Annotated in this window: 40 protein-coding genes, 5 pseudogenes and 2 CRISPR repeat arrays; of the genes and pseudogenes, 21 read left to right on the plus strand and 24 right to left on the minus strand. The window is 68.6% G+C overall.

The annotated features are described in order from the left end of the window. Positions 1 to 127: 127 nt before the first annotated feature. Positions 128 to 352 (plus strand): annotated as a pseudogene (locus tag IE207_RS31515) (ISAzo13 family transposase); the annotation flags it as partial. A 1,251-nt stretch (positions 353 to 1,603) separates the two neighbouring features. Beyond that, positions 1,604 to 2,482: a hypothetical protein gene (locus IE207_RS31520; protein ID WP_308433699.1), complete on the plus strand. Its 879-nt coding sequence runs from the start codon at positions 1,604 to 1,606 to the stop codon at positions 2,480 to 2,482. A 189-nt stretch (positions 2,483 to 2,671) separates the two neighbouring features. On the opposite strand, the gene IE207_RS31525 is transcribed toward IE207_RS31520, so the two are convergent. Then, entirely contained in the window at positions 2,672 to 3,445 is a 774-nt protein-coding gene (locus tag IE207_RS31525; protein ID WP_190187762.1) for a hypothetical protein, read from the minus strand. 145 nt (positions 3,446 to 3,590) lie between these two features. Here IE207_RS31525 and IE207_RS31530 point away from each other — a divergent pair, with 145 nt between their 5' ends. Further along, positions 3,591 to 4,307 carry an HNH endonuclease family protein gene (locus IE207_RS31530; protein ID WP_190187763.1) on the plus strand — a complete coding sequence of 239 codons (717 nt, stop codon included), beginning with the start codon at positions 3,591 to 3,593 and terminating at the stop codon, positions 4,305 to 4,307. A gap of 76 nt (positions 4,308 to 4,383) precedes the next feature. Here the strand turns inward: IE207_RS31530 and ligA are convergent, their stop codons facing one another. From ligA to IE207_RS31545, 3 genes are all read right to left on the minus strand, one after another. Next, complete coding sequence (gene ligA / locus IE207_RS31535; RefSeq protein WP_373304806.1) at positions 4,384 to 6,444, minus strand: NAD-dependent DNA ligase LigA; 2,061 nt, start codon at positions 6,442 to 6,444, stop codon at positions 4,384 to 4,386. A 240-nt stretch (positions 6,445 to 6,684) separates the two neighbouring features. Then, positions 6,685 to 7,164 (minus strand): NUDIX domain-containing protein, encoded by a 480-nt coding sequence (locus IE207_RS31540; RefSeq protein WP_190187764.1) that lies wholly within the window; start codon positions 7,162 to 7,164, stop codon positions 6,685 to 6,687. After that, a complete protein-coding gene (locus tag IE207_RS31545) occupies positions 7,161 to 7,649 on the minus strand; it encodes an NUDIX hydrolase (RefSeq protein WP_229874209.1) in 489 nt (162 codons plus the stop codon). Before IE207_RS31545 ends, IE207_RS31540 begins: the two co-directional genes overlap by 4 nt. Positions 7,650 to 8,282: 633 nt before the next feature. On the opposite strand from IE207_RS31545, the gene IE207_RS31550 reads away from it, so the two are divergent. After that, positions 8,283 to 8,639 (plus strand): hypothetical protein, encoded by a 357-nt coding sequence (locus tag IE207_RS31550; RefSeq protein ID WP_190187765.1) that lies wholly within the window; start codon positions 8,283 to 8,285, stop codon positions 8,637 to 8,639. A 37-nt stretch (positions 8,640 to 8,676) separates the two neighbouring features. Here IE207_RS31550 and IE207_RS31555 read toward each other — a convergent pair. After that, a pseudogene (locus IE207_RS31555) lies at positions 8,677 to 9,482 on the minus strand (IS5 family transposase); the annotation flags it as partial. Positions 9,483 to 10,017: 535 nt separating this feature from the next. On the opposite strand from IE207_RS31555, the gene IE207_RS31560 reads away from it, so the two are divergent. Continuing rightward, positions 10,018 to 10,653 carry a hypothetical protein gene (locus tag IE207_RS31560; protein WP_190187766.1) on the plus strand — a complete coding sequence of 212 codons (636 nt, stop codon included), beginning with the start codon at positions 10,018 to 10,020 and terminating at the stop codon, positions 10,651 to 10,653. A gap of 117 nt (positions 10,654 to 10,770) precedes the next feature. Here IE207_RS31560 and IE207_RS34275 read toward each other — a convergent pair. Continuing rightward, positions 10,771 to 11,130, minus strand: a pseudogene (locus tag IE207_RS34275) (transposase); the annotation flags it as partial. Positions 11,131 to 11,242: 112 nt separating this feature from the next. Continuing rightward, positions 11,243 to 13,132, minus strand: a complete 1,890-nt coding sequence (locus tag IE207_RS31570) for an ATP-binding cassette domain-containing protein (protein WP_190187767.1) — start codon at positions 13,130 to 13,132, stop codon at positions 11,243 to 11,245. 386 nt (positions 13,133 to 13,518) lie between these two features. Between IE207_RS31570 and IE207_RS31575 the strand changes: the two genes are divergently transcribed. From IE207_RS31575 to IE207_RS31585, 3 genes are all read left to right on the plus strand, one after another. After that, entirely contained in the window at positions 13,519 to 13,983 is a 465-nt protein-coding gene (locus tag IE207_RS31575; protein ID WP_229874211.1) for a hypothetical protein, read from the plus strand. 190 nt (positions 13,984 to 14,173) lie between these two features. After that, positions 14,174 to 15,091: a hypothetical protein gene (locus tag IE207_RS31580; protein WP_190187768.1), complete on the plus strand. Its 918-nt coding sequence runs from the start codon at positions 14,174 to 14,176 to the stop codon at positions 15,089 to 15,091. A gap of 574 nt (positions 15,092 to 15,665) precedes the next feature. Continuing rightward, on the plus strand, positions 15,666 to 17,705 hold the full coding sequence (locus tag IE207_RS31585; RefSeq protein ID WP_190187769.1) for an ATP-binding protein: 2,040 nt from the start codon (positions 15,666 to 15,668) through the stop codon (positions 17,703 to 17,705). 164 nt (positions 17,706 to 17,869) lie between these two features. Here the strand turns inward: IE207_RS31585 and IE207_RS31590 are convergent. Then, positions 17,870 to 18,106, minus strand: a pseudogene (locus tag IE207_RS31590) (tyrosine-type recombinase/integrase); the annotation flags it as partial. A 105-nt stretch (positions 18,107 to 18,211) separates the two neighbouring features. Here IE207_RS31590 and IE207_RS31595 point away from each other — a divergent pair. Next, positions 18,212 to 18,694 (plus strand): hypothetical protein, encoded by a 483-nt coding sequence (locus IE207_RS31595; protein ID WP_190187770.1) that lies wholly within the window; start codon positions 18,212 to 18,214, stop codon positions 18,692 to 18,694. 604 nt (positions 18,695 to 19,298) lie between these two features. On the opposite strand, the gene IE207_RS31600 is transcribed toward IE207_RS31595, so the two are convergent. The 3 genes from IE207_RS31600 to IE207_RS31610 form a co-directional block, all read right to left on the minus strand. Then, the gene (locus IE207_RS31600) at positions 19,299 to 20,681 is read right to left on the minus strand and encodes a hypothetical protein (protein ID WP_190187771.1); all 1,383 of its coding nucleotides are present in this window, start codon (positions 20,679 to 20,681) and stop codon (positions 19,299 to 19,301) included. 62 nt (positions 20,682 to 20,743) lie between these two features. Beyond that, entirely contained in the window at positions 20,744 to 20,890 is a 147-nt protein-coding gene (locus IE207_RS31605) for a hypothetical protein (RefSeq protein ID WP_190187772.1), read from the minus strand. A 491-nt stretch (positions 20,891 to 21,381) separates the two neighbouring features. Continuing rightward, the gene (locus IE207_RS31610; protein WP_190187773.1) at positions 21,382 to 22,083 is read right to left on the minus strand and encodes an LbetaH domain-containing protein; all 702 of its coding nucleotides are present in this window, start codon (positions 22,081 to 22,083) and stop codon (positions 21,382 to 21,384) included. 88 nt (positions 22,084 to 22,171) lie between these two features. Here IE207_RS31610 and IE207_RS31615 point away from each other — a divergent pair, with 88 nt between their 5' ends. Beyond that, a complete protein-coding gene (locus IE207_RS31615) occupies positions 22,172 to 23,047 on the plus strand; it encodes a glycosyltransferase family 2 protein (RefSeq protein ID WP_190187774.1) in 876 nt (291 codons plus the stop codon). Here IE207_RS31615 and IE207_RS31620 read toward each other — a convergent pair. Further along, complete coding sequence (locus IE207_RS31620) at positions 23,044 to 24,138, minus strand: NAD-dependent epimerase/dehydratase family protein (RefSeq protein WP_190187775.1); 1,095 nt, start codon at positions 24,136 to 24,138, stop codon at positions 23,044 to 23,046. The two genes, IE207_RS31615 and IE207_RS31620, sit on opposite strands and share 4 nt — an antisense overlap. A 142-nt stretch (positions 24,139 to 24,280) precedes the next feature. Here IE207_RS31620 and IE207_RS31625 point away from each other — a divergent pair, with 142 nt between their 5' ends. Next, the gene (locus IE207_RS31625) at positions 24,281 to 25,642 is read left to right on the plus strand and encodes an NsdA family TPR-like regulatory protein (protein ID WP_190187776.1); all 1,362 of its coding nucleotides are present in this window, start codon (positions 24,281 to 24,283) and stop codon (positions 25,640 to 25,642) included. Then, on the plus strand, positions 25,639 to 26,529 hold the full coding sequence (locus tag IE207_RS31630; protein WP_190187777.1) for a glycosyltransferase family 2 protein: 891 nt from the start codon (positions 25,639 to 25,641) through the stop codon (positions 26,527 to 26,529). Before IE207_RS31625 ends, IE207_RS31630 begins: the two co-directional genes overlap by 4 nt. A gap of 2,822 nt (positions 26,530 to 29,351) precedes the next feature. Here the strand turns inward: IE207_RS31630 and cas6e are convergent. From cas6e to IE207_RS31665, 7 genes are all read right to left on the minus strand, one after another. Beyond that, positions 29,352 to 30,140: a type I-E CRISPR-associated protein Cas6/Cse3/CasE gene (gene cas6e, locus IE207_RS31635; RefSeq protein ID WP_190187778.1), complete on the minus strand. Its 789-nt coding sequence runs from the start codon at positions 30,138 to 30,140 to the stop codon at positions 29,352 to 29,354. A gap of 4 nt (positions 30,141 to 30,144) precedes the next feature. Continuing rightward, on the minus strand, positions 30,145 to 30,939 hold the full coding sequence (gene cas5e, locus IE207_RS31640; RefSeq protein WP_190187779.1) for a type I-E CRISPR-associated protein Cas5/CasD: 795 nt from the start codon (positions 30,937 to 30,939) through the stop codon (positions 30,145 to 30,147). Further along, a complete protein-coding gene (cas7e, locus tag IE207_RS31645; RefSeq protein ID WP_190187780.1) occupies positions 30,936 to 32,153 on the minus strand; it encodes a type I-E CRISPR-associated protein Cas7/Cse4/CasC in 1,218 nt (405 codons plus the stop codon). Before cas7e ends, cas5e begins: the two co-directional genes overlap by 4 nt. A 203-nt stretch (positions 32,154 to 32,356) precedes the next feature. After that, complete coding sequence (casB, locus tag IE207_RS31650; RefSeq protein ID WP_190187781.1) at positions 32,357 to 33,469, minus strand: type I-E CRISPR-associated protein Cse2/CasB; 1,113 nt, start codon at positions 33,467 to 33,469, stop codon at positions 32,357 to 32,359. After that, positions 33,466 to 35,118 carry a type I-E CRISPR-associated protein Cse1/CasA gene (casA, locus tag IE207_RS31655; protein WP_190187782.1) on the minus strand — a complete coding sequence of 551 codons (1,653 nt, stop codon included), beginning with the start codon at positions 35,116 to 35,118 and terminating at the stop codon, positions 33,466 to 33,468. Before casA ends, casB begins: the two co-directional genes overlap by 4 nt. Before the next feature lie 235 nt (positions 35,119 to 35,353). Further along, positions 35,354 to 38,323, minus strand: coding sequence for a CRISPR-associated helicase Cas3' (gene cas3, locus IE207_RS31660; RefSeq protein ID WP_308433700.1), 2,970 nt, complete (start codon positions 38,321 to 38,323; stop codon positions 35,354 to 35,356). A gap of 126 nt (positions 38,324 to 38,449) precedes the next feature. Further along, positions 38,450 to 39,027: direct repeats of the CRISPR family, unit length 28 nt; unit sequence GTCGGCCCCGCCCACGCGGGGGTAGCTC. A 777-nt stretch (positions 39,028 to 39,804) separates the two neighbouring features. Next, a protein-coding gene (locus IE207_RS31665) for an IS5 family transposase (RefSeq protein ID WP_373304807.1) occupies positions 39,805 to 40,733 on the minus strand; the annotation gives its coding sequence in 2 pieces (ribosomal slippage) (positions 39,805 to 40,382 and positions 40,382 to 40,733; 930 coding nt in all). A 112-nt stretch (positions 40,734 to 40,845) separates the two neighbouring features. Between IE207_RS31665 and IE207_RS31670 the strand changes: the two genes are divergently transcribed. Further along, positions 40,846 to 41,511 (plus strand): nitroreductase, encoded by a 666-nt coding sequence (locus IE207_RS31670; RefSeq protein ID WP_190187783.1) that lies wholly within the window; start codon positions 40,846 to 40,848, stop codon positions 41,509 to 41,511. A gap of 34 nt (positions 41,512 to 41,545) precedes the next feature. Continuing rightward, a CRISPR array of direct repeats spans positions 41,546 to 44,070; the repeat unit is 29 nt; unit sequence GTGCTCCCCGCCGACGCGGGGGTGGTTCG. Between the two features lie 492 nt (positions 44,071 to 44,562). Here IE207_RS31670 and IE207_RS33610 read toward each other — a convergent pair. Then, complete coding sequence (locus tag IE207_RS33610) at positions 44,563 to 46,569, minus strand: hypothetical protein (protein ID WP_229874213.1); 2,007 nt, start codon at positions 46,567 to 46,569, stop codon at positions 44,563 to 44,565. Between the two features lie 773 nt (positions 46,570 to 47,342). Further along, a complete protein-coding gene (locus IE207_RS31685; RefSeq protein ID WP_190187784.1) occupies positions 47,343 to 47,639 on the minus strand; it encodes a helix-turn-helix transcriptional regulator in 297 nt (98 codons plus the stop codon). 93 nt (positions 47,640 to 47,732) lie between these two features. Between IE207_RS31685 and IE207_RS31690 the strand changes: the two genes are divergently transcribed. After that, complete coding sequence (locus IE207_RS31690) at positions 47,733 to 48,377, plus strand: HAD family hydrolase (RefSeq protein ID WP_190187785.1); 645 nt, start codon at positions 47,733 to 47,735, stop codon at positions 48,375 to 48,377. A 4-nt stretch (positions 48,378 to 48,381) separates the two neighbouring features. Further along, positions 48,382 to 49,221 carry a DUF1932 domain-containing protein gene (locus IE207_RS31695; protein ID WP_190187786.1) on the plus strand — a complete coding sequence of 280 codons (840 nt, stop codon included), beginning with the start codon at positions 48,382 to 48,384 and terminating at the stop codon, positions 49,219 to 49,221. A 7-nt stretch (positions 49,222 to 49,228) separates the two neighbouring features. On the opposite strand, the gene IE207_RS31700 is transcribed toward IE207_RS31695, so the two are convergent. The 3 genes from IE207_RS31700 to IE207_RS31710 form a co-directional block, all read right to left on the minus strand. Then, positions 49,229 to 49,792 (minus strand): phosphotransferase-like protein, encoded by a 564-nt coding sequence (locus IE207_RS31700; RefSeq protein WP_190187787.1) that lies wholly within the window; start codon positions 49,790 to 49,792, stop codon positions 49,229 to 49,231. Continuing rightward, positions 49,789 to 50,826 (minus strand): AAA family ATPase, encoded by a 1,038-nt coding sequence (locus tag IE207_RS31705; protein WP_190187788.1) that lies wholly within the window; start codon positions 50,824 to 50,826, stop codon positions 49,789 to 49,791. The genes IE207_RS31700 and IE207_RS31705 overlap by 4 nt, the downstream gene beginning before the upstream one ends. A 205-nt stretch (positions 50,827 to 51,031) precedes the next feature. Beyond that, a complete protein-coding gene (locus IE207_RS31710; RefSeq protein ID WP_190187789.1) occupies positions 51,032 to 51,466 on the minus strand; it encodes a GntR family transcriptional regulator in 435 nt (144 codons plus the stop codon). A 300-nt stretch (positions 51,467 to 51,766) separates the two neighbouring features. Here IE207_RS31710 and IE207_RS31715 point away from each other — a divergent pair, with 300 nt between their 5' ends. The 6 genes and pseudogenes from IE207_RS31715 to IE207_RS31740 form a co-directional block, all read left to right on the plus strand. Further along, the gene (locus IE207_RS31715) at positions 51,767 to 52,336 is read left to right on the plus strand and encodes a hypothetical protein (RefSeq protein ID WP_190187790.1); all 570 of its coding nucleotides are present in this window, start codon (positions 51,767 to 51,769) and stop codon (positions 52,334 to 52,336) included. 201 nt (positions 52,337 to 52,537) lie between these two features. Next, entirely contained in the window at positions 52,538 to 53,035 is a 498-nt protein-coding gene (locus IE207_RS31720) for a WhiB family transcriptional regulator (protein WP_229874214.1), read from the plus strand. Beyond that, entirely contained in the window at positions 53,032 to 53,328 is a 297-nt protein-coding gene (locus tag IE207_RS31725; protein ID WP_190187792.1) for a hypothetical protein, read from the plus strand. Before IE207_RS31720 ends, IE207_RS31725 begins: the two co-directional genes overlap by 4 nt. 144 nt (positions 53,329 to 53,472) lie before the next feature. Then, positions 53,473 to 53,655 carry a hypothetical protein gene (locus IE207_RS31730; protein WP_229874215.1) on the plus strand — a complete coding sequence of 61 codons (183 nt, stop codon included), beginning with the start codon at positions 53,473 to 53,475 and terminating at the stop codon, positions 53,653 to 53,655. Positions 53,656 to 53,672: 17 nt separating this feature from the next. Next, a complete protein-coding gene (locus tag IE207_RS31735) occupies positions 53,673 to 53,984 on the plus strand; it encodes a hypothetical protein (protein WP_190187793.1) in 312 nt (103 codons plus the stop codon). Positions 53,985 to 54,200: 216 nt separating this feature from the next. Then, positions 54,201 to 54,886, plus strand: a pseudogene (locus IE207_RS31740) (hypothetical protein); the annotation flags it as partial.

Here is a 54,886-nt window from a genome sequence, read left to right on the forward strand (position 1 = left end):
CCGAATCATCACACTGGTTACGCCCGACCAGGGCATCTCAACAAGATCCTGTTACGAGCTCTTAGGGCGTGCAGATCTTTAACTCGTTGCTTTCCGTTCGGTGGTTCGTTGGTCTGGCACGAGCGGGCTGGATGGGCAACAGGCCGTGCTGGCAGCCAAGTTCGAGGCGATTCTGCCGCACTTCGACGAGCGGCGGCGTCGCCTGCTGATAGGGGCGGAGGCCCAGCCCCTCGGCCAGGGCGGGATCGGGGCAGTCGCCCGTGCCGCCGGTGTCCGTGAGGCCACAGTGTCTGTCGGAGTGCGGGAACTCGACTCCGGAGGCGCCGTTGGGAACGCATTCCGCCGGCCAGGCGCTTACGTGCCGACCTACGCATCGGCGTACGTGTCGAGCGGGACCATCAGGACGCTGAGCTGCGACGACAGCTGATTCTTCCCCGGATAACCTCCGGTCCTCCTGCTAACTACTCGCCGATCGTCAGCCAGTCGTCGCCTATGCCGTCAAGGTCGTTCGTCCTCCCCTTCCGCTGCTTAGCTCTCGGGGGTGGGCGCTCCACCGTGACGGCGTCTCCTACTGTCCAGTATCGGTCTCGTAGTTAGCAGGAGGACCGACCCATCATGAAGCGTTACGTCGACATGGAAACCGGCGAGATCATCGATGCTGTGCGCTTCCACGCAATGCAGGTTCCGATAGCCATGGCGACCCGGGCAAGCCCCCCGAGGCGCCCGTTGACTGCTCAACCGAGTGGGGAACGGAGAGCAGGATTGGCGAATTTCGCGAATCCCCATCACCCCGGCCGGCGAACCCTCGGCCCCGGCACCACCGCCGCTCCGTGACTGACCCACCAGGCGCGCCCGCCCATCCCGCCTCCTCCAGGCCAGAGCCGGGCGCGCAGCTCACCCACCGCCGCGCACCACTCGTCAGTCACCAATCGTCGGTCACCACTCGTCAGTCACCACTTGTCGGTCACCACTCACCAAAAAAGTCACCGGACAACTCACCGGTGACCGCCCTTCCAGGTCAAGGAACGCCGGGACGGGCCGTAATCGAGCGCGGCCGCGGCGGCCGGGGCTGTGTCTCGTGTGCGCGACGGGCTGGTGCGTATGCCCGCGACCACGAGAGCACCTGACCTTCGCAATTGACGCGGCGCACGGCGAGTCCAACAGACTTCGCCTTGGTGCCCAATACGGTGTCCACGCCGCCCGGTGCGCGGCGTGGGCGGCGGGTATCGGAGATGCAGGACGGGAGGAAGACCGGGTTGACGCAGGCCGTGGTGAGCGAGCTGGACGAGCGGGTGCCGGGGCGGCGTTGGACGGTGCGTCTGGACGCCGCCGGCCGGGGCAGTACGGCGGTGCGTCTCTCGTGCAGCCGGCCCGGCTGCGCCGAGCAGCGTCTGCCGTCCGCGGCTGCCAGCCGTGCGGCTGCGGTCGCCCACATCAAGGCCCACCTGCGATCCGCCCCCGCCCCGAGACCCGCGGCGTACTGCGCGTGCCGGCTCGCGGACTGCCACACCCATCTTCCCCACACTGGTCGGTCGCGTATGGACCCCTGGCGGTGCGGCGGCCCGGTCGTCCTGGCCGTGGTCACCGACCGGGAAGCTCGCTGGTGGCAGGTCATGGAGTGCTGCTCCCGATGCGCGGCCGCCACCCCGGAGCGAAGACCGCCGCCACCTCCCAGCCGCCCACCGTCGCGGACCACCCGACCACCCCGGCCATCCCGACCGCGGGTGCGGGGGCGCCGCAGGTTTCCGACCACCCCGTCGCCGCCGGCCCGCTCCCGGCTCCCCGCACCACCCCGGCGCAGCGCCGCCCACACCAGGCGAAGATCGCCCAGCGGGTCATCCCCCATGATCTGCGGCCCGCAGCTTTGCGGGACGAACTCATCGAACTCGGTGACCTCTTCTGCGCCTACCAGCAGCGCGAGGAGCCCGACCTGGAGCTGCTCACCGGCCTCCAGGAACGCAAGGCCCGCGCCTTCATCACCTGGGCCGACGTCACCAGCGAGGGGGCCCTGCGGTGGGAGGCTCGGCGCGCCGAGCAGGCCGCCGCCACCGCCCGCCTCCAGCACCAGCAGCGCACCGGCGACATCACCGGCGACGACGGGCCGCCCGTGGACCGGCTGCTGAGCGTCTCGGGGCAGTGGGAGCACGCCCGGTCCGTCCTCGCGCACGTGGCCGGCCACACCCCGCTGCCCGGACCGGATGCGCGTCTGCTGGTGCTGATGCTGACCTTGCGCACCGCGCACACCGGCACCGGGAACCTCGTCGGCCAGGACCTCACCGCGCTCGGCCTGACCGATCCGCAGGACCTGGTCGAACAGCTGACCGGATGCGGCTGGCTGTCCCTGCCCGGCACGGCCGACGACCTGCTCGCCTCCCGGCCGGAGAACGCCACCCCGATCACCGTCCCCTCCCTCGCGCCTCGCGAGGATGGGACGGGCCCGTTCACGTTCGGCAAGAAGATGCGGCCCAAGCTCTCCGGCTAGGCCCAGAAGGTATCAACACTGGGCACACACCACCTGCCGTCGCTGCCTAGCGCCCGGAAGAGATCTTCTCGCCGACGGTGTTCCAGACCTCGGATACAACTGACCGAAGCGATACGTGACGAGCCAGCGAATGCACCTCCGCACAGAGGTGTACCACAGCCGTTTCAAGCGCGTCTGTCAGCCCGACGCTCATGGAGCTTGAACATGCCCACCGGGCAAAGCCTTCACATTGAACGCCCGCACGAGCGCGGTCCCGGGGAACAGCGCGGCGATCTGGCCAGTCATGACGATCAGCGCGCGTACGGCGGGAAGGCTCCGCCCGGCCACCGTGTACCCGACCAGACCAAGCGCCACCGGCACCAGCAAGATCAGCCACCACAACGGCCACCAGTAGAACGTCGCCAGGATCAGCACCCCGGCGACGGCTGCGGCCATGGCCCAGATGACGCGGAGCAGCCTGTCGAAAAGGTTGCCCAGGTCGATGCTCCACGCGGGCGGATCCGGCTCGTGGTGCATGCGGGCCCGCACAGCGGGCCACCAGTCGGTGTAGGCGTCCCACGGATCCACAAGGAGCAGCACTCCAGGCGCCCACAGGAAGGCGCCGACTCCCCCCGCGGTCCGGGAGTACCAGGTGCTGAGCGCGTAATTCAACATCGCGCCGGCCACGACCAGCAGCACTCCCAGGCTCCGGCAGGCCACCAGGACCACCAATCGCATCACGATCCGATCCTCGTCGTCCACCGCCTCCCCCGGCTGGGACGGCCCGGACGCCGGCAGTTCACTACCGAGCCGCTCCCGTAAATGCGCGCCCTCCTGCAAGAACCCCTCGGCTGTCGCCAACGCCCGCTCGACGTCGGCGAGGAAAAAGTCCTCATGCAACTCGGCCGGCAGCTGGGCCGCGACCGGCACGGCCTCCTCCGCACTCGGCGCGGCTGCTCGCAACCGGGCCAGCTCCTCCTGCAACGCGACGCTCTCCAGCTGCGCTCGCGAGGCCAGCAGCTCCGCCTCATATCGGGCCTGGCGCCCAGTCCAGCTGCGCCACCCGCTCGGGTGACTCGCACCCCGGCCCCCTGTCGGAAAGATCGGACAGCCCGGTACACCGGCGTATGTGATCAAGAACCTGCTGCGGCGCGGCCTGCCCGCCCTCGCCCTCTGCACCCTTCCCCTCCTCTCCTCCACCCCCACCGCACACTCCGAACCCGCAGAACGCGCCCTCGGGCAAACCGCGGCCGGCCCGGCCGGCGCACGTGCACCGCTGCCGCTCTACGAGGCGATCGACCGGCTGCCGGTCGCCCCGGAACACCGTGACGGCTACCGACGCGACCTGTACAAGCACTGGAACCGCGGACTGAAGCTGACCGACGGCTGCGACACCAGGAAGGAGGTCATCCTCTCCGAAGCCGTCGTCGCGCCGCAGGTCGCGGCCGGCTGCAAGCTGACCGGCGGATCCTGGCGCAGCGCCTACGACAACCTCGTCGTGACAGACGCCGCGCGCCTCGATGTCGATCACTTCGTGCCGCTCGCGGAGGTCTACGACTCCGAGCGGACGCCGTGGAACGCGGCACGGCGGGAGGCGTACGCCAACGACCAGAACAGCCCCGACACACTGATCGCGGTCTCCGCCGCCTCCAACCGGTCCAAGGCCGACAAGGACCCAGCCGAATGGCTGCCTTCCGACGCCTCCTACCACTGCACCTACGCGGCGACCTGGGTCGCCACGAAGCTCCGCTGGGACCTGGCCGTCGACGACAACGAGCGCCAGGCCCTCCTCGGACTCGCCGAGGACTGCCCCATTACCACCGTGGTCTACGAGAGGGCTGCCTGAATCGATGAGGCACACCGCACGCGGCCCGACGACGCGGCTTCGTCAAGGAGCACCCAGAAGCGGCCGTTGTGCGGTGTCAACTGGCGGGGACGAGGTCGGCGACGAGTGCGGCGAACTCCTCAGGGTCAAGGATGCGGATGCCGAGTTCTTCGGCCTTGGCGCGCTTGGACCCGGCCTTCTCGCCCGCCACCAGCAGGGTGGTGCGCTTGGACACCGATGACGATGCCTTTCCGCCGGCGCGCTCGATCAGCTCGTTCATCTCGTTGCGGGACAACGCCGCAAGAGGCCCGGACATCGAGCCGGTCATCACAACGGCTTGCCCCGCCAGCGGGGCCGACGGCCCGGCCGCCGCGGCCTCGCCGCCGCTTGCGTCGCCCGCGTCGGCCGGGGGCTTGTGCTGCGGTTCGGTGACCTGGGTGCCGACCTGCTGGGCCTGGAGCTTGTCCAGGAGCGGGGCGAGTTCGGCGAGTTCAGCCGCGATGACGCGGGCCTTCTCCGCCCCGATCCCGTCGACCCCGGCCAGCATGTCGGCATCCGCGGCGCGGATGGCGGCCATCGAGCCGAAGTGCGCGGCGATCCGGCGGGACATCGTGCGCCCGGTGCCGCGGACGCCGAGGGCGCAGAAGACACGGTTCAGTGCGGCGCCGCGGGCCGTCTCGATCGCGGTCAGGAGGTTGGTGGCGCTGGTCTCGCCCATCCGCTCCAGGCCGAGGAGCTGCTCACGGGTGAGGGTGAACAGGTCGGCGATGTCGCCGACCAGGCCGGCCTCAACCAGCTGGACGGCGCGCGTGGTGCCGAGACCTTCGATGTCGAGCTGGTCGCGGCCGGCTGCGTAGACGACCGAGGCCACGGCCTGACAGCTGCGGCCCCGTATGCACCGCCACCGCTGCTCGGAGGTGTCGATCGCATCCCCGCAGCGCGGGCAGACCTCGGGGAAGACGATCGGGGTCTCGGCGCCGGTGCGCTGGTCGGCAAGGGGTGCCTCGACGCGGGGGATGACGTCGCCGGCCCGGTAGACGAACACCTGGTCGCCGATCATGAGCCCGCGGCGGGTGATGTCGGACGGGTTGTGGAGCGTGGCGTAGGTGACTGTCACCCCGTCGATGACCACGGGCTCCAGGACGGCGCGGGGGGCGATGATGCCGGTCCGGCCGACGTTCCACTCCACCGCCAGTAGACGCGTCACCTTGTGCTCGGCCGCCAATTTCCGGGCCACCGCCCACCTCGGCGCCCGCGAGCCGTTCCCGGCCTGCCGCTGGTCCTCCGCGGCGTCCGCCTTCACGACCACACCGTCGATCCCGAACGGCAGGCCGGCGCGCAGGCCGGCGATCACGTCGATACGTTCCTGCACCTGCTCCACGGTCTCGCAGCGCAGCGGCGCAGCAGCCGTGCTGGCAGCCGTATTCGCCCCGAGGACAGCCAGTTTCTCCAACAGAGCCGTGTGGCCGAGATCGTCCAGGCCGATCGCGCCATAGGCGAAGAACGTCAGCTCGATCCGGTAGAGGCGGTCCTTCGCGCGCAGGGTGCCGGCCGCTCCGCTGCGCGGGTGCGCGAAGGGCGTGGCCTCGTGGGCGAGGCGGATCCGGTTGGCCTCCTCGAACTGGGCAGTCGTCAGCAGCACCTCGCCCCGCAGTTCAACGTCGACCGGCTCGGTGAGCACCTTCGGCAGGCCCAGGACGGCGTCGGCGGCGTGCGTGATGTCCTCGCCGGCCAGCCCGTCACCGCGGGTCAGAAGCTGAACCAGCCGACCGGCCCGGTAGCGCGCGGCCACCGCCAGGCCGTCGAGCTTGGGCTCCACACACCAGCCGGCCACCGGGCGGCCCAGGCGCCGTTCCAGCCCGGCCGCCCATTCCGCGAGTTCGGCGGCGTCGAAGACGTTGTCGAGGGAGAGCATCGGCACCGAGTGCGGCACATCGCCCTGCACCGCCCCGCCCGCCACCTTCCCCGTCGGCGACTCGGCGAGCACCTCCTCCGGGTGGGCCTCCTCATAGGCGGCGATAGCGCGCAGCAACCCGTCGTACTCGTCGTCACCGAGCGGGGTGGCCCCGTCGCCGTAGTACGCGGCCGACGCCGCCAGGGCAGTGGTCACAGCCTCCACGTAGGCGGCAGGGGAGAGCAGGGCACTGTTTTCGGTCATGCAGATCATCATGCTGCCCCGGACTGACAACGCCCGGGGCGCCGACCCGCCTTGCGGCACACGGTCTGGAGTACCGCTCGGCGAGAGGCATCGAAGGTGAAGATTGTGACCTGCGCGTGGCGGGCTTGGCTTGGCCTACACCGTCGAAGACCGCGGCCCCGGCTCCTCCCGGGCGGCGGCGGTCGCGGCGGTCCCGTTCGCACCAGCTCGGTGAGAGGCGGCACTTCTATGTGCCTCTGCTCAGGCCATGTCACCCAGGTACATCGTCTGCCATGTACCCGCAGCGGCCTGGGCAACGACGTCAGTGAGCTGATCGCGCAGGTACAGAGGGATCATGCGCAGCTCACGGACCTTGTCGAGCGGCACCCACTCGACGCCGGTGTGGGTCGGATCCGGAATGCTACCGCCCAGTTTGGACGGCTCCGATACCACCTCACACCAGAACAGGGCATCCACCCGGTGGTTACGGTCATACGCGATCGAACCATCCTCATGATTGGCGGGGATGTGTTCGCGTAGGAACAGCAGCTGTCCGGCGCGAACAGTCACCCCGGTCTCCTCCAGCACCTCCCGCTCGACAGTGCGGTGCAAGGGCTCGCCCAGATTCTGTCCGCCCCCGGGCGGCAGCCAGGTGTCCGGCTGAGGCCAGTTCCCCTTCACGAGCAGCACCTGACCGGCACGGACGACCAGGCCTGTCGCGGCTGTACGGATACGACTCATGTGGGCATCCCCTCTTGAAGGTAAGTGGCGCGGCCGACCAGGGCTGCGGCATGAAGTGCGGCCAGCGTCTGAGGGTGTGCGGCGAGGGGATCCGGAAGGTCAGTTGGGTGGTGGAAGGCGTGCTGGTCGTGTTCGGGGCTGAGCTGGATATGTTGCCCGACGGGAAGCCTTTCGGCGAAGAAGTAGTCCACGACGGGCCCGGTTCCAAGGACGTTGGTCCTGTGGTCTATGCCGATGAGGCAGGGTTTCGAGTCCAGCGTGATGCCAGTCTCCTCGAGCATTTCTCGGCGGGCCGCAGGCCAGGGGTTCTCGCCCTCATCGACCATGCCGCCGGGCAGCCACCAGGTGCCGCTCGCGTCTTCTTGGCCGGGGCCATACCGGAGTAACAGCATTCGGTCGTGGTCGTCCAGCAGCATGACGCACGACGCCACGAGAGCCTGCGGCTGCGTTTTCACCCACTTCTCGCGGGGAATCCAGTCACCCACCTACGTCTCCCTCCCAGCGGTCAGCGGGTCGCAGGCCCGGCTGTCCCAGGTGAAGAGACTGCCCCTCATGACACTGGCACATCCTTCTGGTCCAGGAGATCGGGCCGTCACCCGCAAATCAGGGAGATCACCGAAGCGGCTCGGCGAAGCACAGACAACGGAGCAGAACTAAGGCAGAGCAGACCAGACCCCCCGGCCGCGGACCAGCGGGGCCCGCATGCAAGGGGTCACCAGGCTCGGATTCGTACCCTCGGCCGGTATCGCTGCTCCTTTGGCCGGCGCCGGACAGGGCCGCGCTGAGGGCTGGCGGGCCACGATGGGTAGGTGGTGGGGAGGAGACCGGCGACGAAGACGGCGAAGGGGGTGAGGACGCGGATGCCCAGCTCTTCGCCCTTGGTGCGCTTGGAGCCGGCCTTCTCGCCCGCCCACTAGCCGCCGTGGTCGCCGCCGTGGTCCTGGCCGCTGCCGGAAACACCGAAGCCGCCACAGCTGTAGCGGCGATCGGGGCCGCGGCACTCGGCTTCGGTGGCGTTCAGATCACCGTTCATATCCGGCACTAAGACGTCGTTTCTTTTGGGATGGCGATCTGCAAGGACTGGCGGGTTCGATGCTGATGACACAAGATCGGGTTCTATGTCCCAGGCTGCATATGTTCAGAACACGCACCTCCTGCGCACGAGCGCGTTCGATCTCTGGAGGCGGCTCAGGAGCCTTCTCGAAGGCCAGGGACTCGACCCGGCGACGACAGTGCTGGTCAACCTCTTCCCGGACGGGGGTGACCACGAGTTCGGCCAGTGCATAGATGAGGACGGCCGTGTCTACTCGTTCGACCTTGTCTACGACCGAGAGACGCCCAAGGCGGAGAACAGGGCCGTCCTTCGCAACTGGACCGACGTCACTGACACATGGCAGCACCGTTCGTTCGCGGACGAGATCGCCAACGCCTTCATCTGGCGTCCACCATCGCGCAAGACCGCCCTGCCTGCCTGATCACAGGCAAGGCGTCAACCGGGCCGCTCGGACTCACTTTCTGGAGGCGGCGGTGGCAGATAAGAACCGCTGCTATGCCGACGAAGGCGAGGAAGTGTTCGGCCTTGCGTTCGTAGCGGCGGTGCAGCCGTCGGCAGCTGGCCAGCCAGGACACGGTTCTCTCGACCACCCAGCGGTGCCGACCCAGCCGCTGTGAGGACTCGATTCCCTTGCGGGCGATGCGGTGGCAGATGCCGCGTTTGCGGAGCCATCGGCGCAGGTGGTTGTAGTCGTAGCCCTTGTCGGCGTGCAGTTTCGCCGGGCGCCGGCGTCTGGGGCCGCGGCGGGAGCGGATGGGCGGGATACCCCGGACGAGCGGCTCCAGACTCTGGCTGTCGTGCATGTTCGCGCCGGAGATACCCAGGGACAGCGGCAGTCCGTTGCGGTCGGTGATCAGGTGGATCTTCGATCCGAGTTTGCCGCGGTCGGTCGGATTCGGTCCCGTCAAAGGCCCCCTTTTGCCGCCCGCAAGCTGACGGAGTCGATCGCACACCGCGACCAGTCCAGCTCACCCCGGGCACCGAGTTCGTCGAGGATCACACGGTAGAGCCGTGCCCAGACCCGGTCCCGGCTCCACTGGGCGAAACGTCGGTAGACCGTCTGCCAGGCCGGCCCAAACACCGGCGGCAACTGCCGCCAGGTGCAGCCCGACGTCGCCACGAAGATGATCGCGGCCAGTGCCTCACGGTCACCCGCCCGACTTCGGCCGCCGCCCTGCGGGCGTATCACCTCAGTGGGTGGCACCACCCGCCGAAACAGCACCCACAACTCCTCCGGCACCAACCGCTGCACCAGATCCGTCATGCACGGCTCAACGAACGATCACGCCATAAGAAACGACCTCTAAGGGGGGTTCAGGGGCCAGCTCACAAGCTGGCCCCTCACGCACATCGTCAGCACCGCCATGACGTACGGGGTGGCCGGCGGGCTAGCAGTGAGGCCTGGCGAGTCCGGCCACCCGTTTCATAGGTGATCGCGGCCCGGCTCGTTATCCGGACGGGGAAGAAGAAGGGGCAGCACCCCTCCGCTCCGACCGTCATGCGCATGCTGCGCGAGCACGACGAGCGGACGGCCGCAGCACAGGCAATATCACCGCACCACGGCCCCGAAAGCCCGACGAACGACACACAATGTTGCCTTCCGCTGCACAGGGTCTATCCATTCGCTATCGCATGGGGCCGGAAGGATCTTTGTAGGAGAGGGCTAGCGTGAGAGGTATTGGACGTCGGTTGCGCCGTATCCCTGTGGGATGACATCGGAGTCGTCGTTCTTTCAATAAAACTCGAAGGGGCAAGGTGAATCGCGTCCGGCGCGAGCACCACGTACCCAGGGAGTAATCATGACTGTCACGGTCCGGAGGCGAATCCCCCGGCTTATTTGCGCTTCCTGTATCAGCAGTGCGCTCCTCGTATCCGCAGGAGCTGCCACAGCAGTAGCAGCTTCACAGTCGCCCACGAACGCCTCGGTCCAGACGGCGCCCCGCGACGACACCGGCGACACCGGCGGCGGAGACGCCGACAACCACAACACCGACACCGGCGACACCGGCGGCGGAGACGCCGACAACCACAACACCGACACCGGCGACACCGGCGGCGGAGACGCCGACAACCACAACACCGGCTCAATCAGCAGCGAGCGTGATCGTCGACTCGCTTGCGAGAACGCTGACCGCACCTGGGTAGAGACCAACAACGGTTCCTACTGCGACCTTCACACTTACAAAAAGACGGAACAACCTAATCTCAACGAGCGTCTCAGGCTCTGTCTTACGGTCAAAAGTCACTCCGGCTGCCGGGCGACTGCCGACAAGTATGTGATCGGCGGGAACGAACCCGTAGCGGGGGCCAAGTGCACCTTGAGTTTGGCTGGAGTTGCTCAGCCCAAAATAGGCAAGTGGGCTTTGACAATGAAAGGCGGCAAGGCTTTTTGGAGTTGCACAGTGGCTGCAGCTAGGGCCGTGAACGGGCACTAAGACCGTGTCCGCCAGGCCCTCTGACCCTGCAACCGACCACCCTTGCTGACGAGCCGCCTGCGGTTGGCGATCTGGCCGGACGGGTGTGGGTCAGGCCCGTGATCCTGCGCCTGCGCACCAGCCGGCCACCGGGCGGCCGAGGCGCCGTTCCAGCCCGGCGGCCCATTCGGCGAGTTCGGTGGCGTCGAAGACGTTGTCGAGGGAGAGCATCGGCACCGAGTGAGGCACATCGCCCTGCACCGCCCCGCCCGCCACCTTCCCCGTCGGCGACTCGGCGAGCGCCTCCTCCGGGTGGGCGTCCTCGCAGGCGGCGATAGCGCGCAGCAACCCGTCGTACTCGTAGTGCGATCCCGTCTGGAACTTCCAGGCGATCGCATCGATCACCTCACGGTGGTCCCGCCATCGGCCACCCCGCCGCGGCGTCCTATCTGGGAGCAGGGGCTCGATCCGCGACCACTGCGCGTCAGGCAACGTCACGCCCGGGCCAAGAGTCGACGACCGGAATGAAACGACCGTACCGCCTCGCTCGATGCGGGCTACTGCCCTGTCGCCCGAGGCTGGTCGCGGTTTCGGAAAACTTTGTGTTGGGTCAGCGGTCCTGGGAGAGCGCGAGTAGTTCGGCGAAGGTTCCGCCGCAGTGGACCAGGTCCTCGTAGTGGCCTTGCTCGGAGATCCGGCCGTCTTCCAGGACGATGATGTGATCTGCGATCTTTGTGTTCTCTAGGCGGTGGGTGACCATGATCGTGATGCGGTCCGTCGCGATGGCCTTGATCCGCTCGAAGACCTGGTGTTCACCGCGTGGGTCCATTTGCGAAGTCGGCTCGTCCAGGATCAGCAGCTCGGGCTTGCGGTACAGGGCCCTGGCGCACGCCTCGCGCTGCCACTGTCCGCCCGAGAACTCGACGCCACCCCAGATGTCGCGGGCTTGGAGGCTGTCCAGGCCGTTGGGGAGGTCCTCAACGGCTTCCCGCAGGCCGACCGCGTCGATGGCCTCCCACACGGGTGCGTCGTCGTGGGTGCGGGGCTGGCCGAGCGTGATGTTCTCGCGCACCCGCAATGGCCACCTGGCGAAGTCCTGAGGGACCAGGCCGGTGAGACGCCAGACAGTGGCCGGATCGGTGTCGGCGAGATCGCATCCGTTCCAGGTGACCTTGCCCTTGTCGGGGAGGTAGATCCCGGTGAGCAGCCGGGTCAGGGTGGACTTCCCCGAGCCGTTCGCTCCGACGATCGCAAGGATCTGGCCGCGTTCCAGGGTGAGGGAGATGCCGTCCACCGCGGGCTTGTCCTTGCCGGGGTACTGGTAGACGACCTCGTCGAGCCGGATCTGCTCGACCGGGCCGCTGACCTCGCGCGGGCCGCGGCGGGGGGCACGGGCGGCGGCTTCGTCGAGGAAGGACTGCATGTCGTTCAGGTAGAGGCTGGTGTGGAAGACGGCGGCGCAGTTGATGACGACCTGGGAGAGCGCGGCGAGCGCGGTCTGGACGGCGATGACGGCGGTGGCGGCGATGGCGGGTTCGATCCGGCCGGTCACTGCAAGCCAGGCAAGCGCCCCCCAGGTCGCGAGGAGGAAGCCGCCGCCGGCCAGCGCGGAGAGCAGGGAAATCCGCAGGGTCCGCGGTGCGGCTGCCAGGTTCCGCCGGTCACATCGGTCGGACAGGGCCCGGTACCAGTAGACGAGGTAGTCGGTCATGGAGTTGGCGCGGACTTCGTCGCCGTACTGGGAAGCGGTGGCCCACCAGCGCATCATGCCGCGCACGTTGCGGTCGGAGATGTTGGCGTAGTGGATCTGGTAGTCGACCCTGGCGGTGAGGACGGCGCCGAATCCGGCCGGTAGTACGGCCAGGAGCAGCAGGGGCAGCATCATCAGGCTGAGCAGGGACAGGACACTGCCGGCGGTGATCAGGCGGATCAGCGAGGACATGAACCGCTGCGCGTCGGTGACCATCACGTGGGTGCGCACCACCCCCATCTCGGCCGCCTCCTGCCGGTCGGAGAAGCCGTCCTGCGCGTAGGCGGCGGCCTCGACCCGGCAGACCGCCTCGACCAGGGTGCTGTCGGTCTCGGAGGTCAGAAGGGGAGTGATCCGTCGCTCGGCGTAGGTGGCTACGGCCCCCGCGAGGCGGTTCATCGCGGCGGCGAGCGCGATCACGAGCAGCGCGGGCAGCGCTCCTTGCAGACGGGCGGCCGCACTGCCGGCGGCGAGTACGGGCCCCATCGCGCGGGCGGTGGCGGCCAGCAGCACTGCTGCGGATACGCCCGTGACGATCTGGCACGCGATGAGGAGCCGAACCGCCTGCCGGTCGGTCTGCCACGACAGGCGGCCGATCCGGGCCAGGACCGACGGAAGCATGGCGCACATCTTCAGGAAGGAGACATCGGCGAGCGGATTGACGGAGTACTGCCCGCTGTAGGTGATCTCCGCGGGCGGCGGTGGAGGCGGAGCTCCGGTGGGTTTGCTGTGGACGTCGGATGTGGTCATCGGATCCCCTGGATCGCCATTCGGACGTTGTCGGTGAGGTCAACGACAGCCGCCGATTTTTCGAACACACGTCTTTCGGTCGACCCTGATTTCCCGGGATAGAGCGTGCGGCGGACCGTGGAAGCTACACCGACCCGCTGGCTACAACGCGGCTGCCACAAAAGGGGGTTGGCCGAAACGCCGAGGTTCTCAAGCGGCGCACAGGCACGAGCGCGTTGGTGCGTGTCGAGGCGGGTCGGCTTGTAGAGTGCGAGGCTTCTCGTACGCCACGCACCCCTGTGGAGCCGGCTGTGTACGAGCGTCGGTCATGAACTCCCCCACTGCTGCTCGGCGCCGCCCGGACCTGTGGCAGCCTCGCGATCCACGGCCATCTGCACCAGCGGCTGGTGACGGTGGGCGGACAGCTCGGCAGCGCCAACCCGGACACCGGCGCCCAGCATGATCACCACGCCAAGCTGTCCGCGGACGCCGCCGAAGTCTTCTGCGATCTGAAGAACCCCAAGGCATCGCTCGCCTGGAATCGGCGGGCCGCCGCCATGCCAGCCGGGGTGTTCACACACTCGGTCGGGATGCGGCTCGTGATCGTGGGGACCGCCCACCTCCAGGCCCGCGACCTCGACCAGGGCCTCGAACTGGGCAACCGGTCCATCGACATCCTGGCCCGCGTCCAGTCCTCCCGGGCCAAGGACTACGTCAGTTCAACGCCGCCCTCACCCCTTGGCGCCGCGAGCCGACCGTCCGCGACTTTATCCACCGCACTCGTGCCGAACTTGGAATCCCTGCCTGCCCCCCCTGGCAGGGGGCCGTTCATCCAGACCAGCTGCTCAGGCACTGGACCGGCAAGGGGCTGACCTGCTGCTAAACGTTGCCGGGGTGTCGAGACGTTGCCGACACCGATTTTTGGATCGATAGAGAGGAAGCTGATCAAGCACAGGCCGACCCGGACGCAAGTTCGATTATTGAATCAGGCAGGCTCGTGAGCTGCCAGTTTCTGTGCTCAATCCGTGGATGTAGCAGCCTTTGCGCCGTTAGAGTGCTCGCGTGATCAGAGAGCAGTGGAGCGGGGGCGAATGGGAGGCGTACTGTCGACGCCTCCTGTCAATGCGCTACGACTCGAACATTCAATTTATTCCTGCTCGAGACAGGGGTGACGGCGGCCTAGAGGCATTTCGGTTCGATGGGGTCGGATACCAGTGTTATGCCCCAGAAGACGCTTACACCATGGAATCGCAAACGACTGCGCAGAAGCGCAAGATGACGAAAGACCTCAAACGACTCTGTGATGACGTGGAGGGCACCTGTCGACTGCTGGGCGACGTTCGACTGCACACCTGGATCCTCATGACTCCGGAGTTCGACAGTCGCTCCCTCGTTGAGCATGCACAGAAGAAGAAAAAAGACGTTTCAGAAATCCTGCCTCGCCCCAAATGGCTCGCCGATGAATTCAAGGTAGTCGTCATCACGGATGAGGAGTTCGCTTCGGAGCGGACACGGCTCCTCGGTCAAGTCGAGACAGAGCTGCACCTCAGCGTCCCCGATCCCGACGAATCTCTGTGGAATGCCAGCGAGGGAAACGAGATAGCCGACCGAGTTGCGGCAAAACTCTCGGTAGTACCTTCTCTGGCCTCCGACCCAGAGTGGCTTATCGACTATCGTGACGAAATGCTTCGCGTTTACTTCCGCGGCCAAGCTCAAATGGACCGCCTCAAGGTTGACTATCCTCCTCTCTATGCCGCGGTGGAACGCAGACTCAAGTCCGTGCTCTCTACCCTGACGATGACTGTTTCCGGCATGGATAAACCGGGGACCGAGGTGATCGAAACCCTTGTGCGCAGATTGTCTGAGGGCCTGAAGAATGACGCGCCAGGCCTCTCCCGCGTTCTGTGCGACGAGATTGCCTGGCATGCAGTGTCTAGCTGGCTAATTCGATGCCCCCTGCGTTTCAGGAGGGCGGCCTGATGTGGTCAACTCTCCCCGATAGCATTCTTCTCGAATCTATCGATCAAGACAAGGAGCCAGCCGAGTTAGTTGAGCTCGGCGCGTTCCCCCACCGCAATCCACTAGCTCCTGTCGAGCTGCACCGAGTCCCCCTGCCAGTTCCGACAACAAGGCGGGCGGGATGGCGAGTGACTGCCCTTGTACTGATTCTGGGGAGTTGTAGGGCAACCTCAGCTACGACCGAGCAACTACACTGCCTGCTCTGGGCCATAAGCGACACTGTGAGCGCATCTCTATTCACGTCCACCTGGCAGAACAGAGACCCGCGGAAGGCGCCTCTCCGAAAATTCTTTCCACCGCTTGAGGATGCACTCAAACTCGCACTCGCGGAAGGACTGATCGAACCAAAAGCGAAGGGCCGCTACTCCCTAAGTATTCATGGAAAGAACTATCTGAGATTGCTCAGCTCGGATAGCGAACTCATGACTGAAGAGAAGACCTTCCTCGCCCCCCTGAGACCTATCTCCACATCAGGAATGTGGCAGAAGTTGGGAATAACCAAGGCGAACGGTAGAGCGGAAACGGGGGCTTCAACATGAGCATTCGTATCGTAAGCGTGGAGGTTGCATCTAGGACCGACCGCGGCCTACTTCGCTACAAAACCGACCTGTCGCCCGGGCTGAACGTAATCGCCGCCCCGAACAGCTTCGGCAAATCAACCCTCCTGCAAGGAGTAATTTACGCCCTTGGCCTTGAAGGGATGTTCTCTTCCAGCAGAAAGCCGCCATTTGGTCCCGCATTGCTCACGCTTGCCGACTACCCTGACGGCGGACGATCTCCGGTCCGCGAATCATGGGTCTCGCTGATTATCGCGAATGAACACGGCACTCACATGAGATGCAAGCGCTTCGTTCGCGGCGACGGCATTGACACCGCCTTGATCATGACTTGGAAGGCGAATGATAGAGCCAGCCTCGGCAGGGCCAACCGGATCGACATGTTTGTTCGCCACGGCGGCTCTGCTTTTCGGGAGTTGGGATTCCATCGAGAGCTGGCAGATTTCCTTGGCTGGGATTTGCCGCAGGTTCCCGGTTTCAACACGACAGAGGTCACACTCTACCTCGAAGTCCTATTCCCTTTGTTCTACGTTGAACAGAAGTCTGGATGGTCAGGAGTCGCCCCTCGAATGCCGACATATTTTGGCATCCGAGATGTCTTGCGGCGTTCCGTTGAGTACGTCCTGGGATTGTCAACTCTCGAAAGACTCACAGCTCTGGCAGCAGTCAAGACTGAAGAAGATGATCTCAAGAGGCGGTGGCAATCAGCAAGTGACCGACTGGGCGACGCCGCTAAGGCTCTAAATTGCCGCGTTTTCCTCAATCAGGACACCCCCGTCACGCCGGCTCGCAGGCAGCATTGCGTGATCGAAGTGATGGAAGAGTCTTCATGGGTTCCGTTGCAGCAACAGGTCGGCGTTTGGCAGCAGCATCTCAACGATCTTGAGCAGGTCGGCGTCGAACCAGCTGGCGAGCACACCCAGCAGGCGCACGCAGAACTGTCCGCGGCCGAGTCTTCTGTGCGTGAAGTTGGTTCCCGTATCCGGATGCTCGATGAACAGTTGAATCTCTCCCGTACAGATTCCGATTCCTTGGTCGCCCGTTCCGTCAGCCTCGACAGCGAGAGAAGCCGCCTAGCGGACCTGCGGAAGCTGCGCACTCTGGGCAGCACTCTGGGAATCGCAACGGTTTCGAGCGATGTGTGCCCAACCTGCGGTCAGGCCTTGGACGGAAGGGAGACGGCAACAGGAGTAGCAGCCGATCTGGATCAAACCATCGCGGAGGTCGAGGCCGAGCGGGATGCTGTTCGCGCAGCGGCCCAGAGCGCAGATCGGCGCCGGGCGACACTCGAGCAGAACCGGGCGTCCCTTCAGGCAGCACTACGGGGCGCCATGCGGCAGGTTCGGGCTCTTCGTGATGAACTCGTAGGTCCTTCTGCAGCCCCAAGCCGGGCACAGGTTCAACAGCAGATCCTCCTCTCGTCCTCTATCGAGAGAGCGCAACGGCTGATCGATCTCGCCGAGGAAGCAAACGAATACTTCGATGAGCTCTCGGTTCGCTGGCAGGACGTACGCGACAGATTGAATGCCCTTCGCGACGGGGTACTCAGTCGCACTGATCAGCAGATTATCTCTGTAATGAAGTCGAGCTTCCAGTCGCAAGTTCGGGATTATGGCCTGCGTAGCGTTCCGCCCACAGACCTCTCGATCGATGAATCGACGCTCGTGCCCATTAATGACGGGGTAGAGCTCACGTTCGACTTGTCCATGGGTATCAGCGCATCAGACATGATCAGAACAAAATGGGCGTACTACCTGGCCTTGTATGAGGCGGCAAATTCATCGCCCCCTAACAAGCACGCCGGGCTTCTGATGCTCGACGAACCTCGTCAGCAAGAAACCGACAGAGGAAGCCTTGCCATGTTCGTGAAGCGACTGGAGCGGGCTGCGGCAACTGGGTGCCAGGTGATCTATGCCACCAGCGAGGATCGGCGTGACTTGGAGGAGGTTCTCCAGAACATCCGGGCTGTCATGCTGCCGGCCGCCGACTCCCATCTACTTGCCCCAGTGGTCGGTTAGGACCACAGGAAGAAGCCCGCCGGTCTTCTTCGTTTTCTAGCGCAGAAGCCTCGAAAGGAGAGGTTGGCTGAGCAGAGCAGGTCTGCTCAGCCAACCATCCATCGCTACCTGGCCCGTCCGGACTGCGGTGGACGACGACCGTGAAGCGACACCAGCGCCGCCATACCCATCGCCAGCGCGGCCTCCTTGTCTGCCTTCAGGTCGCGGATCTGATCCTCGATCGACGCCAGGTAGGACGGGTCGGGACGGTAGAAGCCGCGGCCGGCGCACTGTAATCGGATCGGGCAGGCGTGGCCACCCGCCTTCACGTTCGACGGCTCGACGCCGAACGGCACGGCCACCGACCGAAGCTCGTAGGCCGAGTTCGAGGACATCGGTGCCGGATTGCCGTGCCGGTCAACGGTTCCCCAGCCGCCCGGGCCCGCGCCGCATCAATGTCAGTAGCGTCGGGATGCTTGAAGCGCGAAACCGGCGTAGACCTGAACTGGGGGCCGAGAGGTGATCCAATGAACGACCAACCGTCCTCCAACAACCCGACGCCAGACGCACCACCCGAGCGTGGGGGTGCCTCTTTCGCGAGCGCGAAACAGACCGTAGAGAACGTGTTTTGGGTGATCGGTATCGGTTCGGCCCTGAACGGGTTCGTGAAATCCTCGGGCGGCCTGGTTGAGTTCTTGATGGGCGTGGGCAACTTCGGCTTCGCATGCTACGTCGCTGCCTTCGCGGCGATACCGATCATGATGGGGTGGGCCAAGTTCCTCGACTGTCGGCGCCGCGATATGTCGGACTCGGCATTCTTCGCGATGATGGCGGCCATGATCTTGATTATCGGTTGGCTCATTAATCGTGCGCTTTTCGGGCCGGGGGCCAACGACGATCTAGATACGTTCGGCCGAACCTTCACGGCGCTGATAGGCGTGCTGGTCCTCATCTTGCCCATCGGAATGTTGGTCTACGTCAAGCACACAACCCCACGACCCAGGCCTTAAATGAATGGGCCGGGGCGCTGGGACCGCGGTGAGCAGCAGGACCAGGTCCTGGCGCGGATCTCCATGAGGTGGGGCGCCCGGGCGACCTTAAGGACCGCGCAACGCTCGGGAGCGTGGCCGCGATCCCCGCGATCGACGGGGTCAGCTCGGCCTGTGACGCGCTCTTCGCCGGTCTGGACAGCGACGGACTTTGGGTGCTGGCCCGCCTGCACACGCGCCGAGGCGGACTACGACGTGCACGACCTGCTGCCTGCAGCACTCGATGAGCTCGGCCTCACTGTCTGTCCGGTCCCCAGCGGGGCTGGCCAGGAAGCCGCTGTGCGGGCGCTCGCACGGTGCATGCTGGCCGGCCGGCTTGAACCGTGGGAGCTCACCTTTCGGATTCACCAGCGCTACGGGAACGAGCTGCCCTGGCAAGGCGGATCGCGGAACTCGGTGACGCGTACGCCATCCTAGAAGACGGCGACGAAGCAGTGGCTCAGGTTGATGCTGAGGTCACGGCCGAAGCCCGCCGCCTCGCCGAAGCCCACCCGCCTTCCCACTCATCCGCGGACGTTCCCAACTGATAGGCAAAGGCCCCCGCAGTGGTGCCTCCACCACGAGGTCAGTGGTGACTCGGTTCGCGGTGCAGGAACTGAAGGCGCTGTTGGGTCAGCTGCAGATGCCGGGCGTCAAGGGACGGCAAGGAGCGCAGCAGGCGGACCAGGTCCGGACCGGTGCCGAGTGCTGCGTTGCGGTCCTTGAGCTGTGTCCAGCAGTACAGGGCGCCGGCGGCCGCTGCGTGTACGGCTGGCGCGTCTGCGGCCTGGCGGGTCATACGGGTCGTGGCGGCACGGGTCCACAGCTGGGTCGCGAGCTCGAAGTCGCCTGCCATGCGGGCCAGGTCAGCCCGAATTTCCACCCACCCGATCGCTTCCAGCGAGGTGGTCCCGCAGGTCTGCAGGACGTGCTGCTCCCAGGCCTGTGCGAGTGCGGCTGCCTCAAGGTGCCGCCCGCTGGTGGCGAGGCCGTGGATATGCGGGCGCGGATCCTGTGCGGGAGAGGCCTTGTGCTGAAGTGCCCGGTCTGACAGCTGAGGCTGCGCGTCCACAGGCAGGCCGTCGGCGGGAAGGCGTACGGCCGCCTCGACCGGCAGGAGCTCGGAAGGATGAGGGCCACGAACCAACGCATGCTGGCCTTGGGGCATCGCCTGCCACGCGCCAGCCCAGCCCTGGCCAGGCGTCGATGCAGGCGTCACGACCGTATGAAGCGGTCTGCCCTCGTCCGGCCCCGACCTGCCAAAGGGAGCCCCTGGGAACGGCGCCGGCCCAGTAGTGCCAAGTTCCAGGGCGCTCGGTAGCACGATGCAACCAGGCGGCAGGGCGGCCGCGCCTGCCGCGAGAGCATGCAGCTGGAGGTTCGAGGGCCGCGTGGGGCTGGCGCGAAGCTGATCAATCCAGGCGCGGGTGTAACAGCTCACCACGTTGCCACTGCCGCTCCAGCCAGGCGGGGCAACCACTCCGTACACCTCCACAGCCGGAGTCGCGGGCAGACTGCCGTACTCCTGCAGCAACGGCCACGCAGCCTTGTCCGCCGCGAGATCGAGCAGCACCGTCGTCAGTCCGGCAGGCCGCCCCCGAAGCTCCGTCCCCAGCCACCCCCACGGCAACGCGGTGTAGCGAACCGAGCCAGCCGTCGTCCCAGCCAGCGCCAGATGCAGACGGCCACCCCGCCGGTCAACCGTCAGCCTGCCCGAGAGATACACCATCAACGGGCCAGGCGTAGCGGCGGCCGTACGAAGCCGCGTCAGCACCGTGTTCGGATCCCGCGCCCCATCCAAGTACGTCGTGTCACACGGCACATCGCTGTTCAACAACACCGGCGCCTCGACCATCCCCAGCGCCGCCAGGTTTGCGCTCGGCGCCACCTGCACGCTGCGACGCCTCGTCGCAGCATCCCCGGCTATGAGTAATACGTGACCCCGCTGCCCCAGCCCGAAGTTGTGCATGAGCAGACCGTACTCAGTGCCAGGCGCCAAGCGAACGGCCACTCACCCTTGATCCAAAAACGTCACGTCTCGGCCCATGCCAGGCACCGGACGGCGTCGATGCCGTGCCGCTCGGCCCAACGTTCGGTGAGAAGGGCGCGCTCGGCGGCCCCGACGATATCGGCGCCGGCCGCCTGGCCGCGACCGTGCCCGCTGGTCGCCGCGGCCATCGCCTCGCTTCGTGGTCACTTGGCCGCCGCACCCGCCGAGCAGTGTCCCGCACCAAAAGGTGTCGCTCTCGTGAGAACGACGGAATGAGTCCAGCTCGATCGCCTTTATCGGCAGCGTCAACGGTTCGTCCGAGTCCGCTCCGCCGAGCACCGCCGTCTGGATCCGTCGCCTGTCACCGCGCACGGCATCCCCTTTCATCTCAGCGATCGTTCCAGTTCAGATCCCACTCCACCGCCGATCGGTGAGATCACGCCGTCCTTCACAGGGAATGGCTGCATGACGGCTGTGTGCCGGCCAGCCCGGCCGCCCGCGCGGCATGCGTGCGCAGTAGTGCGGCGAATCTGGTTCGACGCTGTCGTCGACCTCCAGGAGCTTGAGGGCGACGATCACGGCGCAGACTTCGCCGGGAAGCTCACGTCGAGCGCCACGCCTCCGCTGCTGGCAAGACCGTGTTCTCCCGACAGTCCTGCAGAGGGTGACCAGCTGTGGATCAGCATGTGAACGTGTTCCGGCGTCGGCGGACGCTGGATTCCATGGTGTGCGGGGCGGTAACGGTGCAGTCTTTCGGGACGGTCCGGATGGCAAGTGTTACGCCGCTGGTGATCTGGCATCGACGGCCGATGGCGACACCGGGTCCGATGCTGATGTTGTTGCCGGTTTGGGTGTCGTCGCCGATGACGGCTCCGAATTGGGTGGTGCCGGACCGGTACAGGCCGCTGCCGGTCCGCATGATCACTTCTCGGTCGGGCTTCCGCATGTCTGAGGTCATGTTGATCGCGGCCACGGTGACCCCGGCGGACAGGTGGGCTCGGGCACCGAGGATCGTTCGGTTGACGCCGATCCGGTGCCCGAGAACGGCGCCTTCCCCGACGAACGCGGCGGTGACTTCGCAGTTGAAGCCGACCCGGGCTCCGGCGCACAGCACGCTGCCCTTCCGCACAGTCGTGAACTCGTGTACCTGGACGTCCGGTCCGATGATCACGTCGCCGCCGATGATCGCTGTGGGGTGGATGAAAGCGGAGGGATGGATGCGCTGGTCCTCCCCCAGTGTGACGAGGGCTTCGCGCTGGAGGCCCTTCCACTGGGCCAGGAAGTCGGCGAGCTCGAACTTTTCCAGGCTGCCGTATGGGGTCGTGGCGATGGCTCCCCGGGTGGGGGCGGTGATGTAGTCGCCGAGGATGATCCGTTCCATTGCAGTGGCCTTTCGTACCGTTCGGGCCTCGGTTCCGGCGGGGGTACGCTCGCCGTTCCTCTGGTTTCGGAAGGAAGTGGTGGTGATCGTGACCCGGCCGCGTGTGGGTGTCGCCGTGCTGACGATGGGCGACCGGATGCCCGAGCTGCTGGCCCTGCTGGAGTCGGTGGCCAAGCAGGACGAACCGGCGGCACGAGTCGTGGTGGTCGGCAACGGCACGGCCCTGCCGGACCTGCCCGAGAATGTGACCGGGGTGGAGTTGAAGGAAAACCTGGGGGTGTCCGGCGGCCGGAATGTCGCCTGGCACCGCCTGCGGGATTTCGGCGACGTCGATGTCCTGGTGGACCTGGACGACGACGGCCTGCTGATCGACGCCGACGTCTTCCGGCGGATCACCGACCTGTACGCATCGGCCCACCGGCTGGGCATTGTGTCGTTCCGGATCGCGGACGAGACCGGTACCACGCAGCAGAGACACGTACCCCGCCTACGGGCGGGGGACCCGATGCGGGGCGGCTTGGTGACGACGTTCTTGGGCGGCGGGCACGCCCTGTCGATGCCCATGCTGGAGGAGACCGGGGGCTGGCCGGCCGCCTTCTTCTTCACGCACGAGGAGACCGATCTGGCCTGGCGGGCCATCGACCGCGGCTGGGACATCCTCTACGAACCGCAATTGGTACTCCAGCACCCGAAGACGTCCCCAGCCCGACACGCGGTCTACTACCGGATGACGGCACGGAACCGGGTCTGGCTGGCCAAGCGGCACCTACCCGCCCCGCTGGTACCTGTCTACCTCGGCGTGTGGGTGGCGCTGACCTTGGCCCGCACGAAATCCGTGGCGGGGCTGAGGGCCTGGTTCGCGGGGTTCACCGAAGGCATCCGGACTTCCGGCGGCCCCCGCCGCCCGATGCACTGGCGGACGGTCAGACGACTGACCAGCCTGGGCAGGCCCCCCGTCATCTAAGCCGCGGTGTGCTCCCTCCTAAGCCATTCCGGGGCGGCGGCCGGGGTGTCCTGGAGCCACTTCACGTAGCGGGTCACTCCCTCGGCGATGGTGACCTTCGGCTTCCAGCCGAGGATGTTCTCCATCCGGCGGGTGGCCGCGTACCCGCCGAGGGGGTCGCCAGCGGGAAGCGGTGTCTCCAGGAACGGCGTGTTCGGGTAGTGGGCCTGGACCAGCTGGGCGATCTGCCTGACGCTGGTGGGGACGCCGGTGCCGATGTTCAAGGTCTCGGTGTGGGCGCGAGGGCTGACCAGGGCCCGCAAGGTGCCCTCGGCAATGTCGTCCACGTGGACCATGTCCCGCACCTGCCCGCCGCCGCCGTTGAGGTGGAGCGGGAGACCGAGGTGGGCCCGTGCGGTGAACCAGGCCACGACCCAGGAGTGGGAGCCGGGCTTGATGGTCTGCGGTTCGCCGTAGACGGAGAAGTACCGGACGATCGCGTAGGAGGTGCCGACCTGGCCGAGGAGGAGCGCGGTCTGCTCTTCACCCCAGGCTTTCGTGTTGCCGTACACGGACTTGGGGCGTGTTCGGGTGAACTCGTGGAACTGGGGCGGGATGCGTCCGTGGACGGATTCCAGTAGCTGGCGCATGGTCAGGAGGTCGGGGCTGTCGGTCTCCTCGGGGTTCCCGTTGCCGTAGACGCTGGCGGAGGAGACGAACACCATCCGGCGGACACGTTCCGTCGCGGCGACGGCGTCAAGCACGCTCTGGGTCCCCGCGACGTTGGTGTCGATGGCGGCCAGTGGGTCGCGGGTGCAGGCGGCGACGTCCGCCAGGGCGGCGGCGTGGATCACATAGTCCGATTCCGCGACGAGTTTCCGTACCAGCACGCTATCCCGGACATCTCCCAGAATCACGTCCGGGTCCCCGACCCGGACACCGAAGAGATCGGCGTACACCTGCTCGGGGTAGGCGTTCATGGTGCACAGGACCACCGGGCGGGCGCCGAGGTCGCGCAGCTGAGCGGTAATACGAGAGCCGATGAGACCGGCGCCGCCGGTCACCAGGACGGTGGCGCCGGTAAGAGCACCGAGGTCTGAGCGGTGGTGCACGATGCCTCCAGAAACGGGGTTCGGGATGAACGTGGCGGGCGGCCGGCCTTGCAATCAGTGAAGCGGTGATCACGGTGCGCAGGTACCGTGGGCAGTGGGGCAGCCCGTTCAATCTGTTCAAGATCGGTTCAGGGAGTGCGAGTTGACGGACAGCCGGAATCCGAACACCGCGCTGGCGGACGTCATCGCCGAGGCAGGGTGCACGTACGAGTCCCTGGCCAGGGAAATTCGCACGGTCGCCGCCGAGGCCGGGACGGAACTGCACACCTCCCGCTCAGCCGTCCACTCCTGGGTCACAGGCGGCACCCCTAGCGGCCAGACCCGCGCGTACCTCGCCGAGGCACTCACCAGAAGGATGAAGCGGAAGGTCACGCTCACCGAGATCGGTCTAGGCTGCGCAGACATCGGGGAGGCCCTGGGGGCCGATCCGTTGGCCCTCGCCACAGACCTCGGGAGATTCGTGATGCTCCGTCGCAGGGACTTCCTCAACGCCGCCTTCGCCACGGCTGCCGTCGCTCTGCCCCTCACGTACGACCACGAAGCTGTCGCCGCCACACTCAAGGCAGCCGAACGCGGCGGCAGCATCGGTGCGGAAGAAGTCACCACCGTCCGGCAGCTCACCGAAACCTTCCGCAGCGTGGACGACCGCCTCGGCGGCGGCCACGGGCTGACCACAGTGACCGCCTACCTCACCGACACGGTCATCCCCATGCTGGAGGGACACTTCGGCACCGAATCGGTGCGGCAAAGCGCCTTCGGGGCGGCGGCGACGCTGGCATGCCTGGTCGGCTGGAAGCACCACGACCTGGGCCGCGAAGGCGCAGCCCAGCGCTACTACCTGCTCGGATTCCAACTGGCCTGCGAGTCCGATCCGGACGGGCACGGTGCCTGGATGATGCGGGCCCTGACCCACCAAGCGCTCGACCTCGGCCACCCCACCTCGTGCATCGGCCTGGCGGAGGAAGCGCTTCGACGCTCCTCGGGCAAGGTCGACCGCCAGACCGAAGCACTCCTGCGAGTCACGTGCGCCAGGGCGTACGGAGCCGGCGGAGAGGGCGAAAAAGCGGCGGCGGCCTTGGTGTCGGCCGAAGACGCGATGCTCGCCGGCGACGACCAGGTGCCCTCGTACGCGGCCGCCTCCGGACCCGTCTCCGCCACCATCGCCTCGCACACCGGCAAGACCCTGACCGAGATGAAGGACCACCGGGCAGCCGAGAAGCACTACCGCGCGGCACTCAAGGACCGGGCCCCAGGCACCTACCAGCGCGTGCACGGCCTCACCATGGTCAACCTCGGCAAGTCGGTCGCCGCCCAGCACCGGCACGAAGAAGCCGTGGCCCTGTGGAATCGCTCCCTCGACTTCATGGACGGCGTGGCCTCCGACCGGAACCGGAAGGAAATCCGATCGATCCAATCCGCGGCGGCCAGCTACCGACAACGCCGAATCCCCGGAGCCGACACCCTCAGCCAGCGCGCCACCGACCTGCTGCGAGCCGACGCATGAACCACCCCCGTACGAACACGCCCACCATCGGCGTCGTGATCCTCACCATGGGCGACCGAGACAAGGAACTCCAAGTCCTCCTCGACTCGGTGGCAGCCCAACAAGGAGACCCCGCAACGGTCGTCGTGCTCGGACAGGGAGTAACCCTGCCTCCCCTCCCCGCCGGGGTCGCGGCCGTCGAACTACCGCAGAACCTGGGCATCCCCGAAGGCCGAAACGCCGGAGTGCGGTGGCTACGCGAACACGGGGGCGTCGACATCGTGCTGGTCCTGGACGACGACGGCCTACTCCCCCAGACCGACACACTGCACCTGGTGCGGGAAGCCTTCACCACCAACCCGCGCCTGGGGATCGTCGGCTTTCGCATCGCGGACGAGGAAGGCGCCTCCCAGCGCAGACACGTACCCCGCCTCGGCGGCACAGCTCCACTGCGCTCCGGACCTGTCACCACCTTCCTGGGCGGCGCCCACGCCATCCGCATGAGTGTCATCGACGAGGTCGGCGACTTCCCCGCACAGTTCTTCTACGCCCACGAGGAAACCGACTTCGCCTGGCGCGCCCTCGACGCGGGCTGGGACATCGACTACCGCGCGGACATGGTCCTGACCCACCCTCGGACCCCGGCGTCCCGCCACGCCGTCTACTACCGCAACACCGCACGCAACCGCGTCTGGCTGGCGAAACGGCACCTGCCCGCCATCCTCGTACCGGTCTACCTCGCCTCCTGGGCGACGTACACCCTGGCCCAGCGGCCCCCGGCGGCAGGGTTGAAAGCCTGGTGGGCCGGGTTCTTCGAGGGAGTGCAGGTGCCCTGCCCGCCACGGCGTCCCATGCGGTGGCGGACAGTGTGGCGTATGACCCGGCTGGGCCGGCCCCCGGTGATCTGAGCCCCCTTCCCGAGTTCCGCCCGACCTTGACGATGTCCCCGCCTCCAGTGGCTCCGCGCCTTCCTAGGGCGCGGGCCGCCGAAGACGACAGCAGCTGACGCAGTCGCCTTCGGCGGCCACTGCGAACCAGGCCCGCGTCGGCGAGGAGCACCTCGCCATCGTGAGCGAGGACCTCGATCCACCCCCGCGTGGGCGGGACGACCAGCGGGCGCAGCTCGGCCTCTACCTCCTCCAGGGACTCCCCCCGCGTAGGCAGGGACGACACAGCAATGTCCAGGGACTACCCCCGCGTGGGCGGTGACGACTGGTCCGGTCCACCCCCGCGTCGGCGGGGAGCACTCGTACAAGGCGACCAAGCCGACCATCCGAGACGGTCCACCCCCGCGTCGGCGGGGAGCACGCCTCCATGGGGCAGACGAAGACCTCTGACATCGGTCCACCCCCGCGTCGGCGGGGAGCACGAATGGCAGCCGGGCAAGCCGGACCCACGCGGCGGTCCACCCCCGCGTGGGCGGGGACGACTGACCGGTATCCGGGTTGAACACCGGCTCACCCGGACTACCCCCGCGTGGGCGGGGACGACGAATCGAGCAGCAGCGTGCCGGAAGGGCCCATCGGACTACCCCCGCGTGGGCGGGGACGACGAGCCGCCACCGGATGAGCCCGAACGCGTGGGCCGGACTACCCCCGCGTGGGCGGGGACGACATGCCGACCGAGGAGATCGTGACGGTCTCCTGGGGACTACCCCCGCGTGGGCGGGGACGACACGTGGCGGCGCTCGGAGATGAGGTCGAGGCACGGACTACCCCCGCGTGGGCGGGGACGACATCATGCTGCCGGGCTCGGCGGTCTGCGCCTGCGGACTACCCGCGCGTGGGCGGGGACGACATCACATCGAGCGGGTAGCCGATGGACTTGAGCGGACTACCCCCGCGTGGGCGGGGACGACATCATGCTGCCGGGCTCGGCGGTCTGCGCCTGCGGACTACCCGCGCGTGGGCGGGGACGACGCCAGCAGGGCGGGGATCCGCATGTCGGCGGTCGGACTACCCCCGCGTGGGCGGGGACGACCGGCTGGTCGAGGACGGCCAGGACGGCCGGCTCGGACTACCCCCGCGTGGGCGGGGACGACGGCGGCCATCGCGCCCGCGCGGCGTAGCTGCACGGACTACCCCCGCGTGGGCGGGGACGACTGATCTGAGGGTTGCGGCGCCCCGTTGTCCAGGGGACTACCCCCGCGTGGGCGGGAGCACCTGTACGTCGGCGACCACCCGCACAACGACATCGAACCACCCCCGCGTCGGCGGGGAGCACCGACTGCGTCTTGTCGGCGCGCGGCGTCACGGCGAACCACCCCCGCGTCGGCGGGCAGCACGGTCGCCGACGCCGGGCGTACCGCGGTGGGAGCGAACCACTCCCGCGTCGGCGGGGAGCACACGGAGTGCAGGAGGTCCCAGTCCTCCTGGTACGAACCACCCCCGCGTCGGCGGGGCCGAAGTCACGTACGTGCCGCCCTTGTCGTAACCGCCCGAGCTACCCCCGCGTGGGCGGGGCCGACTTTCGCGACCCTTTGCGGTAGCGGTCGACGGCCGAGCTACCCCCGCGTGGGCGGGGCCGACGCGTGCCAGGCTGAGGAGAAGAAGCCGGCCACGGGACGACGTCCAGCGGGAAGCCCGAGCGCTCATAGACGAGGGACTACCCCCGCGTGGGCGGGGACGACTGCCCATACGAATGCCCGGGGCTCCCCGGGCAGGAACTACCCCCGCGTGGGCGGGGACGACCCGGGGATCAGCTCGATCGCGTAGCCGAGCTTCGGACTACCCCCGCGTGGGCGGGGACGACAGGACCCAGTCCGTGCGGGCGGCCGGGTTCGCAGGACTACCTCCGCGTGGGCGGGGACGACTGCGTGCCCCCGTGCGACGTCGGCGGGCGCGCAGAACTACCCCAGCGTGGGCGGGGACGACGCGGTGTCGATGGCGCCCGGATCCCAGTGATCGGGACTACCCCCGCGTGGGCGGGGACGACGCCACGACGACGACCGCGGCCGGCGCGTTCCCCGGACTACCCCCGCGTGGGCGGTGACGACGCCCGCCGGGCTTGCCCAGGGCTGAGGGGGGCGGACTACCCCCGCGTGGGCGGGGACGACGGCCGGGGCCGAGGCCCCGTCGATCGTGGTCAAGGACTACCCCCGCGTGGGCGGGGACGACAGCAGGATCGTCTCGATCGTGATCTGCATCGTCGGAATACCCCCGCGCGGGCGGGGACGACGTGGCGTCCGATGGTCATGGTCTGGTGCTCCCCGGACTACCCGCGCGTGGGCGACATCGGGACGACGCGCCCCGACTGCTTGTCGCTCGGACTACCTCTGCGTGGGAGGAGACGACGAACCGGCGGCAGTCAGCGACTACCCCCGCGTGGGTGGGGACGACGGCGGAGCCCATCCCAAGTAAGTGGCGCCCCACGGACTACCCCCGCGTGGGCGGGGACGACGCGTCCGGGACGAGCTTCCACACCGCGAAGGTGGGACTACCCCCGCGTGGACGGGGACGACTTGGTGCGCCAGTCCGCTCCGACGCTCGACATCGCTACCCCCGCGAGGGCGGGGACGACGTCAGAGCCGGAGATGTGCCAGCGCGGCGCCCAGGACTACCCCAGCGTGGGCGGGGACGACGCCATGCTCCCGCGCATCGCCGACTCCCTGTCCGGACTACCCCCGCGTGGGCGGGGACGACCTCGACAGGAAGTCCAAGGGCGAGCGCGTGGTCGGACTACCCCCGCGTGGACGGGGACGACGCGTAAGCGGTGTGGCCTTCCACATGGTTCAGGTATCGGGCTGCTCTTGGAGGATTGGGGCGAGGGTGAGGAGGCCTTGCCCGTAGGCCTTGGCGGGGCCGATGCCGTTCAGCAGGGTGTGACGCAGGGTGTCGGGGTCGGTGACCTGCAGGCGGCCTTGGTAGGTGGCAGTAGACAGGGTCACTTGTGGCCCGGTGCTGCCTTTGCGGAAGCGCAGGACGTCGCGGGCGGTGAGGGTGACGGCTGGTGCCGGTGTGCCCGGTTCTCCGAGGCCGGGTGCGGGGGCGGATTCGTTGATGGCAGGGATGGTGAAGCCGTGGCGTTCGGTCCGTTCGAGAAGCCAGTCGAGTTGTTGCCGGGCGGTGCGGTGGGGCATCCGGAAGCCGCGGACGCCGCGCTCTGCGGCGGTGCCCGGTTCGGCGTCACGTTTGGCCAACTGGGCGGCTTGCTCGGCGCTGGGGTTCGCCGGGCGTCGCAGAGTTTGGACGGGGTTGGCGGTGAGGCGGAAGGCGAATTCGCGGCCGCGGACGATCCTGTCCAGCAGGGGGCGGTAGTCGGCCGTGAGCGGTGTGCCGCCATCGGCGTCGGGCCAGCCTGCCTGTTCGGTGAGGTGTATCCAGGCGGGGCGGCTTTCGGTGAGAACGAGCAATTCTGGGGGGTGCGCGTTGTCGTTTTCCAGGCGCCACAGCACGCGTTCGGAAACGGGCTGGATGGCGAGGCCGGCGAGGACAGCGGCATGCAGGCGATGCGGGTTGGCCAGCAGGGCGAGTGCGTGGCGGCGGCGCGGGTTGAGTGGGATCTTCGACAGGTATGGCATGGGATCACCAGCCCAGGAGGGCGAACGGGTCGTGGCCGGAGGCAGGGTCGTTGGGGTTGGGGCGGTCGTCGGTGGCGGGCTGCTGGTGTCCGGTGGGGATAGTGATCCAGGTGTGGCGCACGGTTCGGTCAGTGAAGGCGGTACCGGTCCGTAGGTCGTAGGTGTCCGGTACATCGCCGATGGTGTCCTCGCCGTGCGGGTCTTCGATGGTGGCCGGCAGGGTGACGTGTGTGCCGCGTACGCGGCTGCGGTGGTGGGGTGCCGCCTGCCAGGGCACGCTTTCCAGGACGCTGGTCAGTTCGGCGTCCGGGTGGACGCCGAGGCTGAGGGGGCCGGTGGGCGGGCAGGAGCGGCGGCCCAGGAAGAGTGGGAAGGCAGGGTGGCGGATGGCGTGGTCGAGGGTTGTCAGGAGTGCTGAGGGGCCGCGCAGAGCGACGGTGAACACCGCGTCCTGAAGGTAGTAGCGCTGGGTGACGCCCGTGTACTTGGCTGGGCTGGTTTTCTTCTGCATGCCTTTGGCGTTGACCTGGCTGGAGGGCAGCGGCAAGCCCCGGTGGTCGCTGACGGTCTGGTAATCGCGCAGTAGGGAGCCGGGCTGGTCGACGCGGACGCCCAGGTCCAGGCCGAGAAGGTCGGTAAGGGAAGCCTCGCGGGGACGTCCTGCGGCTGCGGCGAGCAGACCCAGCACACCGGATTTCGTGGGTCGGGGTTGGGTGTCGCGGCGGTTGTAGCGGGAGGGGCCGCCCCAGGACTGCAGGGGTGCGGCCAACCGCAGGACGAGAGCGGCCAAAGCGGTCATCGTGCGTCCGCTCCTGTGGCGTCGAGATCCTGAGCGGTGCCGTTGCGCGGTGCGGGGATATCGCCGCCGTCGAGTTCGGCGTTGGTCAGCCAGCCCCCGACGATGTCACGGAGGTTGTCGAGGAGGCGGGGAAAGGGGACGGACGGACCGAAGGCTTCGGTGAGTTTGTCGCCTTCCAGGGCGTAGGTGGCCAGTGTGCGGGCGGGTCGTGACCCCCAGGAGGCGCCGACCGACTCGAGTTCGGTGGCCAGCCGCGTGGCGGACTCTGCGGCCAGCCCGCTGTGACCGGTGACCGGCTGCTCGTAGGCGGAGACGAGGTTGACGGGCTGGTCGGTGCGCACGGTGACGAGCACCAGGTGAGGCAGCGTGCGGTGCGCGAAGGAATTCTGGTGGCCGGTGGGCATGGACCGGCAGAAGGAGTCCACGAAGCCCACAGCGGCGTCCAGTGTGGCGTCGTGCTCGGTGAGGTTGTTCTTCAGCTGGTGCACGCCAAGGACGGCATAGCGGTAGAGGGTGGAGGAGTTGAACTCCACGGTGCCGATCATGCCGGCGCCGCTGTCTTCGGTGTTCTCGTCGTCGACTGCGGTGTAGTAGTCGAATTCGGTGCGCACGGTGTGCGTGGAGAGGGCATGGGCGACCTGCACGGCGGCGTCCACGTTGAGGGAGGGCAGGTCGGCGACCATGCGGCCGAACAGGGCTACCTCGGCGGGATGTCCGCTGGCGAGGGTTTCGACGACGGGCAGGCGGCCGATCTCATCCTTTAGTTCCTTGTCGGGCAGGGATGCGAGTTCGGCGGCACGGCCGTCGAGGAGGGCGATGAGGTCGTCGAGCTGCCGCTTGCCGAAGAACAGCAGGTACGCCGACTGATCTGCTTTGGTGGTGGAGGCGGTGATGCCGAGCGGCGTGAGCAGGGCCGTGGCCAGGCGTTCGGCCTGGGTGGTGTCGATGCCTGCGCCGCCGTCGGTGGTGGGCGCGGTAAGTCGTTGGGTCAGCAGGCGGCCGATGCGCTTGGTGCGGGTGGCTTGGTCCGCTTCGGGGGTGCCGGCTGCGAAGTGGGTTCGTGTGGCCCGCTTCCAGGCCTGCGAGGAGACGCGCGCGCGGCGTGCGCCTCCGTACAGGGCTTGCTTGGGGGTGCCGGAGTCGTCACGGTTCAGGTTGGACGGCGGGACGCTTTGCAGGACGTGGACCTCGACGAACAGTGCGGGTTGCGTCATGGCGGGTACTCCTTAGGGGAAGGGCTTTTTGGCTGGTGGTGCCCGGTTGCGGGACCGGGGGCTGGAAGCGCTCGTCAGCGGTTCCGGCCCACGCTTCTTTCGCTCCCGGACCGGTATGGCCGGGAGCGGCCGCGGCGTGGCCGTCATGTGCAGTTTTCGGGGCGCCCCCCGCGTCGTGGTGGTGCCTTGGGGGGCGGGCCGGGTCAAGCTGTCGGTGAGCTGCTCGAGCGGTAGGTCCTGTCCCAGCGTCGGCGGATCGCTGTCTGCCGCTCGGGGATGTCCCAGTTACGCAGGTCCGACATGAGCCGTGTGTAGTCCAGCGGCTGTGAAGAGTCGCGTAGCTGCGGGATGAGGCCACGTAGGTGCTGTTGCAGTTCGGCGGCGTCCGTAGAGGTCAGGAGATTCCCGAAACGCCGGTCGAATGCTTCCTCGCTGACGTGCTCTGATGCCCGCACCCGGCGGCAGGCCTGCCCCAGGTCGACACCGGTACTGTGCATCGCCGTGCGCCGGCCTTGCTGGTGGACACCGAATAGGGCCAGTGCCACGTGTTCGGCGTCCAGCGTGGGGCTGGGGGCGCCGGTGTTCTGCTCGAACGACCCGATGCGCGCCCGGTACAGGGGCCACAACTGGGGTACGGTCCCGGCCTCGCGGCCCATTCCCGCGCGCAGCGCCGCGAGGTCTGCTCCGCTGCCGGGCTCGAGAGCGGTGCGGCTCTCCCAATACGGCCGGTCGTCGTCCGGGCCCGGGTGGGTGGGGTCCTGGCGTGCCAGGTCTACGTACTGCAGGCCCCATGCCCTGACCCGCCGCTCGTGTTCGGGTTCCCGCTGCCAGGCCCGCAGGTCGAAGTAGAGCCGTGTGTAGTCCATGCCCAGGCCCGCGATGCGCAGTTTTTGCACCAGACCGCGGAGGTGTTGGTGCAGCTCGTGCAGGTCGAGGGAGCTTGCGGCGGCAGATATGTTGCGGTCGACCGCGGCGGGGCTGAACCGGCCGGAGGCTTTCAAGGCGCGGCAGGCAGCTCCCAGGCCCCTCCCCGGCTGATGAACGGATTGCGGGCGGCCCTGCTGGTGTACTCCGAACAAGGTGAGTGCCGCATGCTCGGCCGCCAGAGCCACCGTGGTTCGGCCGGCGATCTGGTCGGCGTCAGTGACCTGGACGCGGTACAGCGGCCGCATTTGTGGCACGGTCCCCGGTTCCCGTCCCACGCCGGCCCGCAGGGCGGCGAGGTTCCTCAGCGGGTGACCGGGGCCGGGGACGAAGGTCTCCCAGAAATGCGGCCGTTTGCCCGCGCCGGTTCGTGCGCTGGTGGTGGTGTTCATGCCGCTGTCCCTGTCGTCTGTCGTGCTTCGGCGGCGCGGGGGAGAGCTTCCCGTAGGGCCGTGCGGAACCATGCCTCGGCCCGGCCGCTGCGATGCATGGTCTCCTTGTTGTTCTCTTTGATCACGCGGCCGATCACCGCGCGCGGCGGGGTGGCCGCCAGAAGCTGATCGGCCTCCCTGTGAGCGGCCTGCCACAACGTCAGCTCCCAGGCCTCGCGCCCTCGTTCCAGCAGGTCCAGGTCACCTTCCACGTGCCGCAGACCGGCGAGGAGGCGACGCATCCGGTCGTCGACGGCGTGCAGCAGCCGCTGCCCCGGCCGCTCGCCTTTGTCCCGAGGGAGCGCCTCGCCTCCTGCGGAGCGACGCAGCTCAGTGTGGAGCCGGTCCAGGGCACGGGCCACCTGGTCGGCTTGGGCCACACACTCCAAGATCGCTTCCCGGAGGTCGGTGTCCTGTGTGACAAGGGCTGCGACGGGCAGCGGAATGTTGTCCGCGATGGCGTTCTCCACCACCGCGCTCTGGTTTCCGTACTCCAGTCCGCAGGTCTCGATGCCGAGCGGGTAGTCGTCGGCAAGGTAGCCCTCGGCTCGCAGGTCGCCGATCTGCCGTAGCAGAAGGGACGTGGTGGGACCGTTGCCGTCGGCGGGAAGGGTGAAGGCGAGCAGGGCAGCGAGTCCCTGCCAGGCAGCGCGCCCCGAGGTATGACGGCGGGGGCGCTGCGGTGACTGGCCTGCCTTCGGCTTGGCCGTGTGGTTCCAAGCCGTGTGCAGTTCTTCCTGGGCAGTGCGCTCGAGGCGGTCGCCGGCGCAAATGACGACTTGCCGTACCCGTACTCCGTTCTCGGTTTCGTGCGGGAGCAGCCGGATACGCCGGGACTGGAAGGTCATCAGGTCCAGCAGGCCACGGGCCGGTCGTGAGGACCATTGCGGGGTGGCCGGCTCGGCGGTGTCCCATTGCGGCCGGTCGCCCGGGTGCAGCCCGTCGGGCAGGATCGGCGCGTTCAGCAGCAGCGTCTCGTAGAGGGTGCGGCCGGTTGGAACGATCACCCCGAGCTGCCCGAGCGGACCGGTCGGGTTGCCTGTCGTCTTCCCCTTCGCGACCTTCGGGTCGCCCTGGGCTCCGGTCTTGATCGCGGCGGTGTCCCAGCACTGCGCGTGCAACAGCCACAACGCCGCCTGGGCAAGCGTCAGGTCGAGAGCGTCCGCCTCGCTGAGAGTGCTGAACAACGGCACATTGTTCCCCGAGGCGATGTACGGCACCAGCAGTGTGGACGACTTCGTCTCCCCGCTGACCGCCGTCAGGCCGGCGACTTGCGCGAAGGGCCGCTCGGAGTCGAAGAGACGGAAGCGGTCACCGAAGCGCGGACCAAGGTAGTCCTCCAGTCGCTCAAGCTCCTCTGGCGTGAACCGTCCCCGCTCGAACCGGTCCGCCCACTCCTGGGGTGTCCGCGGCGCGCCCAGCGCGTCCATGACCACCGGCAGAAGCGTCTGCCGCAGCACCGCGGGCAGCATCACCGGCACCGGCAGCTCAAGCCGCCGAACCTCATGAGCGCGATGTAAGACGCCCAGCAGCCCCTCGGCGCACCGACCGCCGTTCACTTCGACCGTGGGTAGCCAGCCACCCCGCACCAGATCACCGTCCGGCCCCATCGCCGGTCCCCTCCCTGTCGACCGTTCCAGCGCCGGCGGAAAGCCCTGTCGAGACGAAGCAGGGCCGCCAGCGCCACCACAATGGCGCAACATCTATTGCTAAAGGGCCCGTTATCAGGACTTGACCACCCGAAAGAGTGGAACCGGCCAGCCAGGCCACCTTCGCGCCCGTGACGCGGTACGGTTCCCCACCAGCTCTGCCTCCCCGCCTTCGCGGGGGTGTTCCCATCTACTGCTACACGTCGTCCCCGCCAACGCGGGGCCCCTCGGGGCGTGACGCAGCTGTCACGAGCAGCCCCAGCACCTCGTCGTAACCCACCCTGTACTCGCCCAACGACGCCCAGCCGTCCTGCTCCAGCACCAGCGCCGACGAGTACCTGAGCCACGGGTGCGCCGACCACCCCGGCAGTGCCGCCAGGTCCTTCTCCGCGTCCCGGGTCAGCCGGGCCGGCAGCCGCACGGAACCTCCCAAAACCCGGTCCACCACATCGTCTTGGACCGCCTCGCCGTGGACACCCAGTCGGCTTCCGTCGAGCGCCGCGTATCCGCCGGGCAGCCGTCGGACGAGCACGACCTCCACCGACCGTTCCCCGTCCCGGACGACGGCGTCGAGCTCCTCCTCGGCCCGCACGCCGTACGCCCCTCCGCAGTGCAGCCCCGCCAGAGTCGGTGCAGCCCACTCGCGCGGCCGGGTCAGCACGAATTCCTGCGCTGCCGCAGCACGTTTCTCCTGTTCCTCGAGGTACGTCTCTCGCGCCACCCGGACACGGTCAGCCCAGGCCGCAGGGCACGCCTCCGCGTCCCCGTAAGCCCGCGCCACCAGGTCGGGCACCTGCGCCGGAATGCTCCACCCCCGCCGCCGGCCCCGTTCATGCGGGCCGCCCCTGACCTCGGCCGCTTCCGAAGCGTCATCGCCTTCGCACGTCAGCGGACCGGCCGCCTCCACAACCAGCGCCGCCGCGCGCAGCAGCGGCCACTCCCCATAAATCAACTTCGAAGCAGGCAGGAACACAGGGCCCCCGCCCGGGCTGGCCGCAACTCCGCTGACCATCACACGCGGACAGCACACCGCTGCCGGCCGCCGAGTCCCCTCATGCCGGTGAAGCCGCCCGATCCGCTGCAGCAGCAAGTCCACGGGAGCCAGATCAGTAATCAGCACATCCGCGTCGACGTCGAACGACTGTTCAGCGAGCTGGGTGGCCACCACCACCATCCGTGCCGGACGCCCACCCCCCGCACCCGGCCCCAGCCGCTGCAGACACCGCTCCGTACGCTCCGCCCGATGGGCAGTACACAGCCGACCGTGCAGCAGGTGCACCTCGCCATCGAAGCCTCGGTCGAGCAGAGTCCGGTAAATACGCTGCGCCCGCTCCACCTGGTTGACGATCACCAGCGCCACTCCCCCGCCGGCCACCGCCTGTCGCGCGGCGTCGGCCACCACGGCACCATCCACCGTCACGTCTGGCAGCCATGCCAACTCCATGGGAAACGCCGCTCGCCACGGCGCCGTCGCACGGGTGGAGGTCTCGACCACCGGCCGCTCGTCCACCGCGTACGCAGCGGTCACACATGGATATCCGGCAGGCACAGGGACCACCTCCGACACATCCGCCCGCCCCGTGGCCCCCGAAATATAGGCGTCCACCAGGCTCTGCCGCTGCTGCGGCGGCAACGTCGCCGACAACAAGACCACCGGAACACCAGCCTGTCCCAGCCACCGCAGCGCCTCCTCGAGGAACTGACGCATGTAGACATCGGCCGCATGCACCTCATCGACGATCACGACCTTGCCCGCCAGGCCGGCGAAGCGGAGCATGACATGCCGCGTACGCGTCGCCGCATACAACAGGTGATCCACCGTCCCCACGGCGAATCCCGTCAACAAACCGCGCTTACTCCCGAGGAACCACCGCGGAGGCCCATCCCGGTCTGCCACACCGCAGCACGGGGCCACCATGCCGAACTCGTCGTCCTCGTCGATCGCCCCGTACTCATCCCCCACGTCACCGGTACACCCGTCCGACCCGTCGACCGCGGACCCTTCCCAGATGCCACGCCACCGCGGATTAAAACGCCGCTTGCCGTGCAGCAGACCAACCTCGGACTCCAACTCCGGATCAAACGACCGCACCCACGACAGCACCTGCTCGTACATCGGATCACTCGTCGCCTGAGTCGGCATCGCCACGAACACGCCATCCAGCCCGAACCGTGCCGCCAGCACCTCCGCCGCCGCTAACGCGGCTTTCGTCTTCCCCTCCCCCATCGGCGCCTCAACCACCAGCAACCCCGGAACCGGCATCTCCCAAGCCCGCTCCACCAACTCGACCTGAGACGCCCTCGGCTCAACCCCGAAACGCCTCTCAAGAGGCTGCAGGCGAGAATCCGGCATCGGTAACTGACCCCACCCCCCGGAAAGCCGCAACCTCGACCAACCCGCCTCCGCCCGCCGCCGAGCACCAGCCAGAGAAACATCTGCGACATCCGCGATCCCCGGAAAACAAAGAGCGTCGCTGGCGATCCAGTCCGCCATCACGATCAAACCCGACAGCGCCAACTGCTCAGCTTTCCGCAACGGCTGCCGCGGACACGCCCCCTCCAGGCTCTCGAACCCCACGGAACGCGTGAACACCTCGACCAAAGCCCGCTGAACCTCAGCCCACCCGGCACCACGCCCCTGCTGCTCCCGAGGCGCTGTCAGGCTCTGCGCCGAAGGGAAGGCACCGTGATGACCCGAAACCAGCGGCCACACCCATCCAGCCGCATCCCGGCCCCACGCGTCCCGCAGCAACGGTGCCAACAGAGCCCCGCCCGCCACATCGTGTCGCCACCGCTTCCCGGCCGGCCAACGCCGCCAAGTCAGCCCCGCCGCAATGACGCGAGCAGCTTCTACCGCGTCCACCGACTGAAAAGCAGGAGTCGCCTTGCCGCAGTCGTGGATACCGCACACCCACATGAACCACTCGCGTCCACGCCCTCCACTGATCTCATCCAGCCGCCAGCGCAACGACGGCGCGAGATAGCTGTGCCACATGACCTCAGCAACCGCTGCCGTGTCCAGCAGATGCCCCAGCAAAAGATGCATCCGCCCGGCATTACGTGCTGCCGACTTCCCCCACAATGCGGACAACCGTGACACCGTCTCAGATGTCAATCCCATCGACAGCATCACAGCCACCACCGACTCCTCAACACCCACGATCACACCCCCTCCCCGCACGGCCTAAACGCATGGGCGGCACCATAGATGACCCCACTGACAACGCCCCACAACCCGAAACAAGTGAACGAAAACTGGCCCTACTGCTAGCATCACCGCAGTTCAACAAGTGTCGGCCCCGCCCACGCGGGGGTAGCTCGTGGTGGGCCTGCCCGAGGGTGTGCCAGGTTCCGTCGGCCCCGCCCACGCGGGGGTAGCTCTGGACCGGGTGAATCCGACGGTCGAACCGTAGAGTCGGCCCCGCCCACGCGGGGGTAGCTCGCTGGGGTCGGGGATGAGGTTGCCGGTCGTACCGTCGGCCCCGCCCACGCGGGGGTAGCTCGGCAACGGCGAGGCCTACAACGTGACCGCCGAGGTCGGCCCCGCCCACGCGGGGGTAGCTCGCGCCTCGCCCCCAACGTCGGCCTGGCCAGGATGTCGGCCCCGCCCACGCGGGGGTAGCTCTATGCGGCGTCCGTGCTCGCGGACCCCGCTGCCGTCGGCCCCGCCCACGCGGGGGTAGCTCTACATATTCGGTGAGCGTGCCGATTTGGGCGAGGTCGGCCCCGCCCACGCGGGGGTAGCTCTGGGAAGGCCCCCAGACCCTCGCCGCGCTCCGCGTCGGCCCCGCCCACGCGGGGGTAGCTCCGCCCACCACTGCTGGCACCGCGTCGAACCCGCGTCGGCCCCGTCCACGTGGGGGTAGCTCGCGTATGGTGTCGCTGTTCTACGTCGGCCCGGAGTCGGCCCCGCTCACGCGGGGTAGCTCCCGTATGGTGTCGCTGTTCTACGTCGGCCCGGAGTCGGCCCCGCCCACGCGGGGTAGCTCTCAGAACCGCTGGGGCTTCGACGGCGGCGAGGAGTTGGCCCTGCCCACGCGGGGGTAGCTCGGGCGACATGACGGAGCGCGTAGCAGGCGACACGTCGGCCCCGCCCATGCGGGGGTAGCTCGTACGGCGCCCTGGACGAGATCCGCACCAGCCGGTCCGCCCCGCCGACGCCGGGGTGGTTCGAGCGACGACCCGAGCACCACCAACGCGCGCCAGTGCTCCCCGCCCACGCGGGGGTGGTCCGACGGTCTACGACATCGCCAACGGGCAGACCGGGTGCTCCCCGCCGACGCGCGGGTGCTTCGGCGACGTCCAGGTCCAGGTCGGCGAAGTTGGGGTGCGCCCCGCCGACGCGGGGGTGGTTCGCCGGCGACGCCGAGGCCGACGAGGACGAGCACGTGCTCCCCGCCGACGCGGGTATGGTTCGGACGACCCCGTCACCAAGGCCCACGTCAAGGAGTGCTCCCCGCCGACGCGGGGGTGGTTCAGTCTCCGACGCGGAGGCGTATGACCCGTACGCGTGCTCCCGCCGACGCGGGGGTGGTTCGCAGGCGGGCCTTCTCGTTTCTTGACATGCCCTGTGCTCCCCGCCGACGCGGGGGTGGTTCGGGGGCTGGAGGGTTGCACGTAGAGGTGCACTAGGGGCTGTCCTGGCGATCACGAGCGGAGCCAGATGACGAGTGCGGCTGCGGTAACGGTGCCGAGGTAGACATAGCCGCGCTTGTCGAACCTGGTCGCAACCGCGCGGAAGGTCTTCAGCCTGTTGATCGCCCGTTCAACGGTGTTGCGCTTCTTGTAGCGGTCCCTGTCGAAACCGGGCGGCCGACCCCCGGCGCTGCCGTGTCGGACCCGGTTGGCGGCCTGGTCGGCCTTCTCCGGGATGACGTGCCGGATTCCTCGTCTGCGCAGGTAACGGCGGGTTCGGCGGTTGCTGTAACCCTTGTCGGCGCTGACACTGTCCGGCTTGGTGCGCGGCCTGCCGCAGGTCAGCCGCGGCACGCGGATCCTGTCCATGACCGACTCGAACTGGGTGCAGTCGGCGTATTGGCCGGGCGTGATGACCAGCGAGAGCACCCGGCAGCGGCCGTCCGCACTCAGGTGGATCTTGGTAGCGAACCCGCCACGCGAGCGGCCGAGCGCCTCACCTCCCGCGCCACCTCCGCCAGCCGGTCGATCAGTTCCGACCGGACCCGAGCGACTTTGACCGTCTGGACAGAGCCCCCTTTGAAGGATGGCGGCGGAGCATGCCGGGCGCCGGCGGCGTGGTGGTGCGCGCGCACGGACGTCGAGTCGACCGAGACGTCCCAGTCGATCTCGCCGGCCGCGTCCGTCTCGGCCTGGATCCGCCGCAGGAGCATCTCCCACGTTCCGTCCGCTGACCACCGGCGATGGCGCTCGTGCACTGTCTTCCACGGTCCGTACCGCTCTGGCAGCTCGCGCCACTGCACGCCCGTGCGTATCCGGTACAGCACCCCGTTCACGACCTGACGATGGTCCCGCCACCTGCCGCAACGCCCATTGCTTACCGGCAGAAGCGGCTCCAGCCGCTCCCACTGGACATCTGTCAGATCACTCCTACTCCCCATAGTCGTATCAACCACTGACTGATCGTCGGAACGTCGTCCAGCCCCCAGCGATGCTCGGTCCTGACCGCTGAATACGGTGGAGGGGCCCGGTTGAATGAGAGGACGCGAAGACGTGGATGTGTATGAGGCCGTCGACAGCCGCCGGGCCGTACGGGCGTTCAGTGATGAGCCGGTGCCCACGGAGGTACTCGAACGAGTGCTGACCGCAGCAACGCGGGCTCCGTCCAGCGGGAACCTCCAGCCGTGGCACATGTATGTCGTGAGCGGCGAACCCTTGGCCGAACTGAAGAGGCGCGCGACGGCTAGGGCACAGGCGGGAGACCCGGGTGATGAGCGGGAGTATCCGATGTACCCGGACGAACTGACCTCGCCGTATCTGGACCGCTTCTCCGCTGCGGCGGCTCAGCGATACGAGGCGCTGGGGATTGAGCGCGACGACCCCGAGCGGCCCCAGAAGATCGCTACCTTGAACTCGGAGGCGTTCGGAGCGCCGGTCGTCTTGTTCTGCTACCTCGACCGGACGATGGGGCCCGGCCAGTGGGGTGATGCGGGGATGTACTTGCAGACGCTCATGCTGTTGCTGAGGGCGGAAGGGTTGCACAGCTGCCCCCAGGTGATGTGGACCATGTACCGCAAAACCGTCAGTCGAACAGTCGGAGCCGATGACGAGCTTGTGCTGTACTGCGGCATCTCAGTGGGATTTGAGAAGGAAGGCGTGCCAAGGCTGCGTACCGGGCGGGCGGACATGACGGAAACGGTGAGCTTCATCGGAGTGTGACCGCTGACGGCCGAGATCGACAGGACAGGGCCTAGTGCTCCCCGCCGACGCGGGGGTGGTTCGGCGGACGCTGTCTATCTCGCTGGCACCCCGGCGTGCTCCCCGCCGACGCGGGGGTGGTTCGGCGCCCCGACGCCTGGGAACCTTGCCCCCTTGGTGCTCCCCGCCGACGCGGGGGTAGTTCGACCGATGCCTGAGCTTTGTCGATGACCAGGGCGTGCTCCCCGCCGACGCGGGGGCGGTTCGAACTGCGCCTTGAGGCCGACGAGCCCGGGGAGGTGCTCCCCGCCGACGCGGGGGTGGTTCGTCCCACGGGACAGCAGCCACACACTGACCTCGGTGCTCCCCGCCGACGCGGGGGTGGTTCGAACAGCCGGCCGTCGTCCTGCTGGGTCAGCAGGTGCTCCCCGCCGGCGCGGGGGTGGTTCGGCGATGACCGGCGAGCCGGTGCTCATGTCGCTGTACTCCCCGCTGACGCGGGGGTGGTTCGAGCGCGGAATCCGTGCTCCACCTCGCGCGCTCGTGCTCCCCGCCGACGCGGGGGTGGTTCGAGGCCTGAGACAATGGAGAGGTGACGGTTCACGTGCTCCCCGCCGACGCGGGGGTGGTTCGCCGCCCGCGGCGCGCCCGGTCCGCTGGTTGAAGTGCTCCCCGCCGACGCGGGGGTGGTTCGCAGCAGCGACGGCGACCGGCACGTCCTCGTGTGTGCTCCCCGCCGACGCGGGGGTGGTTCGTCCCGGAACGGGGGCGGGGCCAAGCCCTTCAAGTGCTCCCCGCCGACGCGGGGGTGGTTCGTCGGCCACGTTCTTGCGGTCGGACTCGCCCCAGTGCTCCCCGCCGACGCGGGGGTGGTTCGGGGTCCGCGACGCCAGGACGAGCACGGCCAGGGTGCTCCCCGCCGACGCGGGGGTGGTTCGTACGAGATCCACGTTCACGAGGCTCGAAACGAGTGCTCCCCGCCGACGCGGGGGTGGTTCGTCGGTATCCAGGACCCAGCTCATCTAGATCATGTGCTCCCCGCCGACGCGGGGGTGGTTCGATCGACTCCATCCTCCGCCAGCACCACCGCCGGTGCTCCCCGCTGACGCGGGGGTGGTTCGTCGTCCGGGCGGAACTGCGCGGCCGCAGGGTCGTGCTCCCCGCCGACGCGGGGGTGGTTCGTTGTAGCCCACCCCGGCCCAGTCCTGGGCGAGGTGCTCCCCGCCGACGCGGGGGTGGTTCGGGCACCGTGCAGGCCGGAGTCGAGGTGGAGCCGTGCTCCCCGCCGACGCGGGGGTGGTTCGGGCACCGTGCAGGCCGGAGTCGAGGTGGAGCCGTGCTCCCCGCCGACGCGGGGGTGGTTCGTCGGAACCTGCCCCCAGCAGCACAGAGGAAGAGTGCTCCCCGCCGACGCGGGGGTGGTTCGCCGACTTCCAGCGGAAATACGGTCTCGGCCCGGTGCTCCCCGCCGACGCGGGGGTGGTTCGGTGCCGGAGAGTTCGAGGCGGGTGGACTGGACGTGCTCCCCGCCGACGCGGGGGTGGTTCGCGCGACGCTCAGCGTGCGGAGGAGGACCTCACGTGCTCCCCGCCGACGCGGGGGTAGTTCGAACTGGCCGACACCGGGCTCGCCCCCGAGTGCGTGCTCCCTGCCGACGCGGGGGTGGTTCGGGGCCCATGCGCGAGGCGCGGCCCCGGGTGGTGTGCTCCCCGCCGACGCGGGGGTGGTTCGGGGCCCATGCGCGAGGCGCGGCCCCGGGTGGTGTGCTCCCCGCCGACGCGGGGGTGGTTCGCCGCGAGGCAGGCTCAGGCCGACGCCGCGCGGGTGCTCCCCGCCGACGCGGGGGTGGTTCGGGAATAGGGGATGCCCGCTCCCGAGATTGCGGGTGCTTCCCGCCGACGCGGGGGTGGTTCGATGCGGCGTGGCTGGTTGTCCCGGCCGAGGTAGTGCTCCCGTCCGACGCGGAGGTGGTTCGTGGAGGGCGCTGACCAGGGGGCGGTGCGAGCGGTGCTCCCCGCCGACGCGGGGGTGGATCGTCAGCCGCGATCGTGGCCCAAATCCAGCAGACGTGCTCCCCGCCGATGCGGGGGTGGTTCGCTTGGACTGCAAGTCGTCCACGTCGAACCACGGTGCTCCCCGCCGACGCCGGGGTGGTTCGCGGGAGTCGAGGACGGGGAACGTGTCCGGGTCGTGCTCCCCGCCGACGCGGGGGTGATTCGGACACCGTCACCGCCGCGCTCACCGAGCTGCAATGCTCCCCGCCGACGCGGGGGTGGTTCGCCGACTTCCTGCGGGAGTACGGGCTCGGCCCGGTGCTCCCCGCCGACGCGGGGCGCGATCATCTGGTCCAGCATGGCCTCTGGCACTGTGCTCCCCGCCGACGCGGGGGCGGTTCGCCGGTTCTCACCGGCGAGGGCAACCTCAGCCAGTGGCTCCCCGCCGACGCGGGGGTGGTTCGCGGGCCGACGCCGAGTCGCTGACGTCCTACGCGTGCTCCCCGCCGACGCGGGGGTGGTTCGGCCAGGGTGTAGGAGCCCCGGCCTTTCACGTGGTGCTCCCCGCCGACGCGGGGGTGGTTCGATCGGCCGGAAGGCCCACCCGCCTTTGCTGCTGTGCTCCCCGCTAACGGCATCCTTCGTCTCCCCGGTCCACGTGGGACCGGTGAGCGGCCGGGGCCAGATCCGTCGGAGCAGCATCAGCCCGGCCGGGGACGGGCGCGGCGCCGGGCGGCAGAATCCGCAGCGAGCTCACAATGGTGCGGCCCGCCGCCTTGTTGGCGGCCGCGATGGGGCGGGCCTGATCCTGCCGGGCCTTCGTCGCCCAGCCCGTCGACTCCGGACACACGGTGAGCCGGCCTGAGTCGATGTTGTACGAACTGCGATGACGTGACTGGCGAGCTCGGGAGCAATGGCCGCCCACCGCTCCCGCAGCATCGCGCCGGCGGCCGGGAGCTCCCAAGCCCGCTCGGTGACCAGCGCACCGATCGCCGCCCCGAGCCTCCATCGCGCCGAACCGTCGTGACGGCACCCAGCACCACCTTGGCCAGGTCCACGCCGGACACCTCGACGCTTCTCATGCCTGCCCCCAGGTGGTGTAGCCGAGGTCCAAATGCCCGAGGCTAGCCCGGCGCCGCACCTGCGCGACGAACGCCCGAGTGAACAGACGCTGCGCCGACAGTTCGCCGTACCGGTCGATGTGGTCGAACACCAGCTGGCGGTCGGCGGCGGCCCGGTCACGCCAGTCCAGGACCTGCTCCCGGGTGAGGTCCTCGAGGACCAGCTGCTGGTCGTCGTTGACGGCAGCGGGCTCCGGCCCCGGAGCAGGAACAACGGCCGGACGCGGCGCGGGCAGCACAGCCGGGGCCATCGGCGCGGCCAAAATCTCGAACGCTTGCTGCGCCGCCGCGGCTTCTGCGCGGTGTGCCTTGGCGGCGGCCTGCTGCTCGCGGATCTGCGCCCACCGGTGCTCGCGGATCCACGCCTGCGCGGTCACGTCCTGGTGCAGCTGCCGGTCGGCAGCCGCACGGCGCTCTGCCTCGGAGGCGCCGGGCATCGCGGTGTCGACGGCGGCAGCAACCGCGTGGCGCTGGGCGCGGCGGTCGGCCTGCCGGTCCTCGCAGCGCGGGCAGTCCTGGCTGGAGTCGAGCAGGATCCGGTCGTCACACCGAGCGTCGCCGCACTGCTGTCGCTGGGGCAGGCCCCGGGCCAACAGCCAACCCACCGGATCGGTGATCGGACGCTGGGTGCGCAGCTGCTCATCCAAGCGCCGAACGAGCCGGTCGGCGAGCACCTGCGGAGCGTCCGTACGGCCCGCAAAGCCCTCCACCCGGGTCAGCTCGCTCAGGGCGGCCGCCTCCACCTGGCGGCGGGCGGCCGGACGGTCCAGACGTGCCCACACCAGGTCGACCGGAGCCAGAACGACCCGCAGCTTCTCAGGCGGTAGAGGCACCCTCCCCCGCTGCTGCCTGCGCTGACCCGTACTGTCCACGACCTTCACCGGAGCGCCGGCCACCGGCTCGCGGCCGGGCTTTTCCCTGCTGATCGAGGGGGACTTCTTCGGCTGTTCCCCGCGCAGCGGGACGCCGTCCTCGCGCATGCACGCGCGGTCCGGAAGGTCGTGGTTCCCACCACGGCCTTCGCCGGAAAAACCACCAGTTGGCTGCAGAGGAATGACCGGAGTAGCCAGATGAGGGTGATCAGTGTGAAGGGCTGCCGCAACGTCGGGCTCTGCAACAGCAGTCTCATCCGCCAACAGCACGCCGCAGACCTGCGATTCCGTCTTCATGTTCGGCGTCTCAACAGGCCCTGCCGCAACGTCGGGGTCTGAAAACTCGGGCTTTCGGGCCTCTGCACGGTGCTCCCGGAAGTCGTCGGCGACCGTACGGCCGTGCGCGGCGGCGACCGCCGGCACCATCAGTCGCGACCGGTTCGCCAGCCCGGAGCCCGTTCGCTGACGCACCCGCAGCACCAGCTCCCGGTCCTCCAGGCGCTCCAGCACCCGCTCCCCCGCTGACGCCGTGCAGCCCAGTAACCGGGCCACCGTCGCCGCCGCGCGGCCGCGCTTGGTGTCCACCGTGCCGCCGCACTGCCGCACCCGGCCGGTCTCCCGCGCCTCAAGCACCAGCAGCAGCAGCGCCAGACGGTCCCTCGCCGCGCCGCGACCGGTACGCGTACCGATCAGCCCGGCCGGGGTCACCGAGCCGTCCCGGTGCGTCCAGCCCGGCCCCATCACGGCCTCCAGCAGCCGCAGCAGCGTTGCCAACTCCTTCTTCGCCAGGTTCAGCGGGTGCCCGGCCATGCCCTGCGCCGCCCACAGCGGCAGCACCCGGCACTTCAGACCGTCGTCCTGGCCGTACTCTCCCTCCGCCGTTTCCACGGAGACCACGCCCGAACGACGCAGCCCAGGCACCACGTTGGAGGCCGTGTACGACGCGGACAGACCGAGCCACCGGCCCAGCTCGGAGGTACGGATCTCCACCACACCGGTCTCCGACGGCGTCCGCGACGCCAGCACCAGCACCGCCAGACGCACCGCGTCCGGCGCACCGTCCAAGTCGGCCAGGTCCAGCAGCAAACGCACCGCGCCACCCAGACGGGCGCGGGTATCCCGACCGAGCGACAGCGGATGACCCGCGGCCCGCTCCGGTACCGGCCCGGCCGGGACGGACAACTCCGTCCGAGGGCGCGGGAGCACGGCGGTCGGTGCCGCCACGGCGCTCACCGGCCCACCGCCGAGACACGAGTGACGGGAGCTGCGACGACACCCGGCGAACCGGTGCTCTTGTAGCTTCCTACCGGAAATCCCTCTTCCTGCATGAAGCGGATAAATGGGGATGAAACGTATGTCGTTCCCGTCACGTGGGACGACCGCTGAACCCGAACCGGGGTGAAACGGACAGGGTCAGGCTGACAAGGGGACACCACGTCGTGCACTATGAGAAACGACCTGCTCTCCACATAGCTGGACGACCGCGCCCCTCGGGGCCGGACGACCGGATGTACGGATGTGGCGGGACCGCCCCCCTTCGTGAGAAGCGGGGCAGACACCGATCGGGCGGGGGGAGATTTCTCCTCCCCTTCCGGTACTGCTGAACCGCGAAGCCCCTGTGGTGGGGGCCCCGCGGATAAAGCAACTGCTAGCTACAGCTGTGGTGGCCGTAGTTAGTGGCCAGGTGTGTAGCGATGGCCCTGGTTAGGGGCCGAGTGAGAAATGAGCGGCTCGGTGAGCCGCGGCTCGGGACCAGCTGTCACTGGGACCTGAGTGGCCGACGCGGGTGGTTAATCCGGTCGGTAGACGGGCCGCGCGAGGAGCGGGTGGTTAATCCGCCTGGCGCGCGGTCGATGGCCTTTAGGTCATCCCGATCCCCTCTCGGAGACCGGCGTCGGCATGCCCTCATCCAGCTGTGCGGCCTCAGGGAAGCGCTCTGCGAGCCGTTTGAGCAGGTGAATATAAACGGCGCGGTGAGGCCGGCGCGGTTGTACCTGTCCCAGCTCCCAACGGGCAATAGCGAGGCGTTGGACGCCCACGGCCTCGGCCACCTCAAGTTGGGTGAGGCCCGCGGCGAGGCGGAGCTGCTGCCGTACCCGCGGCGGCGGCAGGACGTCGTCCAGTAGGGCGTTCACCCGCTGCAAGGGGTCCGCGTCGTCCATGATCCAACCTCGCATGATCGATGTTGCCCCGAAAGATACACGATGGGAGCGGCCTTGGTGGGCGTCAACCAAACTCTCGATAGGGTCGGTTGCATGCTCGCCCTCTTCGACCTGGACGGGACGCTGATCGACCGTCAGGCCGCACTCAGCGACGCCGTGACCGCGCTGTGCCGCGCCCACACCTTCGACACCCCCATCGAGCGGTGGCTGCGCGGGGTGCTGGCCGACCGCGCCAACCCCAGCGACTTCGCTCGCCTGCGCACCGATTTCGGACTGACGGAGCCCGCCGAGCAGCTGTGGCAGGAGTACGTCGATCTGATCGCTGGGTCTGTCACCTGCCGATCGGAGATCCTCGAGGGCCTGCGCCAACTGCGCGCGGCAGGCTGGACCATCGGCATCGTCACCAACGGGGCCGGCGACATCCAGCGGGCCAAGCTCGCCGCAGCTGGCATCACCAACCTGGCCGTCGGCGTCGCAGCCTCCGGCGACCTGGAAATTCGCAAGCCGGCCCGCGAGCTTTTCGAGCTCGCGGCGAGCCGCTGCGGTCGAAGCCTGACCGATGGCGGCTGGATGATCGGCGACAACCCATCCGGAGACATCGGCGGCGGACACCAGGCGGGCCTGCGCACCATCTGGCTTCGAGGCCGGCCCTGGCCCGACGGCCTTCACACCGCAGACCACACCGTCGACGACGCCACCGACGCCATCGCCATCCTGCTCAACGAAACCTCGGAGTAGCACCGTGGACCAGCCTACCGTCGGCATCCTCCACCCCGGCAGTATGGGTGCCGCAGTGGCCGCATGCGCTGCAGCCAACGCCGCCGCGGTCCTCTGGTGCGAGGCCGGGCGCAGCAGCGTGTCGGCAGCGCGCGCCGAACAGTTCGGCCTGACGCCGGTAAGCACGCTGTCCGCGCTGCTCGACCGCAGTGACATCGTCATCAGTCTCTGCCCGCCAGCCGCCGCCGAGGACCTCGCCCGCGATGTCGTCCAGCACGGCTTCGCCGGAGTGTACGTGGAGGCGAACGCCATTAATCCGAAGCGGGCGCAGCGCATCACCGCGCTACTCGAACCGGATGCCACCGTCGTGGACGGCGCGGTCGTCGGCTCCCCACCGGTCGGCGGCAAGACACCGACCCTGTACCTGTCCGGCCCGAACGCTGCGACCGAGCGGATCGAGGCACTCTTCGCGGGCACCGCCGTCCGGACCGCAGTGCTGGGCACGCAGGTCGGGAAGGCGTCCGCACTGAAGCTGGCGTACACCAGCTTCCAGAAGACGTCGCGGGTCCTGGTGGCACTCGCGGTCGGGATGGCGCGCGAGCACGGCGTGGACCAGGAGCTCCTCGAAGTCGCCTCGAAGCGCACCGACTCGTACCTATCCGAACCGCAGTACATCGCCAAGGCCGCGGCCCGCGCCTGGCGCTGGGGCCCAGAGCTGGAGGAAGCCGCCGACGCGCTCGCGGACGCCGGCCTCCCGCCGGAGATGCTGCGGTCGGCCGCATCCACGCTGGCACGGTGGCACAACGTCCAAGACGATGGCGAGCTCACGCTCACCGACGCCCTGGACCGACTCGCCCAGCCGTAGCCCCCGCTCATGCCGTCGTTGCCCCCACCTGCACAAGCTGGTCGATGAGCCGCGCCGCCTCCTGCGGTGGCGCCATCGTTGTGTCCACCGTCAGGTCCCAGACGGTCTCCGGATGCGCGTCCAAGTCCTCGCGGGTCGCATCCCACGCCGTCAGGCGCGCCGTGGTGTCGCCGTCTCCCCGACCGGCGGATCGCGCTGCGGTCACCTCGCGAGGGCACCACAGCAGCACCACGGACCAGCTCGCCGGATAGCCGTCGACCAGGGCCCGGATGCCGTCGATCTGCCCGAGGTGCACCACCGGCACGCCGACTGCGAATGCGTCGTCCAGACCGGGTGCGTCGATGACGTAGGTGTTGCCGTACCGGCTGTTCGCGTAGACGACGGCGCCCGCGGCCTCCAGCTCGTGCAGCTGCTCGGCCGTACCCATCCGGTACCCGGCGGACTTGCCCGTGCCCACCTTGAGCCGCGCGAACTGCGCGTAAGCCGGACTCAGCTGGCCTAGCGCAGTGGTGACGGTGTCCTTGCCCGCCGCCGGCGGACCGTAGAGGACGACACCCCTCTTCACGGTCATGCGTACATCGCCCCCATCGCCTGGCGCGCCTGGTCCGCAAGCGTCACCGCGGTCCCCAGACGGTTGTCGACGACCAGATGCGGAACCGCCGGACGCAGGTCGAGGTCGATCGTTGCCATGTACTCGTCCCAGCGGGCCAACTTCCAGGCGTCCCGGGCCGCCGAGCGGAAGGTGATGTACTCCCGCATCGACTCCTCATCACAGCGCACCCACACGGGGAAGACGTCAACCCCCATGGACGCAGCCCGGTTGGACAGCCGCTGCATCCACTCCGGATCCGTCATCTCCGAGATGAACGGCGCGCTCAGCACCGTGCTGATTCCGCACTTGATGTTGGCCATGGCTGACTGCATCAGGCAGTCGTACTCCACAGACCGGACGCGCTCCCTGTAGAGCTCGGTGTGCCGGTCGTTCGGATCGCCGCCCAACGCCACCAGGAGGCGCTCCACCAGCGGCCGGGTGAGGGGATCCTTGTCGAGCAGCGGCCAACCAGTGAGCTGAACGAAGAACCTCGCCAGCTCGGTCTTGCCGCTGCCGGCATACCCGCCGACCAGGATCAGGACGGGGCGGTGCGGATCGCCGCCAGTGTGCCTCCGCTTCCAGGCGTCGATGATGCGCTGCTGGAGGGCGAAGTGGCCGGCGTCCTCGCTGCCGGGTGAGATGCGGTGGACCGCTCGTTCGACGGCCAATACGTGCGCGCCGTTGAGGCGATCGTCCATCGGCGTGAGCTTGAAGGACGTCTCCTCACCGGGCAGCGCGGTCCTGAAGCCGAGGTCGGGCTCGGTGGCCCGGTAGAGCAGGCAGTAGGCGCGTCGGTAGTGCGGGCCCGGGTAGACCTCGCCCTGCTCGTGCTGCCAGAGCGTCTGCGGATTCGCGGCGGGAATGCCCTTCAGCTTGGCTCGCTCAGCTACTTCGCGAAGCCTCTCGCCGGCCTTTTCCAGGGTCAGGCCGTGTGCCTCGCGCTGCTCACGCAGCCGGTCCGGCCGCCACCCCGCTCGTTGCTTCCCCACCCTCTGCCCCTCCGTCATCGTCATGCCTGTGAGCCTAGAGCTCAGGCCCGAAGTCCCATGTGTACACGGATGTTGAAAACCCGTGAACGAGCTCGTGTACACGCTTCGACAGGGCGCTGTGATGTTCCCGCCGAAGCGCTTGCGGTGTGATTGCTTCAGCAGCGCAGCCGGATGGCGGATGAGGAGGTGTCCCGTGCAAAGTCGACTTGCTTCGCTTGGTGTGACGCAATCAGGTCTTCCGCTCTCGCTCAAGTTCTTCGAGTCGGGTGGCCATCGCGTCAAGCCTGGCCTCAAGCCTCTTGACTGTGGCAGCAAGCTCGGCCGTGGAAGGTTGCGCTACGACAGGCGTCGGCCGGGCCCGAACGAAGACGCCCTTTCCTGCCTGTCCGTACAGAAGGCCCTCGGCGGTCAGTTCGGTGACGGCGCGCCGGACCACGGTGCTGGAGACGTCGTACTGCGATCCCAGTTTGGCTGTCGAGGGAATCGGGTCTCCGACTGCAAGACGGCCATCTGCGATCTGTTGTCGGAGATCCTCCATGACGCGCTGGTACTCCGGCTGACCGTTCCCCACCACTGCTCCTTCGTCATGTGACCGCTTGCTTGAGCTGCTCATAGTGCAGCACATGGGCTCGGTGATCAGTCGGTGCAGGGTCTGGGTCGTCATTGGGGACACCTCCTTGACAACCTTATGCACATAGTGCACCTTGTACGTAAGGCACGTGGTCCTCCGGGAGCACCGAGTCAGCACCACCGCAAGACCGTAGGAAGTCGTCCGCCTCGCAAGAGGGGGCCGGGGTCGATGGCAACACCAAATCCCCCGCGTTTCTCGACTACCTACTGCACGTCGCAGCGCTATGCGCTGTCCGTCCGTCAGGACGCCGGGGTCACCCGTGCGGCCTGGTGGGCGGAGAGAGCACCGCGACGCACCTACTCCCCCTCCCTTTCGCACATGAGGAGATTCGCCATGGCCGTTTCCGCCGCGATGCCCACTGCTAAGGAACGCCCCCGTCGGACCCGCACGAAGCGGGTCAGCGCCTTACCCGCCCTCAAGCTCTCCAAGCTCCTGCCCTCGCGCATCGACCTCCGCGACCCGCTCCAGGCCGTCCTCGTCTGCGAGGACTGCGGCACGTGGGTGCCGATCACCGGCATCAACAGCCGCGTGCAGAAGCTGGTCCCGCACCACACCGGCAAGGCGGGCGTCGCCGCCGCGATCCACTGCCGGAGCAGTAACCGCCGCGTCGAGTTCGATATGACGCTCCCCGAATGGCGCCAGGCCCTCGACGACGCCATCACTGAGGCGTCCAGCCGCACGGCCACCACCGTGCTGCCCAAGGCGTTCAGCGCGGAGACGGACCGGACCTTGCGGGCCCGCGCGGAGCGCACGGCCGCCGGCCGCGTCGCCGACTGGCAGGCGGCGCTGCCCCGCGTGGTTGACGCGGACAAGGCCCGGCGGGCGGTACCCGCGGGTGACACCCCGGCCGAGGCACGGAGCGTGCCCACGGACCACCTGACCGTCCAGCGCCTGGCGAGCTGAACAATCGCACGATCGACCACGGCCCCGGCCGCCCACATCGAGAGGGGGCGGCCGGGGCCGTGGCTGCTCGTACAGCAGTCAGAAAGCGACGAACCCCCGGGCTTAGGCCCCCGGGGGTCGTCTTTGCAGTCCCCCTCCACGAAAGGGAAGACGCACATGCACAGGATGACATCCACTCAGGCCCGCCGGATGCGGCGCCCGGTGCTTCAGGCCGCAATCGACGCCGGCGCCAAGTGCGCCGAGGCCGACCCCGACCTGTTCTTCCGGGCCGACGGCGAGCCGACGGCCACCTGGCAGGCGCAGCGCGCCGAGGCGATCCGCGTCTGCCACGGCTGCCCGGTACGGGCGGCCTGCGAGGAGCTCGCACTGCGCGACGGCGACGGCAACGACCGCGTTGACGACCTGGTGCGCGGTGGCCGGTCCGGGTGCGAACTGGCCGCACTCCGCAAGCGCCAGGCCCAGCGCCTCAGCGAGGCGATGACCGCCGACGAGGCCGCCGACGCGGAATGGAGGAACCTGATCGAAGCGTCGGTCGAGCTTTGGGCCGAGGCTCGGGTGATGCCGACCAGGAGCGCCGGCATTAGGCACCAGGCCGAACTCGTCGCGCAACAGAACCAGCGGCTCCGCGAGCTCGCCGACCGCATCACTGCCGTCCGCTCCGCTCGCCGCGCCCGCACTGGATGGGGGGTCGCGGCATGACCACCATCGTCACCCCGCAGGACGAGACCGACTCGCACAGCCGGCGGCTGGGCCGTCTGCTGGTGCGTATGGTCCGTGACAGCGACGCCACGATCCCGCCCGAGCGTCGGGCCCGGCGCACCCTCGCCGAGATGGCCCCGGGCTACACCCGCCCCCCGCTGCTGAGTTTCCACTCCCCGGCGCCGGCGCGTGCGGCGGACGACGCGTGCGTCCTGTGCGGGTACTGGACCTGCCGCTGCGGCCAGGCCGTCACCGCTCCGAGCCGGGCGAGTGCGACGGGTGCGGTCCGGTGAGCGCCTGCGGTCACCCGCCGAGGCTCGTGACAGTCAACTGCACTGGCGCCGACGGCAAGCCGTACCAGTCGGTGCGGCACGAGCCCTGCACGTGCGGCGCCCCAGCGCCGTCCGAGCCGAAGAAATAGGAGCCCGTGCACATACGTGCCGCCCGTACCGCCCAGCACCACGCGGTACGGGCCATCGCCGCGCGGCCTGGCCCACCCCCTCACCCGCGCCCTCCTGGCGGCCGCCGCACTCACCGCCGCGGCCGCCTGGGAGGCCGGCCACCGCGTCGCCGAACTCCACCCCGCACCAGGCGCCGAACCCCAACCGGGACGGCACTGACGATCCAGGAGCAGCAGATGACGATGACGCCCGCAGACTTCCGCGACATCAAAGGCGACCCGGCCGGCTGGTCGCCCGCCGACTTCGACACGTACACGGTCCTTTCCGAGATCTGCCCGCCGCCGCACAGCGCGCGGGAGATGCAGGAGATCGCCGCCGGCCACGACAAGGACGCGGTCCGCGAGACGCAGATCGCGGACATTCTCGCCGGCGACGGGCACACCGAGGCCGCCGGGATCTGGCTCCGCAGCGCCGAGGCGTCCCGCGAGTACGCGGGCGCCGCCCGTCAGGGTTGGCAGCGCTACCAGGCCGTCCTGAACGGCGAGTGACCCGTACGACTCCTACCGCACCACCCCGCTGGTGGGGGAAGTGACCCAGGTGGTCGACGCTCAGCGCGAGCACCTGCGTGCGGTCGCCGACCTCGTCGGTGACCGCACACCGGCCTGACAAATCCCCGCCCCACCGCACCACCCGAGCCGGCAGCCCGCACGAGGGGGCTGCCGGCTCTCCCCTTGTCTGCCGCAACTTCACAGGGAGAGACAGCCGTGGCGACCGCCCAGCGTTCGAAGACCCCGGCCCGGCGCAAGCCGCCGGCCCGCACCCGCAAGCCCCCCGTCGTCAAGGCCACGCCCACCGCGCCGACCGTGTCGGCCCCGGCGTTGTCAGCTGCCGATGTGGCCCTGGCCGATGCCCGTGACCGCGCCGCCGACCTGGCCGACCTCGTACGTGAGGTGGCCCGCGCCGACGCAGACACGCTCTTGGCCGATGCCGAGGCCCGCGCGGCCCACCTCACCGATCAGGCCGCCCTGCACGCCCACCAGGTCCGGGCCACGGCGAAAGCCGACGCCCGCCAGGTCCTCGCCGACGTGGTGGAGGAATCCGGGCGCCGCCTGGCCGCCTCCACTACCAGCGCGAAGGAGACGAGGAGCACCGCCGAAGAGGAGGCGCAGCAGATCCGCCACCAGGCGCGCTCTGAGGCGGAGCAGACCGCGACCGCCGGCCGCGCGCTGGCGGGCCGCCACCGTGCGGAAGCCGCCCGCCGCGCCGGCGCGATCGAGGACCGGGCCCGCGAAAGTGCGCAGCGGATCCGCGACGATGCCGCCCGGGAGGCCGCACTGCTCCTGGAGCGCGCCGCCAAGGAGGCTGACGGAATCCGGGCCAAGGCTGAGGCCGTCCTGGAGCAGGCGCGGGCCGACGCCGAGCAGGTGCGCACCGCAGCACGTACCGAAGC

This window comes from Streptomyces cirratus (assembly GCF_014650775.1).
GTDB lineage: Bacteria > Actinomycetota > Actinomycetes > Streptomycetales > Streptomycetaceae > Streptomyces > Streptomyces cirratus.

Coding starts and splice junctions, on each gene's coding strand:
- ligA (WP_373304806.1), bottom strand. CDS start 6,444: ATGACCGAAAACAGTGCCCTGCTCTCCCCTGCCGCCTACGTGGAGGCT.
- IE207_RS31540 (WP_190187764.1), bottom strand. CDS start 7,164: ATGAGTCGTATCCGTACAGCCGCGACAGGCCTGGTCGTCCGTGCCGGT.
- IE207_RS31550 (WP_190187765.1), top strand. CDS start 8,283: ATGTCCCAGGCTGCATATGTTCAGAACACGCACCTCCTGCGCACGAGC.
- IE207_RS31560 (WP_190187766.1), top strand. CDS start 10,018: ATGACTGTCACGGTCCGGAGGCGAATCCCCCGGCTTATTTGCGCTTCC.
- IE207_RS31570 (WP_190187767.1), bottom strand. CDS start 13,132: ATGACCACATCCGACGTCCACAGCAAACCCACCGGAGCTCCGCCTCCA.
- IE207_RS31585 (WP_190187769.1), top strand. CDS start 15,666: ATGAGCATTCGTATCGTAAGCGTGGAGGTTGCATCTAGGACCGACCGC.
- IE207_RS31595 (WP_190187770.1), top strand. CDS start 18,212: ATGAACGACCAACCGTCCTCCAACAACCCGACGCCAGACGCACCACCC.
- IE207_RS31600 (WP_190187771.1), bottom strand. CDS start 20,681: ATGCACAACTTCGGGCTGGGGCAGCGGGGTCACGTATTACTCATAGCC.
- IE207_RS31605 (WP_190187772.1), bottom strand. CDS start 20,890: ATGGCCGCGGCGACCAGCGGGCACGGTCGCGGCCAGGCGGCCGGCGCC.
- IE207_RS31610 (WP_190187773.1), bottom strand. CDS start 22,083: ATGGAACGGATCATCCTCGGCGACTACATCACCGCCCCCACCCGGGGA.
- IE207_RS31630 (WP_190187777.1), top strand. CDS start 25,639: ATGAACCACCCCCGTACGAACACGCCCACCATCGGCGTCGTGATCCTC.
- cas6e (WP_190187778.1), bottom strand. CDS start 30,140: ATGCCATACCTGTCGAAGATCCCACTCAACCCGCGCCGCCGCCACGCA.
- cas5e (WP_190187779.1), bottom strand. CDS start 30,939: ATGACCGCTTTGGCCGCTCTCGTCCTGCGGTTGGCCGCACCCCTGCAG.
- cas7e (WP_190187780.1), bottom strand. CDS start 32,153: ATGACGCAACCCGCACTGTTCGTCGAGGTCCACGTCCTGCAAAGCGTC.
- casB (WP_190187781.1), bottom strand. CDS start 33,469: ATGAACACCACCACCAGCGCACGAACCGGCGCGGGCAAACGGCCGCAT.
- casA (WP_190187782.1), bottom strand. CDS start 35,118: ATGGGGCCGGACGGTGATCTGGTGCGGGGTGGCTGGCTACCCACGGTC.
- IE207_RS31685 (WP_190187784.1), bottom strand. CDS start 47,639: ATGGACGACGCGGACCCCTTGCAGCGGGTGAACGCCCTACTGGACGAC.
- IE207_RS31690 (WP_190187785.1), top strand. CDS start 47,733: ATGCTCGCCCTCTTCGACCTGGACGGGACGCTGATCGACCGTCAGGCC.
- IE207_RS31700 (WP_190187787.1), bottom strand. CDS start 49,792: ATGACCGTGAAGAGGGGTGTCGTCCTCTACGGTCCGCCGGCGGCGGGC.
- IE207_RS31705 (WP_190187788.1), bottom strand. CDS start 50,826: ATGACGATGACGGAGGGGCAGAGGGTGGGGAAGCAACGAGCGGGGTGG.
- IE207_RS31710 (WP_190187789.1), bottom strand. CDS start 51,466: ATGACGACCCAGACCCTGCACCGACTGATCACCGAGCCCATGTGCTGC.
- IE207_RS31715 (WP_190187790.1), top strand. CDS start 51,767: ATGGCCGTTTCCGCCGCGATGCCCACTGCTAAGGAACGCCCCCGTCGG.
- IE207_RS31725 (WP_190187792.1), top strand. CDS start 53,032: ATGACCACCATCGTCACCCCGCAGGACGAGACCGACTCGCACAGCCGG.
- IE207_RS31735 (WP_190187793.1), top strand. CDS start 53,673: ATGACGATGACGCCCGCAGACTTCCGCGACATCAAAGGCGACCCGGCC.